A 57,671-nucleotide genomic window follows, 5' to 3' on the forward strand; every position below is an offset into this window, starting at 1 on the left:
AATGATATTTTCTGCATTTTCTGACCATGTATTTTTTGAACAACCGGGCACCCCGGCCCAGTAAACTGTAGAGAACTGCTGTTGATTGCTGTTGCGCACATATCCATTGATCGCCGTTACGAGGCCGCCCGATGCAGGTTGTACGCCATTTTCTTCATCTATGGTAATGGGTAATCTGCTGGAAACTATAAATAACCTTTTATCCATGTGCACAACTTACTACCTCAACCCTTGACAGGCGTTAAGCTCATGTTAGAATGCCATTAAAAGATGGTCAAAGATCATATATCAGATTGATCTGCATCATATTATCCCAGGTATTCTTCAATGAAATTGTGGATTACAATTACTCAGGCAATGAAAAGAATACTTATTCCAACCGATTTTTCAGAAAATGCGTTAAAAGCTGCATTATATGCAGGCGTTGTTGCCCGAAAAGCCAATGCAGCGTTGTATTTGGTGCATGTGATTGAGCCTGTTGACGAAAAAATACACCAGCCATTTCCCCTGCATGAGAAATACCTTAAAGAAACCTTACATATGAGAATGCGGGAGGTTGAGTCTGTAAAAACGATCATTTTGAACAGCCATCCTGAAATTACTATCGAAACCGCTGTGCTATCCGGAGATATCAGTGCAACAATCGCTGAATTTTCCGGAAATAATGACATTGACATGATAATAATGGGCACCAAAGGCGCCACAGGATTAAAAGAATTGCTAATAGGCAGCGTCACGTCGAAGGTAATCGGTCATTCAAAATTCCCTGTACTGGCCATCCCTGTAGATTACCAGCCCGAAGAACCTGACGGCATTTTGTTTGCAACAAACCATTTTGAAAAAAGCAATATCCTTCTTACTCCTGTAATTGAACTGGCAAAGTTATTCTTCGCAAAAATCTATGTCATCATTTTCGTCGATAAGGAGAAGAAAGGTGCCGTAGAATATATGTCTGATACACGCAGCCTGTATAATTACCTGGATTACCTGCGGAAGACATTTCCCGGAGTAATTTTTCAGGGCGAATTGTTGGAGGGAAAGGATTTCGAGGATGCCGTTAATGCTTATGAAGAGAAAAACAAACTTGACATAGTTTCCATGATTACATATCCTAAAGGTTTCTGGGAAAAAATATTCAAAGGAAGTGAAACAAAGAAAATGGCTATTCATTCCCACATACCGGTGCTTGCGATACCCGCAGGTAACATTCCCGGGGCCGAAGAAAGTTTGCCCATGCTATAAGTCAACCCTTATATCGTACCTATTCACACATTCCTGGGAAATAGTAATACCCACGGCTTATATATAGCCGTTCTATCTATTTTTTAAATTGGCTAACCATATCAATGCACCGGCTACAAAAAATTGAATAAACGTAAACGCAATTCGAATATAAACCAGTATTGCATATTTGTAACATAGATCTTTGCTGCATTTGCAAGCGTTGTAACGTTAAAAATAAACAAACCTGTCAGCAAACTGAATTTCAGTCGCTGGGTTCATACCCTTCTCCCTGAACAATTCCACCATCCCACGCCATCATGCATATCTGCCGGCAGCATTCCATTTTAAAAACGGGATGTGGCATTTCTGTTATGGATGCCCCTAATATTGTTTCGTAAAAAAAACGCCATTGAAATTGTCAATGGCGTTTGTTAACCCTTTAAAAAAAATACGACTTAAATAAGCGATAGCGTAACGAAAACATAAAAATACTTAACCCGACCTTAAAAACACCTTAAAACACCTCCCCGGTAATTACCTCTTAGTCCCTCCCGTTTTATGGTCGAAGATCCGGATTTGCCAGCCTGATATCATGCATCGTATTCGCAGATCTCTTTCGATACCATTCCACAATTCTAATCACGTTCTAATATGCCTCTTTATTAAGCATAAGCAAAGTGCGTTAAATTGCCCGAATTGATGCAATAAAATAAACTTATATTAATAATACTGATAATATCGTGGCATTAAGCTAATAAGCCTTTCTTCAAATGAAAAAGATTATCGTACCGACCGATCTCAGTAAAAGTTCGTTGAAGGCACTGGAAGTTGCAATACATATTGCCGTGAATGATGATGCCATAATACAAATTTTACATATCAACGATATAATAGACGATGTTGACGAGGGTAAGCCACCGGCAAGTGGCAGGGAAATCTTTGATGCCATGGCAGAAACCATACAACTGAAACATGGCATTAAAACAGAGATAATAATGGCTGAGGGCATGGTTGGACAGGTGATTGCCAAAACCGCCTTTGACCATAAAGCCTGTCTCGTAGTTATGGGTTCACATGGCATTTCGGGAACACGGGAATTGTTTATTGGTTCCAATGCCTACTACGTAATTAAAAGGGCCAGTTGCCCGGTGTTGTTGATACCTGAAGGAATAACATCCTGCCAATTTGAAAAGATATTACTTCCTGTACAACAAACTGTTTTTTCATTACGCCTTTTTGAAATCATTGAACAAACTGTTTTGGTTAATTACAGCAAATGCGTCGTAAAAATTATGGGTATCACTTCAGTCAAAAGCACTAAGGCGATACCTCAGTTTCTATCGGCAGTAGACGATTTGAAAAACAAATTTCGAGATAGCCGTATCGAAATTACAGTTAGCCAAACCAACAACAGAAATGTTGCAGAAAGTGTATTGTTAAAAGCAGAACAGTTTATGGCAGACCTGATAGTCATTTCACCGGGCCTCGATGTAGCCGATCTTCCTTTTTTTATCGGGCCCTTTTCGCAAAGGATAATAAATCATTCCAAAATTCCAATACTAAGCATTTTGAGAAACTCTATCTGAATTAAAAATGAATTGGCGCCGGAAACTGCCAGGGCGCAACAGCAGAAACCCATTTAAAGAATTGGTTGTAATAGGCAACGCGTGCATTCGTTCTTTCCGCCCGGTAACGGAAAAGATTTAAAAGCCTACCTTTGTTAAAGGACATCAAAACTATAATCAACGATTAACACTTTAAATTATGAGTAGTTCAAATAGTTCATTGAACCTAAAGGATGCAGTTTCGCATAACGTATACTTTGATGGAAAAGTTCAAAGCCTCGGCATTGAAACAGAGAAAGGGAAAGCAACCGTTGGAGTTATGAAAAAGGGAAGCTATGTGTTTAACACCTCTTCGCCTGAAACTATGGTGATTATTGCAGGTATCGTGAGTGCAAAGGTGAGCGGCGGCGAATGGACCATGTACAAAAAGGATGATAGTTTTGAAATAGCCGCCAATTCGTCATTTGAAGTTATGTGTGACGTGGATGTAGCCTATCTCTGTTACTATAATTAGTATATTGCATAAAGAACTGTAAAGGCCGGGGTTTTGCTCCGGCTTTTGTCGTTAGTTTATATACTTTCATTCTTTAAGGTAGTGAAGCGCAACACATCCTGATGTAAGCGTATTTGACGCTGCCAGCTTTAATTGTACACACTGCGGCAGGATGGCGCCATCAAATAACCGTCTCCCCTCGCCCGCCACTACTGGGTGAACTACTATATAGTACTCATCAATTAAACCAAGTTCCATTAGTTGTGAAGGCAGCGCTACGCCACCTGTTGAAATAATTCCTCCCGGGGCCTGTTTCAATTTAAGTATTTCGTCCTGAAGGTCCGTACGCACAATGCGCGTATTCTTTTCTTCAGCGTCGGGCAATGATCGTGAAAAAACAACTTTATCGATTGCGTTAAATGTATGAGCGAATTCATTCATTGATTTTGTATCACCCGAGTTGTTCTTTGCGACATCGGGCCAAAAAGGCACCATCAACTCATAGGTTTTACGCCCATAAACAAGCAGGTCAACACCACGCATCAAACTGGTAAAATATTCATGTATTTCAACACTACCATTCATTTTAGTATGGTCGCAACAGCCATCTATTGTCAGATTGATTCCGAAGATCAATTTTCTCATTTGATTGCATATTTTGTGTCACCTAAATTAATAATTCCCTTTGAGTATTAAGGAAAATGATCTTCATGGCTTCCTACCGTCAATGAAACATTTACCCAAATTCCCGTTGGGCATCCCCTGGCAAAGGATATAACCGATCCAATAATTGGCAGAGCTCTGCTGGTACTGCTGATATTATTTATTGCAGGTTCTATTTATAAACGGCTAAACGGTCAAATACCCTGCTATTTGTACAGTAGCAAAAGACTATAAACCTAAGTTATTTATTAGTGCAGTAAATCTGACAGCTCAGACAATTTCCGATATTATAGTATCTTGCGAAGCTTAAAGGAAATAGTTATGGATAAAGAGCTCTATATCATCAGGCATGGGGAAACCGATTATAATAAGTTGGGCATAGTGCAGGGAAGAGGAGTAAATACTGACCTTAATGAGTTGGGAAGAAAACAGGGGGATGCATTTTACCAGTATTACAAAAACGTGTCCTTTGATAAGGTGTATACATCCGCCCTTAAGCGTACTCATCAAACGGTAAAAGGTTTTATAGAACAGGGTACACCCTGGGAACAATTGCCGGGGCTTGATGAACTGTCTTTTGGCATTTGGGAGGGCAAGGAAAGTAAGGAAGATTGGGTGAGCGCATTCCGCGATATGAATAACTGCTGGCAGAGCGGACAATGTGACCTGTCATTTGAAAAAGGTGAAAGCCCCAATCAGGTTTCCAGGCGCCTTCAGGAAGCGCTGGACGTTATTCTCTCCAGGTCAGATGAAAAGCGGGTACTCGTATGCATGCACGGTCGCTCATTGCTGGTATTGCTGTGTATGCTCACCCAGTCGCCTATCAGTTGTATGACAAACTTTGGCCATAGCAATACCTGCCTTTATCGTGTGTCGTATGTTAATGGCCGGTTCAATGTACTGGAAGCAAACGATGTTCGCCATCTGGTAAGTTCATAAAACGGCTTGATTGAACGATAGCCACAAAAAAAGTGGATGCATCAAAAATAAACGAAGGACCTGAGAATGGCTTAATCGGGTACCTGACTCCATCAGGTACCCGATTAAAAAGAGAGCGTAGGTATGCCGTGTGGTTTGATTTGCCCGGTAGACATAAAAAATAAAGCCCTGCATAACTGCTGAGCATTAAAAAATGCAGGAGTTGATTCCGCCAGGCAGGAAACCGCCGACCCTCACGACCATAGGTCGGGATGACTATAAGTCGGGATAACAGCTTTCTCCTCTTCGTAAACAACGTTAGCGCATATTTTAAGACTGAGCCCTGAATACAGGTGACGACCTTCAGAGTTTTGGAAGGTCGCGCAGTTCCGGCTATTATATAATTGATGAAGACCATGATGGCTTGAAAAAATACCTCGCCTATATTCCTTATCATTTGTTTTATGACCTTGTGAGAAAAGGATGTATCATGCCCAGGTTAAAGGTTTTTCCCATGAATATTTATTATCGTCAGGAGCAGTCAGATATTGACAGGTTTAAAAGACGGGCTGAAAAGGATGGTAATAATTTAAAATGGGTGTTGCCCCAATAACAAATCTAAAATAAAAACAGGGTGCATCAAAACTATGTTGCACCCTGTTTACATTGAACCTTGTTATTTAATCACACTTATTTTCCCCGTCAGACGCCAGGATGTCCCTGTGATCCCAAATCGTGGATCATGCTGAAAAGTTGGGGAGCAGGAATGGTTATTCTTAATATAGAATGTATTCGGGCCATTTTTCCCTTTTTTAGTATATTGCACCAGGTTATACCATTGACAGCATTTATTACTCATTCCGCAATCAGCATTCTTTCTACACAAGACAATCGCCAGACCCTCACGGGACCTTCACGAGACTTTCACAAGACCTTTACGAGACCCTCACGGGACCTTCACGAGAACCTTTACGGGATGTAAATCTTATGGTAATGGCTTCGGAGTGCATTTGCAAGGGCCTTGCACTCCGGTTAAACTATAGATAAAAGCCAATGAAAGTATACTGAAACGGGTAGTTGTATTTATGTGAATAACCCGGGTACAACCTACAGATTGTCTGATGACACACTGGCGATTGCCTCACACACAAGGTATCGGTAGAGGGGCCGCAGGCAATCCCCGGCGTATCTCAGTACAATACCCCGGCTATCTGGCTACCATTAACGTACAATGCAGGTACCATTACCCTACCATGTTTGACTATAATCCCCCATTTTTTTGACCTGATCCCAAATTGTTATCAGTGTGACCAATATAGTATCGGCCGAGTGTAGAAGAATGCAATATATAAACGTAAAAAGGCATAAAAAAGGCTCACATTACTGTGAACCTTCTTGTTTGTGGGAGTTGACGGGCTCGAACCGCCGACCCTCTGCTTGTAAGGCAGATGCTCTGAACCAACTGAGCTAAACTCCCTTGTCTATCAATATCTTAAGTGCTTTATATCGATCGGGCGCCAAAATTAAGGATCGTTTTTTATTTACACGCATTTTGGTTAAATTTTTTTTCAAAAAAATTTAACGCTCACGGTCCATTGACTACTTCAGTGAGATGACTTCTTACAGGCCGCTCACAAAAGGGAAAGCATACTACGACCACAACAGCAATCCCGGCCAATCTAGCATATACATGAAACTTTAGAGGCAGGTTTGTTATTGTACATCGTCGCAGGTAACATCAAAAGTTCAAAAGGTTTGGGACAACCGGCAGCGTGAAAGGCTGCAGGCATATTGATCATATTGAAACAAATTGCACAAAGATTGAAACAAATTGCACTAGCGGAGAACCGCCGATTATTTACTTTGCTTCTCTTTTTCATTGAACAACGATATTTTACATGACGCGATTGAACATCCTTAAAGTACTTGCCGTAATTACAGGACTGCTTGCAAAAACCTGCATCTATTCCCAGGACAGACAAGCACCCGCCTATCCGCTCATCACGCACAATACATATTTTAGCGTTTGGTCAACCACCGATCAGTTGAATGCATCAACAACGCAACACTGGACCGGTGCAGATAATTCTTTACTAGGATTGATCAATGTTGATGGCCGTATTTTCCGTTTCATGGGTAAAGTTGAGGCCAATTATAAAACGATCGTCAATGCTTCCGATGAAACTGCCTACAAAGTTCGCTATACCGAAACGCAGCCGCAGGGCGACTGGACGTCGGCGAATTTCAACGATGCCAGCTGGAAATCGGGTCAGGCTCCTATTGGCGATAACGAAAAGACCGCAAAAACAAGTTGGAGATCAAGCCACATCTGGGTAAGAAGGTCTTTTAATGTAACCAACCTCGCCGGCATCAACGAGCTTTTGCTGAAGTTGAATCATGACGACAATATCGAAGTGTTTTTGAACGGGAAAAAAGTATATGACAAAGTGGGCTGGACGAATTCCTTTCAATATCATCCCATTGATAAAGCTGATCTTACAACCGGCCGGAATGTTATTGCCATCCATTTGAAAAATACCGCAGGCGGCAGGTTCCTGGATTTTGGACTGGTTGATAAAGTCAAAAACAATAACGACACAATTGCGTTGGCTGAACAAAAAAATGTTGAGGTCACTGCAACCCGAACTATCTATGATTTCACCTGTGGCAATGTCGATCTGAAAGTGACGTTTACTTCTCCCCTGTTGCTGAACGATATGAAGTTGCTTGCACGGCCTGTTTCATATATCACCTATGCGGTAAAGGCCAATGATGAAAAAAAACACAACGTTAAAGTGTTTTTGGGCGCTTCCTCAAATATGGCGGTGTACCAACCAGCGCAAAAAGTATCTACCCGGAAGTATAATGCAGGCGGTTTGTCAATATTAAAGACCGGCACGGTAGAACAACCTGTACTTAAAAAAGGAGCTGACGATATGCGAATTGATTGGGGATATTTTTATGTAGCTGTACCCCGGTCGTCCGGTGCAGTGCAGTTTATCACAAAAAGCCCTGACGCCGCCAGCGCCTTCAGTAGTGGATCTGTAGTTTCAACCGCTTCAAACGGAAAGTCTCTTTCGCTGAACACCGTAATTCCCATCGGCACAGTAGCAAAAGTACCTGTAGAAAGTCAGGTGATGCTTGGGTATGACGAATTATTTTCTGTGCAATATTTCAACACCAACCTGCGCCCCTGGTGGAATAATGATGGTAAACAAACGATAGAAGGCCAGCTGGCTGCAGCGGCAAAAGAATATAAATCTGTTATGGAGAAGTGTGCGGCTTTTGATAAGGATCTGAATAACGAAGCAACCAAAGCTGGTGGCAGTAAGTATGCGCACCTTTGTGCGCTGGCTTACCGTCAAAGCATCGCAGCGCACACGCTGGTAAAAAGTCCGAAAGGAGAAACGCTGTGGCTTTCCAAGGAAAATAATAGCGGAGGCTTCATCAACACGGTAGACGTAACGTATCCATCGGCCCCGTTATACCTGCTTTATAACCCGGAATTGGTTCAGGGTATGCTGAATGGCATTTTTTATTTCAGTGAATCCGGTAAGTATGCGCATCCCTGGGCAGCACATGACCTTGGAACTTATCCTATCGCCAATGGTCAAACTTACGGTGAACCTATGCCTGTAGAAGAATCGGGCAATATGATCATACTGACAGCGGCAATAGCTAAAGTGCAGGGAAATGCGAATTATGCCAGATTGCACTGGAAAACGCTGACCACCTGGGTTGATTATCTGACAAAAGAAGGGCTCGATCCCAAAACGCAGCTTTGCACCGATGATTTTGCCGGCCACCTGGCACGTAATGCAAACCTGTCAGTAAAGGCAATTGTTGCAATCGCCTGTTATGCGCAGATGGCAGAGATGTTAGGCGAAACCGAAACTGCAAAGAAATACCGGCAGATTGCTGAAAGCATGGTTCCCCAATGGATGGAGATGGCAGACGCCGGTGACCACTACAGTCTCACCTTCGATAACAAAGAAACCTGGAGCCAGAAGTACAATCTTATATGGGATAAAGTGCTCGATCTTCGCCTTTTTCCACAAAAGGTGTACGACATAGAAACCCAATACTATCTTACAAGGCAACAGAAATTCGGCTTGCCACTGGATAGCCGCAAAACGTACACCAAGAACGACTGGATCCTGTGGACCGCCACTTTCGCTCCGCAACAAGACCAGTTTGAGAAGCTGATAACACCCGTTTACCGGCATTCTCTCGAAACCGGATCACGTGTTCCCCTTAACGATTTTTACGATGCGATCACCGGCATCCGGGAAAATTTCAAGGCCAGAAGTGTTGTCGGCGGATTCTTTATGAAGATCCTGGCCGACAGCCTGAAGGTTAAATAAATGCTTCATACGCAGACAGACCATACAAAAAAAGGTTCACAGCAATGCGAACCTTTTTTTATTGATAACAATCACTCTACAACAGAAAAGCCGCACATGTGCGGCCTTTCTGTTATATAATGTTTTATTTTTTCGTTTCTTCGATGAGTCGCCGAAAATTACCTGTAAAATTGCCTGTTATTTCCAAACATTGAAGGATCGGCCGGATTATAAATGGGACCAACGCCATATCCATAATAGTTATTTCTGCTTACCCCAATGCTACCGGATATGGAGAATGTTCTTTCGGGATTCACATACATCAGACCGATTTGTGCCGCCGGGTTGATGTCAAATTTGTTGGGGTTACCAACGTTGTTGAACTTGCCAATACCCGGTTGATAAAACGCCCCGTTGAAATTGAAATATGTTGGCGCAACAGAAACGTTGGCGAACGCGTACAGGTTATTTGTTAATTGCCTGTTAAGTTGTACGCCAACTGGCGCGGAAACAAAGGTACCGCTCCCACCCCTGAATGCAACAAAGCCGGTGGAAATGCCGGCAAATTTGGTAAGGAACCATTTCTTTTTGAGATTATTGGAGTCACCCACCTGGCTAAAATGCCTGTAACCGGGCTGCATGCCATTCATACCGCCAAAGGAAAGCGGCATCTGCGCTTTAACACCCACAGCGGAAAACAATATCGCGGCAAAAAAGAATGTGCGTATCATCTCCTTAAAGATACACTGCATTTTTCAAACCTAAAAATTATCCGCACCCCGAATTTCGGCTATAAACCCTGATTCTTCATTATGATCATATTGGCAATGAGGCCCGTCCAGCCGGTTTGGTGCGAGGCGCCCAAACCACGCCCATCGTCGCCATGAAAATACTCATGAAATAAAATGTAATCCCTGAAATGCGGATCGTTCTGCAATTTGTCGTTATCGCCAAACACTGCCCGCCTGCCATCTTTATCACTTTTGAAAATACGCAGAAGCCGGCAGGCCAATTCGTTCCCTACCTGCTTCAATGTATAGAAATGTCCCGAGGCGGTGGGATATTCTATCTTAAAATCATCGCTGTAATAAAAATGGTACTTGCGCAAACTTTCAATGATCAGGAAGTTCATGGGCATCCATACCGGCCCGCGCCAGTTGGAATTACCGCCATACATATCGCAGTCACTATCGCCCGGCACATACGGTACGCTCATATCGGCTCCGTTTATTTTTATCCGGTATGGATGCGTTTCATATTCCTTCGACAACGAGCGTACCCCGTAATCGCTCAGGAACTGCGTTTCATCGAGCATATGGCCCAGCAGTCTTTTCATGCGATGGCCACCCAGCAAACTCAGCAGGTGTGTATCCTGTTTACCTTCCTCGTACCAGCGCGAAACCAGCAATGCCAGATCGGGGCGGTGACGCAGGAACCAGTTCATCCTTTCGGCAAACACGGGGTTATTGTCAAGCGTTTCTTTGGTAATCACTTCAACGGCAAATAACGGAATAAGTCCAACCATGCTTTTCACTTTCAGCTTTACGATCTGTTTATCTTTCAAATGCATCTGATCGTAAAAGAAACCATCCTCGTCATCCCATAATCCGGTATTGTTCTTACCCATGCTGGCCATAGCGCCGGCGATATACAGGAAGTGCTCAAAGAATTTGGTGGCCATTCCCGTATACGCCTTGTTGTAAGTTGCCAACTCGAGTGAAATATGCAGCATGTTCAATGCATACATGGCCATCCAGCTGGTGGCATCGGCCTGTTCGGCGGTTACCCCTTCGGGCAGCGGTGCGCTGCGGTCGAAAACGCCGATGTTATCAAGGCCAAGGAAACCACCTTCGAAAATATTGTTTCCCTCGGCATCTTTCCTGTTCACCCACCAGGTAAAATTGATCAGTAGTTTATGAAAGATCGATTCCAGGAACTCATAATCCTTCACCCCTTTTGCCTTTGCATCCATGCGGAATATCCTGAACACCGCACCGGCGTGGATGGGCGGGTTGGCATCGCCCAGCGACCATTCATAAGCCGGTAACATGCCCGACGGATGCATATACCATTCCTCGGTAAGCATTTGCAATTGCTGTTTGGCAAAATCAGGATCAACGAGGCCAATGGTAACGCAATGAAACCCGAGGTCCCAGGCGGCATACCAGGGAAATTCCCATTTATCGGGAACCGATAAGATATGTTCGTTATTGAGTTGTTTCCAGTCGTTATTGCGGCCATTCAACCGCTGATGCGGGGGCGGCGGTGTTGCCGGATCGCCATCGAGCCATTGCTGCACCTTGTATGAATAGAATTGTTTATTCCACAACATTCCGGCAATTGCCTGGCGATGAATACGCCGCTCATCTTCGTTGGCAACGATCTCCTGCAGATCGGCATAAAATTTATCCGCTTCTTCCATCCGTTTTGAAAACAGTTCATCAAAACCGGCAAACGCATCGGCTGATTCCTGGTCGCTTAATCGCAGGCGAATGGTATGGCTGGAACCGGCGGCGATCGTCAACTCATAATCGATGGCCGCCTTTGTGCCCATCATAGCCGGGTTCACCATTTTTTTGCCATGCAACAAATGCTCGGCAATGCCATCCTTGGGATATAATTCTTTATTGTCGAAATGATATAAGCGGCGGGTATTGGTTTCATTATTGCAGAACAACATGCGGCCATCGCCTTCGAAATACAAATCAGAGACTTTCAGCTTCTCATGCCCCAGTCGTATGGAGCGATCGCCATTCTTGTACAGCGAAGGTTTATAATCATGGCGTCCCCAGCACCAGGTATTGCGGAACCACACGGTTGGCAGCACGTGCAGACTGGCATCTTCCTTACCGCGGTTGTGAATGGTTATTTTTACAAGAATATCATCTGTGCCGGCCTTGGCATATTCAACAAAGACATCGAAGTATTTATCGTCATTGAAAATACCGGTATCCATCAGTTCAAATTCCGGTTGCAGCCGGCTGCGGCGGGCATTCTCTTCTATCAGCCATTCATAAGGGAACTCCTGCTGCGGATACTTGTACAGCATTTTCATATAGGAATGCGTGGGCGTGGCATCGAGATAATAATACACCTCCTTAACATCTTCGCCATGGTTCCCCTGCTGGTTGTTCAATCCGAAAAGCCGCTCTTTTAGTATGGGGTCCCGTTTATTCCAAAGGGCCACCGCAAAACACAACAACTGTTTCTCATCGCTGATGCCGGCAATACCTTCTTCTCCCCAGCGCCAGGCTTTGCTGCGCGCCATATCGTGCGTGGTAAAGTTCCAGGCGTCGCCATTGGCACTATAATCTTCACGCACTGTACCCCATTGCCTGTCTGAAACATATGAGCCCCATCTTTTCCAGTCGGGCTGCTGTAGTCGTTGTTGTTCTGCATTCATTTCTGAAATGTTGGCCCGAAGGTACAACAGGTACAGAGAACGTAAATATTTCTTTTGTGATAACTGTAGCAATTGCTGATTTTGGGATTTAGAGATTTGTTATTATGCTGAACCAAAAGAAATCTCAAAATCTCTAAATCTTAAATCAAAAATCCGTTTTACAACTTACAATTAATGCTCAACAGAAAACAAGTGCCGGATTGACTGAAGTGGGAACCATCGTACGTAGCTATATGGTAGCGGCCATTGAAGGTGACGGCATTGACATTTCGTCTTACCTCTCCGGGATCGTTCAATAATTCCCGGCCCGCATTATTCAAAGGCTTCAATACATACCGGGGCAAAACGTTGAAGATATTGTTTGCGGCAAAGGAAGCGCCCAGCCAGGGGGTGAACTGGTAACCTATATTGGCATCGGTGACCATTTTAGTTTGAAAGACCATTTTAATATTCTCATCAAGCCCTTCACTGCGAAATGTAGCCGGGCCGAACAAAGTATTATTTACCGTCAGCGACCATTTATTGAGGATCAGATCACCGCCGAGGATCGCTTTGAATTTCGGGCGGCTGGTAAGCAGCAACGCTTCCTGCATATAATCGAATATGGCCTGTCCGGCGTCATCGATCAGTTTGGGGTTCGATACCACTCCCAGCAAATTATTCGCAATGGTATAATTACCGGCCAGGTTGATCGCCAGGCGGCCGGTGGTCATAACATGAATGTTCTTAAACGCGGCTACAAGATCGAGGCCCTGCGTATTGGTGCTGATGCCATTGGTAAAAAAACTTACGCCAATGATCCCATTGGCGCTTAAAACAGCATCCAGCTGTGTATTCCTGTCTGGTGTATGTGTAATGTCTGAGCTCAGAATGATGCGGTCGCGGATCCTGATATTATAATAGTCGAGGGTGAGGCTGAAGCGCTTCGATGGCCGCAAACCAAAACCCGCAGTAAAGTTTACAGACCGCTCTGGTTTCAACGCCGGTACACCCAGCACCTGCGCCTGTGCGCTTTTGTTGCTCACAACGCCTTTTGATTGTACGCCCAGCCCCGGCGAAAAGATCTGCTGTACGATCTGCAGGTTAACCTGGTGCAGGCCGGGCGCCCTGAAACCGGTCGATACCGAAGAACGCAGCGTTAGCATGTCGCCGGCCAGTTTTTTCCGGCCACTTACCTTCCACACAAAAGCGCCGCCAAAATCATTGTAATATTCCTGCCGCGCCGTAGCATTGAGCAGCAGCGACCTGGAAACATCATAACTAACATCGAAGTAACCGCCAATATTGAACCGGCTCGATGTATTGGCATTTATATTGGAGATGCCTGAAAATGAAATAGGGCCCATCCCGGTGTAGGAGGCCCTGTCCCCTGCTATAATTGTAAAAATTTCATTTCTGAATTCGGTACCGAAAGCGATCGATAATTTTTCATTCACCATATGGGTAACATCGGCGTTTCCTACCACATGATGAAAAGCGTAGCCGCCTGGCCGGAACGTGGTCGGACTGTTCTGGCCCATACTCGGGTTCCAGGTATTATCAACCGAATACAGTTGCCGGTTGCCCCCAACCGTAACACTGATATCGGAAGTCCATAATCCTTTCTCCTGTTTATACCCCAGCGTGGCATTGTAATCGTTCAGATCGCCGGCAAACGTAGGGCCGAAACCGAGATAGGTTGATGAGGTGTCGTGTAACAAATGCCAGGGGTCCTGTTTCCAGTAAGCCGTGCGGTAGTTGGCATAACTTTGAATGTTCTTGTATACATAAGCCGCGTTGGCATACACCGAGCCGTTGTTCTTTACCGGTATACCGGCATTTACCAGGAAGCGGGCAGCAGTAAGCGCCGGGGTGCCGTTTACGTTACGCGCATCGGGGAATTGTTCGAGGAACGCTTTTACTTCCTCCAAACCGCCGGCCGTTCCATCACCCAGATCGAGATTATCCTGTTCAGCATCCACATTCCCCGGCCGGTTGGTGCGGTTCTCTTTTTGAAAATTGACGGTATAGTTAACAAAACCCCTGTCGCCGAAATTCACCCCGCTGTTGATGCTGGTGCCAATGGAAAATCCATCACCCTTACCTGTTATACCTGTATTGGCTTTATAGCTGGTATATTCAAAACGGTCTTTTAAAATTATATTCATCACCCCGGCAATGGCATCGGAGCCATATTGGGCAGAAGCGCCATCGCGCAGGATCTCCACGCGTTTGATGGCATCCATGGGAATGGCCGAAAGATCGGTTTCCGTTTCCCCGCGGCCGGGTGAGGTTTGAATATACACCAGCGAACCGGGGTTCTTTCTTTTACCATTGATCAGGATCAGTGTGCGGCAGGGCCCCATATTCCTGATCTCATACGGATCGCTTAACGAAGTTGCGTCGTGCACCGGCATGTTCACCGTATTGAACGATGGGGCACGGAACTGTAAGGCCTTATCTAGCGTTAACTGACCGGTACTGAGCAGATCGGCGCCGTTGATATTATCAACCGGCAACGAAGTATTGGTGAATGTACGTTGGGAAGCGCGGCTGCCCACAGCCACCACTACCCCGCTCAGATCGGTGACGGCATTGTTCAGCGTAACATCCTTTACCGCTGCCGCCCGCTGCATTTTTACCGTGGTCATATAACTGTTATACCCAACACTGCTGAAATACACTTTATGCGTTCCATTTTCCAGTGGCAGGCGGTAGCTGCCCTGTGCATCAGTCACCGTTCCCCGGGCAACGCCAATAACGATCACCGATACGCCCTGTACCGGTTCGTTCTTTACATTACGTACAGTGCCGATCAATAAATTGTGTTGTTTACCATCGGCTGAATCGGGGGTACCGGCATTTCCCTTATAGCGGCCGGGCGCTTCGGAGATGATGATCTGTGTGGGTGATACTTTTTTAAAGGTTAGCCCGAACGGGGTAAGCAGGCTGCGCAATGCATTTTCCGCACTGTTTCCATCGCTGGTATCAGTAAGCACATTCTTGTTTTGTACCAGTTGTTCGCGGTAAAGGATACTGATGCGGAATTTTCTTTCCAGTGCAGAAATTACGTCTTTTAAAGGCAGGCTGTTTTCAGCCGGATCAGTAAGCAGGGAAGAATTGCCGTTTTTGTCGTTCCGGACAATCCGCTGCCCGTACACGGCGTTTGCAGTGCATAGCGTTAAAATAAATGCAATAAGCCAATAATGATACAGGCTTTTTCTCATAATCCATAATATGCTCAAGGCTTAACGCTGAAGGCTTAATGCCTGCTCGTGAATTTCGTAAAGCTCGTTTTGCATCCTGCCGACAGTCTCAGAAAACAGAACGACAAAAAAACAGGCAAGGTTATGCGCTTTTGGCCTTCCGCGTTTAGCTTTTGGCCTTCCGCATTCCACCTTTAGCCTTCTGCCTTTAGCTTTCAGCCTTCAGCCTTCAGCTCTATTCAATAATAATCTGATTTCCCTCCTTTGTAATTTTTGTTTTGAACAGTTCCCCCAGCACACTCAGCATCACCTGTTCATTTTTCAACTCAAGCGTACCCGAAAACGTTTGTTTACCGAGGCTATCGTTGCGTACGATAAAGTCGTATCCATAATATGCCTGCAGTGTTTCACATACCTCTTTTACCGTAGTGTTCTCAAAACGGTATTTATGATCCATCCATGCGGTGAACAGACCGGGTTTGGCCACACGGGTAATTATTTTCCCCTGTGCTGCATCATAATAGCAATAATCGTTGGGCTGCATGATGGTTTCAGAGTGGGCGCCCGGAATGCTGAACCTTACCTTGCCTTCGCGTAACATCACTGTAGTGAAATGATTGATGCTTTTTACGTTGAACTCAGTGCCCAGCACTTCTATTTCTGCATTTTCGGCATGCACTTTAAAGGGCAGCGCTTTCCCATCATTTTCAATATGGCGAACCTTGAAAAACACCTCACCTGTGATCAACACCTCCCGAATTCCGCCAAAACGGCTTTTACTATACCTTACAGATGAATTGGCATTCAATACAACTTCTGTACTATCAGGCAACCAGGCCGTTTTAATAGCTGCATAGGGTGTAGAAATATAGGTATATGACGGTTTTCTTACATAATACAGTACCGCAGCACCGGTCAACAGACCCGCGACCACCGCGGCCGCTTTTATCCACCGGCCTGTAAACGACCTTATTTTGGCCGGGGCCGGTTGTGCCGTTGCAATCGTACGATCTATCCGTTGTTTCAGGTTCACATAAAATTCTTCCGCAACTGTTTCCTTCTTAAAATCAAGGGAACGGATCATATCAATCGCTTTCTGTGCTGCTTCTCTTTTATCAGGATTGGCTTTCATCCATACGGTCCAGCTCTGGTTAGCCGGCGCACCGGGGTTCAACACCCAATTGATAAATGATTCATCCCGAAGAAAATCATTTACTTCGTATTGTTTGTATTTGTCCATTTTTGTTTCTTAAGAATGCTGTCGTTTCCTCCGACAAACAAAGTAACAGTTTATGGTTTGTGGTTTATGGTTTGTAGTTGCTGCCGCGCTTTCAGCCTTTTGGCAACTTGTAGGAAAGCCCGAAATGAATGAACTACAAACAACAAACCATAAACTACAAACTAACTATTCCATTTCCAAACAACTATGCTCCACGCTTCTCCATCCGGTGCATGATACTGGTGGATCGACTCAAACCCAACCCGTTTATGCGCATTTATCGATCGCTGGTTCCTGATCGCGATCTCCGTGATGGCAAACTCATATTTGTCTTTAAAATAATTCCTGTACGCTGAATACATTGCATCGAGTATGCCCCTGCCCCGGTAGCCCCCGGCCACACAAACCTGTCCCACCACCATATACCGGTAAGCGGCGATCTTTTTATGTTCAAATTCCACCTGCTCAAACATCTCGAACATCGGCATCAGAATAGGTATATCGAATCTCGAGTGTACCGTCATGGCCAGCAGGTAGCCCACCACGCGGTCGTCCTCTTTGGCTATCACATGCGCCTCGATATCGTTCATTTTCTTCAGGTCTTCAAAACTGTGCGATACGGTTACAAAACCCTGTGCCGCTATCTGCTCCGCCGAAAGGCCGGCCGCCAGATTTTGTTTTTGCAATGCCAGGATCTGCTGAAGGTCAGTGTCGGTTGTTGCTCTTGTATATAATATCATAATAAATACGCTGAAAGCTCAAGGCTAAAAGCCGAAGGCCAAATACAAAATGCAGGATTTACCTACCGCTTTTCTACCGAAACCTCGCGAAAACGAAAACAGGAACCATTTACGAAACCCGCGAGTAAGCGTTCTGCCTTTAGCCTTAAGCCTTCTGCGTCTTAAAACTACAATTTAAAATTAAGCGTTGCCAAAAAGGTGGTACCTAATTGGCTAAAATGTGATCCGTCGTAGGTAACCATGCTGTACCTGCCGTTGAAAGTAATAGCATTCACATTCTTTTTCACCAGGGCGGCATCGCTCAAAACGGCGTCGCCATTACTGTTCAGTGCTTTCAACTTCCATTCGGGTGTTATATTGAATATGTTATTAACTGCAATCGAAGCATTTATCCGGCTGCTGAACTGGTAGGCGATGTTCACATCGGTAACCGCTTTTGTCAGGAACTCGAGTTGCAGGTTTTTATCGAGCCCGTCGTTGCGGAATTTGGTTGGACCGTACAACGTATTATTCAGGAAAAAATTCCATTTGTTTAAAGTAAGGTCACCGGCCAGCACTGCCTTGAATTTTGGGCGGCTGGTAAGCAACAGCGCTTCCTGAATGTAGTCAAAGGTTGATTGTCCGGCATCACCGATCAGTTTGGGATTGGTAATACTGCCATCGAGCTCGTTCGATAAAGTATAGTTACCGGCCAGGTTGATCGTCAGTTTTCCGGTGGTGCCCACAGCAATATTCTTATAATTAGCTACCACATCTATACCTTCTGTGCTGGTACGGATACCATTGGTAAAGAAGCTCACGCCTACGATGCCATTGTTGCGCAATACGTCATCCAGTTCGGTATTTCCTGCCGCCGTATTGGTGATGTTTGAGCTGAGGATGATACGGTCTTTGATATCGATGTTATAATAGTCAACCGTAAGGCTGAAATTCTTTGTTGGGTTGAACCCAAAGCCGGCCGTGAAATTCACAGATTTCTCAGGCTTCAATGCGGGAACGCCTAACAAATGCGCCTGCGGACTTTTATTACTTACGATCCCTTTTGTTTGAATACCTTGTCCGGGCACAAAGCTCTGTTGCGCGATCTGCAGGTTGATCTGGTGTAAACTGGGCGCCCTGAACCCGGTAGAGATAGAAGAACGCAGGGTAAGTTTATCACCGATCACCTTAGCGCGGCCGCTGAGTTTCCAAACGAATGTGCTCCCGAAATCACTGTAATATTCTTCGCGAACGGTACCGTTTACGAGGAATACTTTTGAGATATCATAATTCACATCGAAATAACCGCCGATATTGAAGCGGTTCACCTTGATGGCGTTCACTTCATTTACCCCGGGAAAAGAATTGGCGCCCTCGCCCGAATACGAAGCGGTATCGCCGGCAAAGATCTGGAAGTTCTCACTGCGGAATTCGCTTCCGAAACCAATGCTCAGTTTATCGGTTACCTCTTTGCTGATGTCGATATTCCCCACCACATGATTGAAGGCATACCCGCCGGGTTTAAAGCGAATGGGGCTTTTTGAACCAAGCGAGTGGTTCACGGTATTTTCTACAGTATACAATTGTTTATTACCGCCGGTGGTAAAGCTGATATCGTGCATCCAGCCGTTCCTTATTGTTTTAAAACCCACGGTGGCGTTATAGTCGTTCAGGTCGCCTTCGAAAGTAGGACCGTAACCCAGGTATTCGGTACCGGCCGGGTGCAGCAGGCCGAAATCCTGTTTCCAATATGGTGTACGGTAGTTGGCAAAACTCTGCACCTTTTTATATACATAAGCCGCATTGGCATAGAAGTTCGTGTTTTCACTGACAGGGATACCTGCATTCACCAGGAATTTGGTGGCCGTACTGGTGGGGGTGCCGCTGATATTTTTGGCATCGGGAAAACGGTCGAGGTAGGCCTGTACTTCCTGCAGGCTGGCACTGGTGCCGGCGCTTAGGTCGTTATTGTCGCCTTCGGCGTCAACATTGCCCGAGCGATTGGTTTTGTTCTCCCGCTGGAAATTGATGGTATAATTGATAAAACCCTTGCCGCCGAAATTGGCGCCGCCATTCAGGCTGGTAAGAACAGAAAAGCCATCGCCCTTATGCGTTATGCCGCTGGCTATTTTGAAATTGGTATAATCGAACCGGTCTTTTAAGATGACGTTCATTACACCGGCAATAGCGTCAGAACCATATTGGGCGGAAGCGCCATCGCGAAGGATCTCTACCCTTTTGATGGCCTCAGTAGGAATGGCAGCCAGATCGGCGCCGGTTTCACCACGGCCGGGAGACGTTTGAATATAAACGAGTGCACTTGGATTCTTTCGTTTTCCGTTGATGAGTATGAGCGTACGGCTGGGACCCATATTCCTGATCTCGTAAGGATCGAGTAAGGAGGTGGCGTCATTCACCGGCGTGTTAACGGTATTGAAAGAAGGAACGCGTAACTGGAGCGCTTTATCGAATGATAACTGGCCCGAGTTCACGAGTTCGGAGGCATTGATATTATCTACAGGTAATGGCGTGGTAGTGAAGGTGCGTTGCGAAGCACGGCTGCCCACGGCAACAACCACTTCGCTCAGATCGGCCACGGCAAACTGCAGCACGATATCTTTTGTAACGGTGCCGTTATCGACTTTTACATTCATAGAATACGGATTGAAACCGACACTGGTTACCAGGATCCTGTAAGTACCGGCAGGTAAAGAAAGGCGGTAGTTACCGGTAGTATCGGTAGACGTACCGCCTTTGTTACCGCCCACAATGATCGAAGCATTGGAGAGCGGTTCACCACTTTCGCTTGTGATGGTACCTTTTAAAATTCCCTGCGCGGTTGCAATTGCGCTCCATAGCAGCAAAACTACCATCGGAATGGCATATGTTAATTTTCTCATGTGACTGATTTAATGATGGTTTTACAATGAAAAGCAAGCTACTCGCATCAAAAGTCACCGCGCGGTTTTAGTTAAGAGGAGGAAGCCGGGGAAATTACCCCATGGGTTTTGATTTTTTTTGGGAGTAAGGGGGGTGTACAGGTTGCAGGGGTATAAACTGGGACCTTATAGATCACAGGAAGAAGTTACCAGATACCTGTTTCCGGGGGCCTTAATTCTATGCCCGCGATTATCTTTTTACAGTGCTTACCCTACCGGGAAACCGGCAACCGGGAACCTTACAAAACCGGCTGGCAACAGTAGATCACAAATAATATACTGCAAACCATATTATCCCTTAAAACAGCGATGGCCCGGCCCATCAGCTTGTAACAGGCTTTTACCGACAGGTTCATATTGCGGGCAATGTCTTCAAAATTCAATCCTTCATAATATCGCAGATAGATAACTTCTTTTTGTTTTGCGGTGAGGGTAAGCAGCACGCTTTCGATCTGCTGCCTGATTTGGCGGTGCTGTTCATTATGCAGAAAAAGCGTTTCGGGCGTGAGCTGCAGTTCGAACCGGTACGACTGCTCATCGCCGGGAGTAAGCGTTTGCAGGCGGTCCTGCCTGTGCAGCCAGTGCAGCAAAGTGGTGCGCAGAGATTTAAACAGGTAACTTTTAACGGAAGAATGAATGTTCAGTTTTTGCCGGTTAGCCCATAACCAAACGAATACATCGTGCAGGCAGTCCTCCACCGCAGGCAGATCGGGAATGAATTTCAGCCCGTACTGGGTCAACTGGCGGATGTATTTATTATAGAGCAGGGTAAAAGCATCATAGTCGCCTGACCGTATCTGAACGATCAGTGACGCATCCTCATGTGTACTATTTGAATCCAAGGGTGTCCGGGTCATGAACTGTGTAAATTACCAGTGAAAATGCAGTGTACAAACTTACCGGTCTGGTAAATAGCCGCCTGTAATTTAACAACAAAATACACTTCACCGACATTTGTAAATTATATATATGAACATTTTCATCGCCTATAATCCAGCTTTGGCCCATCATTTTCCGGTTTAGTCTGTTTTAAAAGAAAGGGCGCAGTCATACTAATGATGAATTACGTAGCTTAGATACAGCTAAACGCTTAACGCAGAACGCTTAACGCCTAAAGCCGCTAAAGGCCGAACGCTTAAGGCTTAACGCCTGCTCGCGACTAACGAGCCACGCCTGCTGATACAGCTTCGCGAGGTTTCAACAAGCAAGGTCTTCTGTTGGCTTTGTATTTCGCCTTCAGCCTTATGCGTTCAGCATTCAGCACTCATGAGGCCCGCAAACAATAGCGATTTATGGCATTGGTAAAATTCACATATGCACTAAAAAGGTTCTTTCCAAAGCTTACCGATACCGAGGCAGGCGGGAAAACACTGCGGGCTGTCATCGATGAAATAGAGGCCCGTTACCCAGGCGTTACGCGGTATGTGTTAGACGACCAGGGCCGCCTGCGCCAGCATGTGAACATCTTTATCGACGGCGTTATGATCAAAGACCGTAATGCGCTTACCGACCCTTTCCGTGATAACAGCGAGATCTATATAATGCAGGCCCTGTCAGGTGGATAGAATATCGAATATCCAATGTCCAATGCAGAAGGCTGAAGGAAATACAGAAGAGCGAAATGGGGGCTGGATTCACTTCGACGTTCAAAATTATACGGTTTTAAATTGTATTCACTTCGACATTCAACTTCTTCTGTTCAACATTCAATATTATTTATAATGAAATCAACACTTCTTTTAGGCACCCGCAAGGGATTTATCGCCTACCGCTTTCAAAACGACCGGTGGAATATAGAGAATGTTTCTTTTGAAGGTGTGCCCATTTCCATTGCCTATGCCGACCCACGTAACGGCACCTGGTGGGCCTGCCAGGATCATGGCCATTGGGGCGTTAAACTGCAACGTTCGAAAGACCGCGGCAAAACCTGGGAAGAAGTGGCCGCGCCGGCGTATCCCGAAGGCGAAGAAGTAAAGGACGGCGTGCCCGCCACTACGCGCTACATGTGGTCCATGGCGCATGGCGGCAATAATCATATATCACGTTTATGGATAGGCACCGACCCCGGTGGTTTATTCCTGAGCGAAGATGAAGGCAACAGCTTTCAACTGGTTGAATCGCTTTGGAAACATCCCACCCGTAAAGAAGGCTGGTTTGGCGGCGGCCGCGATCTGCCCGGGATCCATTCCATTATAGTTGACCCACGCAACGAAGACCATATTCATATCGGCATCAGTTGCGCCGGTGTTTTTGAAACTACCGATGGCGGTAAGAACTGGGCCATTCGCAACAAAGGGTTGAATGCTACTTTTCTGCCCGATCCCAAAGCAGAGGTTGGGCACGACCCGCATATTGTGGTAGCGGCGCCTTCGAACCCCGATGCATTATGGCAGCAGAATCACTGCGGCATTTTTCGCTCTACCGATGGCGCCATGAACTGGCAGGAAGTAAGTGAAGAGGGTGGTCCGGCCCGGTTTGGTTTTGCCATTGCCGTTGCCGACGACAATCCCGACCAGGCATGGGTAGCGCCCGCCGATAGCGACGAAATACGCACAGCCATCGGGGGCTCATTATTTATCAGCCGCACCGATGACGGTGGTAAAACCTGGAAACAATTACGCAAAGGGCTTCCGCAGGAAAATTGTTTTGATATCGTTTACCGCCATGCACTTGTAAGCGCCGGTGAGGCCGTTGCTTTTGGCACCACTACCGGCAACCTGTTCTTCTCCCGCGACCGGGGCGAGAGTTGGGAGGTAATTAATAATTATTTACCGATGATATATTCAGTTCAATTTGTTGACTAAAGAAAATGTTTATGGTTTATAGTTTGTGGTTTATGGTTCATTAAACCCTGTATGCTGATCTTTATGATACCTCCCGATTTTCGGGAATAACAATAAACTATAAACCATAAACTATAAACCAACAACTTCCTCGTATCTCCCATGTTCAACATACTTCCCCATGTAACAGAATGAGCTCATTGAATTGCACTCCCAGCTCAACCTCCCTCCGCTGCAAAATATAATTAGCATGCTTAATCCTGAACCAGTTATGCCTTTCTATAAAAAGGTTATCCACATTCCGTAGGGTGGCACTATCCTTTAGGTACATATATAAGTAGTATGTACAAGCAATCGTTTTTCAGCTTATTGGATAAATACCAGGATGGAACTGCCAGCGCTGCGGAAAAAGCGCTGATAGAAGAATATTATCGCCGGATGGAAATGGCTGGCAGTACCGAACTAACTGCCGAAGAAGAAACCGCTTTAAAAGAAGCGATGTATCAACAGATCTCGGCTAATGTATGGGAGCCCGGCACAAAGGTGATACCCATCAAAAGAAACCGTTACGGTATGGCCGCAGCGGCGGCGGTATTGCTAACGATGATCGGCGCAGGCAGCTATTTCTTCTTGCTGAAGAAACCCGATGCCAGGCCAATGCAGCCGGAAACAGCGAAAACAAAACCGAGAGACCTGCCGCCGGGGCGCGATGCAGCAGTGCTTACACTGGCTGATGGCCGCACTGTTATTCTCGACTCGGCCAGCGGCACCATTTCACAACAGGGCGGCGCAACGGTGATCAATATAAAAGGAATGGTTTCATACTCCTCCCCCTCCACCGGCGGGGGCCGGGCGGAAGCGGCCGTTGTATATAATAAAGTAAGCACAGCGCGCGGCAACCAGTATCAGCTGGTGTTGGCCGACGGGTCGAAAGTATGGCTGAACTCCGCGAGCTCGCTTCGCTTTCCCACCTCATTCACCGGTGACCGGCGCGAAGTGGAACTGGATGGGGAAGGTTATTTCGAGATTGCCAAAAACGCCGCCAAACCATTTCATGTAAAAACACAAACACAGGATGTGGAAGTGCTGGGCACACACTTCAATGTGAATGCATACAGTGATGAAACCTCGGTAAAGACCACGTTGCTTGAAGGATCGGTGAGGGTAAGCCAATCGGCAATCGGTCACACCTTAAAGCGGGAGCAATCGGCAAAGGAGTCCGGGCATTCAGCAGTCTTAAAACCGGGCGAGCAGGCTGTACTGTCGCGAACCCACTCATCACTCACCACTCCCTATTCACCATTCACCATCGACCATTCACCAGATATCGATCAGGTAATGGCATGGAAGAATGGCTGGTTCGAATTCGAAAAAACAGATATCAGAACGATCATGCGCCAGATAAGCAGATGGTACGACGTAGATATCCGGTATGAAACAAAAATAAACGATGAAACATACGGTGGAAGGATCAGCAGAAATTTAAATCTTTCCAGTATTCTTAAGATGTTGGAGAATTACGGTGTTCATTTTAAGCTGGAAGGAAAAACGTTGACAGTAATTAGATAATGTGATGATTCGACAATGTGATAATGCTTACATTTTGTGAACGCCGACTTTAATCGAGCCTCTTGAATTGCGAATTATCACATTATCATATCATCGAATTAATTAAGTGTGGCTCCTTGGACGATTAAGCAAGATACAATTGGCAATAGACAGAAGGTTGCCCCGATTCTTCGGGGGCTGCAAAATTGGTTTTAACAATTGAGAACAGTGCGCATAAATCAACAACAATTCAGGGATATTTAAATGCAGCCTCGAGCCCGAAGTTTTATTGCCAGTTGTTATTGCGAACAGCTAGTGGCGGGTGGGGAATACTTGAAATTCGCGAGCCTGAATGTTATCGGCCGTCACAGAATAAAACAACCACAAACAATAAACTACAAACCATAAACAAAATAAAAAGCCGCTTCGTGGCCAGACGAAACGGCGGATTCAGTAATGATAAATAAAACTGTTGAGGTATCATTTATTCAATCACCAAACCAAACAAAGTTATGCAAATAACTGCTATGATCCGCTTTCGTAGAAATACGGGCAGGTCAACACCCTGGTTAACAAGCCGGGAAAAGCACAAACTGCTTAAGGTCATGAAATTAACCACTGTCCTGTTATTCATCGCTTGCCTGCATGCTGTTGCCCATACCAACGGGCAAACAGTAACGCTGTCGGTGCGGAATGTACCTGTGCAAAAGGTATTCAAAGCCGTATCGCGACAAACAGGCGTATCGATCGTTTACTGTGAAGACTTATTTGAGGGGCTCGATCGCGTTACCATCAACGTGAAGAACGCGCCATTAAAAGACGTGCTGCAGCAATGCCTCACCGGTGCGCCTTTTGAATACAGTGTTCAGGGTAATACCGTTGTTATCAGGAAGCGGTCTGTTATAGAACTGCCCAATATAACCAACACGCCCCCTCCCCCGCCCCCGCCAGCGCCCATCAAAGGTAAAATAGTTGACGAGAAAGGTGAACCGATAGCCGGCGCCAATATTACGGTTAAAGGAACAAAAAAAGGAACCAGTTCCGATCCCGAAGGCATGTTTACCATAGATGCCGACAGAGGCGATGTACTGATCATTTCGAATATCGGTTATGCCAGCCGTGAAATAACCGTTGGCAGCGATAAAAGCCTTACCATAACGCTTATCACCAGTTCACAGCAACTGGGCGAGCTGGTGGTTACCGCCCTTGGTATCCAGCGCCGCCAGAAAAGCCTTACCTATAGCACAACGAAGATCAACAATGCCGAACTTACTACGGTAAAGAACATGAACCCCATCGGCAGCCTGAACGGAAAAGTTGCAGGTTTGCAGATCAACCCCAGTGCATCAGGGGTGGGCGGTTCGGTTCGTGTTATCCTGCGCGGACAAAAATCAACCCGGGAAAACCAACCGTTATACGTGATCGACGGGGTACCGCTTACCAACTTCTCAACCGCTCAACCCGTTAACCTGTGGGGCGAAGCAGGTGGTATCAATACACCCGGCCGTGATGCGGGCGATGTGCTTAGTACACTGAACCCCGAAGATATCGAAAGCATTACCGTGCTGAAAGGCGCCTCCGCCGCCGCCCTCTATGGCAGCCAGGCCGGAAATGGCGTAATTGTCGTTACCACCAAAAAAGGCCGCATGGGAACGGCAAAGGTCGATCTCTCCAGTTCGTTTACAGTTGAACGCCCCATGTACTATCCCGAACTGCAATATGGTTTTAACCAAACCAATAAAGACAATATCTATAGCTGGGGCCCCGCCGGTTCCAACCCCGACCATGTAAAACCCTTTTTCAAAACCGGTAAAACCTTTATCAATACCATAGCTTTCACCGCAGGTAATGAAAAGGCACAAACTTATTTTTCTTATTCAAACACGAACAACAACGGCATTTTGCCAACCAGCGAGTTCAAACAACATACGTTCAACTTCCGCCAAACTTCCAAATTCTTTAACGATAAGCTGAACGTTGACGCCAATATTATCTTCAGCACCCAAAAAACGCATAACCGGGCCACATCGGGTTTATATTACAACGCGCTTACCGGTTTGTATCTCTTCCCGAGAGGTTTGAACTTCGACGAGTATAAGAACTTCGAATACTTCTCGCCTACCCGTAACGTGAACGTACAGAACTGGTGGAATATCAACCACGACAAAGGACTCGGCGGACAGGACAATCAGCAAAATCCCTACTGGGTATTGAACCGTGATGTGAACCTTGGCAAAAAAGACAATCTCTTTGCTTCGTTAACATTGAAGTACCCCATCACCAAATGGCTGAACATCCAGGCCCGGGGAAGCCTTAACCGCAATTACGACAATTACGAATTGCACGCATACGCTTCTACCCAGATCACACTGGCCGACTTTAACGGCCGCTTTACATATGACCGCCTCACCCGTACCCTGCTGTATGGCGATGTAATTCTTAGCGGTAATGTTCCAATTACCGATAAGATCGGTTTCAACTTCAACGCCGGTACCAGCATCAACGATCAAAAGCAGGAGCGCGACTACATCGATTCAAAAGGCGGTGACCTCGCCTATGCCAATATATTTACATTGGGCAACCTGCGCCTCAGCCCGGCACTGATCGTTTCACCAACCGGTATGCGCCGCCAGGTGCAATCGATCTTTGCCACCGGTACGTTCGATTTTGACGAGAAGATCTTCATCGACCTTACCGCGCGCAACGACTGGTCATCTACACTGGCCTATACCCCCAAAGAAAAAAGCGGGTATCCTTATTTCTCCGCCGGTATCAATACCATCGTAAGCGACCTGGTGCAACTGCCGCAATTCATCAACTACAGCAAAGTACGTTTCTCCTTTGCAAAAGTGGGTAACGACGTAGAACCATTCTCAACCAACCCAACCAACGTTATCAGATCGGGCAATGTGGTAACCGTTCAGGAAAGTCCCTACCTGGGCGCTACCCTGAAACCGGAAGATGCCCGCTCGTTTGAGATAGGAACCGAATGGAAATTCCTCAACAACCGCCTTACATTCGATTTCACCTGGTATAAAACCAATACCCGTAACCAGTATTTCGACTTCGCGGCGCCAAGAGGCAGCGGCTTCTCGCGCTTCTTCGTAAATGCAGGTAACATCGAGAACAAAGGGATAGAAATGGTACTGGGTTATGATATACTCCGCAACGGCAATATAAAATGGAACAGCAGTGTAAACTTCACCCGCAACCGCAACAGGATCATCGAGCTGTTACCCGAACTGGGCGGCATGTATGAACTTACTACTGCAGGCGTGAACAGCTATTCGCTCCGCATTCGCGAAGGCGGTTCCTATGGTGATATATACGGACAAACTTTCCTTCGTGCAGCAGATGGTTCAATCGTAGTTGATGATAAAGGAAAACCACAAACCGGCGGCTGGGGTTTCGTTGGCAACCCTAACCCCGATTTCCTCATGGGCTGGAACAATACAGTAGAATATAAAGACTTTGTAATTACGGCGCTTATCGACGGCCGCTTTGGTGGTAAGGTAATGAGCATTACCCAGGCGGTTCTGGATGAATACGGCGTATCGAAAGTAACAGCGGATGCCCGCAATAACGGCGGCGTGCACATGCCTGCCACTATGCTGAATGGTGGTAAATGGAGCGGCGCCTTACCCGCTGAAACTTTTTATACAACCGTAGGTGGTCGTGCAGGTATTTCAGAATATTACATGTACGATGCCACCAACATCAGGTTGCGTGAACTATCAGTCGGTTATAAACTGCCCTCAAAGTCAACAATTATAAAGGATATGCGCCTTTCACTGGTAGCACGCAACCTTTTCTTTATTAAAAAAGAAGCGCCATATGATCCTGAACTGAGCATGAGCACCGGCAACGGCTTACAGGGAATAGATGTATTCTCTCTGCCTGCAACGCGTAGCATGGGATTAAGCTTCAGGTGTTCATTTTAGCTATTAAATATAAAGTAACAGTTTATGGTTTATTGTTGGTGGTTTATTTATTCGGTCATTCATTATTATTCTCAAGCTCGCGAAAGCTGAACAATGGTAATCTCGAATTAGCAGCGAAGCTGCAAGTCGCGGCAGCAACCACAAACAACAAACCACAAACAACAAACTAACTAATAATACCACAATGAACAAACAATATAATTATCTGCTTACTATAGCGACCGTCGCATTACTGGCGACCGGTTGCACAAAGGACTTCAAGGATTACAACAAGAATCCGTATGGCGCAAGCAATGACGACCTGCTGCCCGATTACGGCCTGGTTGTTGGACAATTAAAAGAAGCGCAACGTTCTATTTATGTATACCAGCCGGCATGGGTTACCCAACTGCAGCAGAACCTGATGGGTGATGTGTATAGCGGTTATATGATGCCGCCTACCCCATTCCGTGGCAACAGCAACAACATGAATTACGATTTGGTCGACGGCTGGAACCTGTACGTCATGAGCGCCGCCTATTCCAGTCCCGAAGCCAGCGTTATGGCGCCGTTATCGAGCGTGGAGAACATCACCAAAACCTCAGCGCCCGATCTGTATGCCATGGGCAAAATACTGAAAGTAGAAGCCATGCACCGCGTGAGCGATATCTTCGGTCCCATCATGTATTCGAAATATAAAGTAAGGGCCGAAGACGGCGGTTATGACTACGATTCGCAGCAGGAAGCATACAATAATTTCTTTAAAGACCTGAACGAAGCAATTACCATTCTTACACCGCTTCGTGCAGAAAAATCAACGCCTACATTTACCAATGCCGACATGGTTTACGGCGGCAGTTATGCGAAATGGTTACAATTCGCCAACTCATTGCGTTTGCGCCTCGCTTTACGTATTGTGAAAGCCGATGCGGCCAAAGCAAAAAATGAAGGGGAAGCCGCCCTCGCAAATGTGGGCGGACTGTTAAAAGAAGCCGCCGACAATTTCAGCATCAACATCGGCGCCACCGAACACCCGTTGAACACTATCAGCGGCGCATGGTACGATATTCGCATGGGCGCACCCATTGAATCGATCATGAATGGTTATAAAGACCCGCGCCTTCCAAAATACTTTTTACCTGCAAAAGAAGCAGTTGTTGCCGGCCAGTACAAGGGCATTCGCAACGGGATCGATATCGACGCAAAAAGCAGGTACCAGGACTATTCAGCCCTGGCTGAACTACCCAGCCTGCTGCAGCTGATGCCGGCCGCCGAAGCCTGGTTCCTGAAAGCAGAAGCAGCCCTGCGTGGCTGGACAGGCGCCGGTAACATCCGCGAAAATTATGAAGACGGTATCAAAACTTCATTCGCCCAATATGGCTTACATCCTGACAGCGCGCTCAAATACCTGAATGATGCGGTCAGCAAACCGCTGCCCTATACCGATCCAAAAGCGGTTACACCCGGACAAAACGATATACCCAACGGCTCGCAATGGCTCAGCACCATTACCATTCAATGGGAAGATGCCGACACATTCGAGAAAAAACTCGAAAGGATCATTACCCAGAAATGGATCAGCACGTTTCCTGACGGACAGGAAGCATGGAGCGAGTTTCGCAGAACAGGTTATCCGAAACTGTTCCCTGTTGTGATCAACAACAGCGCCGGCAAAATTTCTACCAATACGTTTATCCGTCGCATTAACCTGCCCCCCGATGAATACCTCACCAATCCGAAAGGCGCCCAGCGCGCAGCAGCTACGTTGGGTGGGCCGGATAACGGGGGAACCAGGTTGTGGTGGGACAGGCCGTGAATTAGTTGACTTGCTGACGAGTTAACTAGTTAACTCGTCAACAAGTTAACCTGCATAAAGAGTCTATGATCAAAGGAGGTTAAGAAAGCAGCACCCCGGCAAAGGAGAAAATTGCAACCTATCCGGCGCCGGGGCAATGCGGGCAAAAAGAGCTTAAAGGGGAGTTCTCTTTTGCTCAGTTGTGAATTTCGATTTTATGCTTCTGTGAAAGCCGGGTGCAAACGAATAAAAGGGTTTGAAGAAGGTCTCTCTTATTCGACGTCCCGGCTTCGCAGAGGCTAAGAGATCTAAGGAGTAAAAGAGTTTGAAGAAGGTCTCTTTTACTCCTTTCTCTTTTTATACTAAACGCTTAGCCAGGCTCCGAAATGCGTTTTCCAGAATAATTTCGAAAAGCCGAAATGCGGAGGGCAGCGTTCTGCGCTAAGCATTCAGCGGCCGTGCTTTTCATATATAAATTATCTGATATCACTTATCTTTTCTTTGCAGTTTTCTGCCCCTGCACTTCCGGGAAGGTTAATTTTGTCTTAACTTTCAGGTAAGAACGTGCAAAATTATCCTATACATACCGACGATCAATTGCTGAAACGGCTCTATCAGAACGATGAAGGGGCGTTCGCCGAAATTTATAACCGGTATTGGAAACCGCTCTACACTTCTGCTCACAATATACTACAGGTAAGGGAAGCCGCACAGGATGCCGTGCAGGAAGTTTTTATATCCCTGTGGAAACGCCGCCAGGATCTTCAGGTTGATGTATTGCAATCGTATCTGCATCAGGCAGTTCGCTTTCAGGTATTTAAAGCCGTCAGGGCCGGGAAAACCGACCAGGATTTTTTCAACAGGCTCTCCCTGATCTCAAAAGACATCCTTATAGAAGACCCCGTATTGTTCAAGGAACTCGAAAGCATTTACCAGCAGCTCATTCAATCGTTACCTCCCGATGAACAGGAGATCTTCCTGCTCCATCGCGATGGCGGGCTCACCTATAAACAGATCGCCGAACAAAAAAATATCTCGGTAAAAACAGTGGAGAAGAAAATGAGCCGCGCGCTGAAGGAAATACGTTATGGAATGGATGATGCCATGCTGGTGGTATTGGTGACTTCGGCTACAATGATGCTTCCACATAATTTCTGATTTAGAGATTTTAGATTTAGAGATTACAATCGCGAAATTTCTATTTTTGCCCAATGAACAAACAACAAATCATTGAAGCAACTATAAAACACGTACAGGACACACTTAAAGACGCCGAAGGCGGGCACGACTGGTGGCATATTCATCGTGTATGGAAAACAGCGCAACTGATCGCCGCCGCAGAACATGCCGATGAACTGGTGGTTTCGCTGGGCGCCCTGCTGCACGACATTGCCGATTCAAAGTTCCATAATGGCGATGAAACGATCGGCCCGCGTATGGCCCGCGAATGGCTGGTATCACTGGGCGTGGAAGAAAGCGTAATAGCCCATGTTGAAAATATAATCACCCACATCTCTTTCAAAGGCGGCAATCACCAGCAGGCTTTTAAATCGAAAGAACTCGATATTGTGCAGGATGCCGACCGCCTCGACGCACTTGGCGCCATTGGTATTGCCCGCGCATTTAATTACGGTGGATTTAAGAACCGGCCCCTGTATGATCCGGCCGTTCCACCCAATCTCGCCATGAACAAGGAACAATACAAGAATAACCAGGCGCCTACCATCAATCATTTTTATGAGAAGTTGCTGTTGTTAAAAGACAGGATGAATACGGAGACGGGGAAAAATTTAGCTATCCAACGGCATGAATTTATGGAAGGTTATCTTAAACAGTTTTATTATGAGTGGAACGCAGAGTAATATTGAATATTGAACCGAAGAATGTTGAATGTCGAAGTAAATACAGTCCCGATCTTAAAATTTGTATTTCACTTCTACATTCAACATTGAGCATTCGACATTCAATATTCTTTACGAAACCGGCTGTTTGATCAGCACTTCCTTCAATCGCCTCTCATCTGTAAGATCGAGCCGAAGCGGTGTAATGCTCACATAATCATTTTCAACGGCATAGCGGTCTGTGCCTTCTTCAGCAGGTTCCAGCGGCGTTACCGTAAACCAGTAATGTTTGCGGCCCATCGGGTCAACACCGGGAACTATTTTGCCATCGTATAAGCGAACCGACTGGCGGGTCCACTGGATGCCCTTCGGTTGTTGAGGGAAGTTTACGTTGTATAAAGCCAGATCGGGATTCTCAAATAATATCGCCAGCGTTTTTTCAACATACGGCGCCAGGGCTTCGAAATCGGGCTCTGTTTTACCTACCGGCGTACTTAATGCAATACCCCTCATGCCTAACAGCACCGCCTGTTTGGCGGCCGCCAGCGTACCGGAATGCCACATGCCATTGCCAAGGTTAGGCCCCATATTTATGCCGGATAAAACAATATCGGTATGCGCGTATAAATGACTGCCCAATGCCACACAATCGGCCGGCGTTCCGTTCACCCGCCAGGCTTCTATTCCATCTCCTTCAAATGCTATGGGCGATTTCTTCAGCGACAATGGACGGGAATGCGTTACGGCATGCCCCATAGAACTTTGTTCAACATCGGGCGCAATTACAGTAACCTTTCCAAAACGAGAAGCTATTCTGGCAAGCGCGGCAATACCCGGACTATAAATTCCGTCGTCGTTCGTGATCAAAATGGTCATAGGTTATCAGTATTGGTTCATTATAAAACAAGGGATTATCATGCCAGCCTGCGTGGTATAATTTTATATTCCATGTTCAGGAATACATACAATGAATGAAAACGATCAACCTTATACATAACCCCGGCGCGGGGGATGAAGCGCACTCTAAATCAACGTTATTAAGACTTATTGAAGCGGCCGGGTACGAATGTAGATATTGTTCTACAGACAGTGAGTCATGGAAGAATATAGACCCAAAAGCCGATTTTATCGTAATTGCCGGCGGGGATGGCACCATAAAGGAAACGATAACCGAACTTTTAAAATCAGGGAACGCAGCGAAAAGGCTGCCCATTGCCCTACTTCCCTGCGGTACCGCCAACAATATTGCAACCTCCTTAGATATAAAAGGAGAAATGATCGATATCATTCGCAAGTGGAGCAATCCCGAAACTACAGCCATAGATGTGGGTGAGGTCTTTTTTTTTGAAGAGAAACCCCATTTTTTTATTGAAAGTTTCGGTTATGGATTATTCCCCTACCTGATGAAGGAAATGAAAAAAACGGGCAAAAACAAGATCGAAGATAAAGAGGAGAAAATAAAAGCGGCCCAGCAACTGATGCACGACATATCGCATTCGTACAAACCGCATTACTGTGAACTGTTCATCGATGGGGAAGACCATAGCGGCGAATTCCTTATGGCTGAGATCATGAATACCCGCTTTATTGGTCCCAACCTTTTTCTTTCGCCACACGGCCATCCCGGCGACGGCACTTTCGAAGTGGTGCTGATACCGGGCGAAGACCAGAAAAAATTTGCAGCCTATGTCGATAGCAAGATCAACAATTCGGAAGTAGCTTATTCGTTTGTTACCATCAAGGCCGAAGACGTTAAAATAAAATGGAAAGGCACCCACGTGCATGTAGATGATCAACAGGTAACCCTAAAAGAAAATGCACCTGTTCATGTACAGGTGCAAAAGAATGCATTGACGTTCTTGATCTAGGCAAGTGTGTCACGTTTTGGAAACGTGGCACACTTAAATTTATAGTAAGGTAAACTCGATAACATGTATTTGTATATTCGGTTTTTGCGGCAGGTTGATCAGCAGCTTTGGTGTTCGTAGACTTATAACCGGTATATTTTGAATCGAACGGGCAAAATCCCTCATGATGCTTGGTGGTCAGTAGGTGTAGATATACTTGCCGGGATATTCAACATTTGCCAACCCGTCGCGGCTTTCCCATATTTTGGTGAACACATCCTGTACAATTTCTTCGGCGTCGACCCGGGTCATTTGCAATACAAAAGAAAACAACCGCAATTTGTACAGGTCAAATAACCGCCTGAAGGCATCCTTATGGCCACGGGCTACCTGTTGTTATAATATCCTATCGGTATATGTGTTGTTAAATGACACGCCGGCGCCGGTTGTTTTGGTTCTTAGCTGACTAAGTTAATCATAAATATGTTGTTTTCTATTCACCCGTAAAAAAATGCGCTGCCGGTTTATCCAGGCAAACGATTGTAACGGTGTATGCAAACGATTGCATTTTTTTGATTAACGGCGTATGTTATGCCCGCATTAATTAATGACAATCATAAAATCCAGTGACAGCCATCATAAGAAACTACACGTACCTGTTATACATTTGCATTACGGGTTTTTCATAGGATATTTAAAAAATCAGATCGAGGCTCCGGTTTTCCGGAGCCTCCTTTTTTATGCGTACAGATGTGCCACACTTTTAACGTGTGGCACATCTGTTAAACAGTTTTAAATAATAAAAAGGCGAGCTGCCCCCGAAGGCCAACTCACCCTGTTATACTTTTTAAATTATTTAATTAATTAAAGGCGATTGTTATAATCATAAGTCAGTTCAATAAATTTTCAAGCTCCTTTTCATTCAGTATGGTAATATACCCATCATGGATATCGATCAGTTTTTCGCTTTTGAATTCGCTGAGCGTTCTGATCATGGAAGCGGTGGCCGTGCCTGCAATGGCGGCCAGGTTCTCGCGACTTAGGTTAATAGAGGTTTTGTATTTTCTGTTCACCGTTATAAGCGCGTCGGCAACTTTTTTGCGGAGGGAATTGTAAGCCAGCCCCAACAACAGCTGTTCCTTTTCCGTAATATTTTTTGCCATCATAGTCATGAAGCGGTTCACCACTTCGCGCCTTGTATTCATTAATGCATCGAACTCATCTTTTGGGATAATAGCCAGTTCGGTATTTTCCATTGTTTCAGCGCGTTCCTTATAAACAGTGCCTTCCAGCAATGCAACATAGCCGAGAAAATCGCCTTCACCATAGATACCAACGATCAGCTCTTTTCCTTCTTCATTGGTTTTATACGTTTTTACTTTCCCTTTCTTTATATAATACAACCGCGCTGGGCGATTGCCTTCTACATAAATGATCTGTTTTCTTTTGTATTTGCAAATGTCGCGGTTCTCTGATAAAAGACTAAGAATGTCCCTTTCATTACAAGTTCTGGCTACATCGTTTATAGCGTGGCCATTTAAATTTACGGTTGTAGCCTGCTGAACAAATTCCTGCTTAAACCATTCAGCCCGTTTCAACCTGCATTCAATGGCCTGTAATAGCTCTGTTTTCTCAAATGGTTTGGTAATATAATCATCGGCCCCCAACTCCATGCCTTTGCGCATTTCAGCGCGTTCTGCGCGGGCACTCATAAAAATAAATGGGGTGTTTCTAATGGCGGGATTTTTATGTATTAAATGCAGAACGCCAAATCCGTCTAATTGCGGCATAACAACATCACACAGGATCAGGTCTGGTTTTTCTTGCAATGCGATCTCAATACCCAACTTCCCATCTTCTGCAGTGAATACCTTGTAATTCGCTAACTCCAGTATATCTGCAATAGTCTCTCTGATTCCGGCATTGTCTTCAATAACAAGAATCTTTTTCATGTTTGGTTGAGTTTTAAAGTGTAATAAAAGCTGGTACCATGCTATGGCAAGCACAGATAAAGACAATAGTCTTCGAAGGAACAAAAATTTATATGGATCCGGATGGATAAGGTGCGCGGTAAGAGCTACATTTACGGAGAGTGCTATTGTTTTTTCTAAAGCGGGGAGAATAATCTCATCTATTCACTGTAATGAAGACCATAACAGTGAAGCTACGTTTAAAACCTGCCAAGGATTGGGTTATTGATCAAGCAATGAATCGGTTGGACTGTTAATTTAAAGATAACGTATTTTATACATTATTCCCACCGCATCCATAATTTTTTTTACGAATTCGTTTTGCAATCGGTAATGCGTTTTACAAAGAGATTAGTGATTATCGCTTTTCAGGTAAGACACGGAAGGGAAATGCAAAGTTGCATCATTTCATTTTTTTTATCATCCTGAACTGTTATGTTTGAACAGCTATAAAAAGCATTTTTCAGGCTGTATCGAATAGGCTGAACGCTGAACGCTAAAAGCTTAACGCCAGCCCCCGAAATGCGTTCTTCCCGAATAATTTCATAAGGACCGGATGCGGGATTTTGCATTCTGCGTTTTGCGTTTTGCATTCTGCGTTTTGTGTTTTGCCTTCAGCCTTTGGCGTTTTGCCTTCAGCCTTTGGCGTTTTGCGTTAAGCGTTCCGCGTTACTTCATCGAGCAGGTATAACACGGAGCGATAGTTTTTTCCCGATGATTCAGCCAGTGCCATTTCACAGGTTTTGGCAGTGGAATAACAATCACTGACCTGCGTGCTGTTCACTTCGGCCACTTCGGCGCGGGTTGCCGCTTCCGTCAATCCCGGGTAATAAAAACCGCGATCACCGGCCATGCCGCAACAACCGGCGGTGACCGGAATTACCGGGTGCACTACCGTTTGCGCAGCCAGGTGCACCAGGTTTTTATTGAGGTTCATTTTATACAGCGAGCATACTGGATGAAAAACCGCATTGTCCTTCTTTTTTGTAATTGTAAGGCGCGGTAACAGCATATCTGTCGCAAATTGCAGGCTATCAATAATTTTCAGTTTATCGAAACGCAGCTGGTTCTCCGGCGTCAGGTGCGGGCGGCAGGTTTGCAGCGAATGCGTACACGAAGTGATGTCGAGCACAACGGGCAGGCTGCCCTCATTGCTCCACTCCCACAACGTATCGATCGTTTTATTTACAAAGAAGCTATACGCCGGTGTAAATCCTTTTGAGGCAAAAGGCTGGGCGCAACAGGTACCTGTTAAATTGGATGGAATGAGCAGGCGGATATTCGCCTTTTGCGCCAGGCGTTTACACACATCCACAATAGATTCCTGTTTTTCAATATCCTTACCCATGGTACGGCTGATGCAGGAAACAAAATACACCACATCGGCCTGTTGCGGCAATTGCGCCTTTACCGTCACGGGCGCCGTCAACTGCTGGGGCCATAAGGGAAATGCAGGCGCTATCTTACGCATGCCGCTGGTTAGCCGGTACATGGCTTTTTTTCCAAACACGCTATTTACCACCCGGCCGCTGCGCAAACCGGTTTTGATCAGTCTTTCTACCAGTCCGAAATTTTTGGCCACCTGCATGGCAATGGCATTGCCGGTTTTGGAATGGTTCTCCCTTCTTAACCGTTTTACCAGTTCGCCGGTATTGATGGCAACCGGGCAATCGGTGGCGCACATGCCATCTACCGCACAGGTATCGAGGCCATCATATTGATAATCTTTTAAAATGGTTTTGTATGTTGCCGTATCGCCTGCTTTCTGCAACCGCGATAAGGAACGGCGCAGCACGATCCGCTGGCGCGGGGTAAGGGTGAAATGCCGGCTCGGACAACGGTTCTCGCAATATCCACACTCAACGCATTTGTCAACTTCCTCTTCTACCACGGGCATGGGCTTCAGGTTCTTTAAATGGCATTCGTGATCGGCATTGATGATAACCCCGGGGTTCAAAATATTATCGGGATCTATGAGGGTTTTCAGCTCCTTCATGATGGCATACCCTTCTGTACCCCACTCTGTTTCAACATAGGGCGCAATCTGGCGGCCCGTTCCGTGCTCGGCTTTCAGGGCCCCGTCGTACCGTTTGATCACCAGTTCGGCCAGTTCATCGTTAAAAGCGCCAAAAACGGCTACTTCCGCCGGCGTATCTATCGACTGCGATAACAGGAAATGCAGGTTACCTTCCTTGGCATGGCCAAATACGATGGCGTCGAAATATTTGTATTTGATAAACAGTTGTTGCAGGTCTTCGATGCAATCGCCCAGGCGGTGCACAGGTACGGCAATATCTTCCAGCATCACCGAAGTACCTTTTTGCCGAACCGCCGCTACTGAAGGATACATCCCTTTGCGCAGCTTCCAGTAATTGGCCTGCACCGCCTCATCGGTACTGAATTCGGTTTTATAAATGATGGGCAAGGCATCGATGTACTTCCAGGCATTGGTCAGCTTTTGATGCAAACCAGCTTCGGTATCTGACTGGTATTCACACAGGATGCCGGCGCTGTTTGCCGGTAAGTCTTTTAAAAAGGCAGGCGCCCCGTACAGGTCTTCGATGGAATGAATAGCGGCGCGGTCCATAAACTCCAGCGCCTCGGCATCGCTATCGCGAAGGGCCGGAATGGCGTTACAGGCAGCAGCGGGCGACGCAAAAAAGAGCAGCCCCGTGCTTTTGAACGGTTTATCGGGAATGGTGTTCAGCACGGCTTCGGCAATAAAGGCCAGCGTGCCTTCCGCCCCTATCAGCAAATGCGCCAGCACATCGAGCGGATGTTCATAATCGAGAAACGAATTGATACTGTAACCAACCGTATTCTTTATTTTATACTTGTCGCGGATCTTTGTGGTTAGGGCAGGATTATCCTTTATGCGTTGCCCGAGTTGTTGAATACCGGCAAACAACTGCGGCTGGGTGGTTTCGAACCGCTGATAATCAGCGGCATTTTCCGTATCGAACACTTCCCCGTTGGGCAGAACGAACTTTAGATGTTTTACCGTATGGTAAGAATTGTAAGCCACCCCGCAGCACATGCCGCTCGAGTTGTTCGACAGAATTCCGCCCATCATGGCGGCGTTGATCGATGCCGGGTCGGGACCGATCTTCTTTTTGTATGGTTTCAGGAAATGGTTCACACGGCTGCCGGTAATACCGGGTTGCACGCGAACGGCATTACCCTGCAGTTCTGCTTTTATCAGCGGCCAGTTGCGCGACAGATCGACGAGAATACCATCAGTTACCGACTGGCCCGATAAACTGGTGCCGCCCGTACGAAAGGTAAGCGAGGTATTGTGCTGTTTGGCGAACCGGAAAAGAAATTGTACTTCTTCGATGTTCACGGGGAATACAACCGCCTTCGGTACCAGGGTGTAAAAACTGGCATCCGACGAATAAGCATGCAGATCGATCAGGCGGGTTTTCAGTCTGTCTGCCGGGAACTTTGCTGCAAGGGCCTGTTGTATTTGTTTCTCCTTTGTCATAGGGATAATCTTCAGCCGCAAGTTACGCCATAGCCGCTGAAAGCGAAATACTTCAGCAATCAGTCATTGCGTAATAGGTATTTATCACTATTGAAGAAAGCAGGTTGCAGAAAACGGCAGGAGCAACAGGCAATAAAAACCAGGCAAAGGGCAAGGGGGAACTGGCAAAGGATAATGCAAAAGCTTCTTTGCAGTGGTGCATTGCAGCACTGCAATGCACCATTAACGCAGTAAACGGCAATAATACCGGATTATATTACCTCAATTCGATTAGCAAATCGGATTTAAGGATGGTAGTAATACTTTTCCCCATAGGTATAAATGGTGGAAGGTGAGCCATAGTCGGGTTCCTGCCAGGTAACAGAAGCAAGGTTTCCACCTGCATCAAATGTATTTGCATATGACTGAACGATCGTGCTTCCCTGTTTTTTCGACAACAATACATTACCCTTAAACGTGCTCACCGTAGGCAATTCCCAGGCAAACCCAAACAGCTTTGATCTGGTAAACCAGATCAGGTCACCGGCCCATTGCGAAAGAAATTTCTGCAATTCCTTCGGGGTTTTACTGCCGTGCTGGTACGTGTATACTACAGGAGTTGTATTGTTGTATTGATAAGTTTCGGTAGTCAGGTTGCCCGCCGCATCATAATCATAACTCGTTTGACTGCTATCAAGCTTACCCGATGACTTTCCATAGGATTTATAGTAAACTACCCGGTCATCTACGATTCCCCTTTGATAAAAGTCATTGGCATCGGTATAACCATACCTGTGTTTCTGTGTAGAATCTATAAACGTAACAAAGGTAGTATCGCCGCGTTTGTCGTATTTCACAAGCCCCTCGCTACTTGCCATTAAACCATCTTTATATTGCGACAGCACTTTAGACACCTTGCCATCGACATCACGCACAAATTCCATTCTGCTAATATACAACTGATCATAGGTGTCAATTTGTTCGTATAATACCAGTTGGTACCTGTCGTTATAAGTGAAGGTCTTCATTGAGGTATCCAGATTTCCTGTAGTGCCTTCAATTGTATGGAAAATAATTTTATTGTTGACAGAATCAATCGAGATATATGTACTGTCATAGTAAAACCTGCTGCTTGTATTATTTTGCGAAGTATACACCATCGACCTTAACTTAAACCATTCGCGGTTTTCTGCCGGCGGGTTATCATTATTATCATCATTCTTGTTACAGGAAATTGCAATAACGAACAGGCCCAGAAGGGCACAATAAATGCGTTTCATGATCTTTTTTAAAATAATTAAATAATGCGTCTGATCTGGTGTTATAATGTGGTGATTATAGGGATGAATTTCTCGGAGGCCCGCAAAGTAACAACATTTTTAATATTTTTCAGAAAACGACTCTTCAGATTTTATTTTTTTACACACACAACCGTCGCATTATACGCTCATTAACACAACCATAAACTGTTATTGTAACCGGGCGCATAGATTACATTTTATAATATGCGTTACCGTTTGAACGAAATTTTTTAAATTCAGTAAATTTTTATCCTGAAGAAGAGCGTTGCCATAATGCTGCCGGCCTTTCACCTTTTCCACCTGCCAGGCTATCCGCTGTTGTTTGATTACTTCATTCAACGGCTAAACGAACAACCGGCACATCAGCTCAACGAATACCCACCCCGGCCATTTCCAAATCACGATCATTATCACCGGCCCTTATCATCTTACCCCTGTGCAAGCGAAACCTCTGCTTATTACAACCAACCCGGCCGGGAGCATTACTACCCTGCCCCATTATTAACTTATAGCTTGTAATGAACCGTACCGGTCATTGCAGGCCTTACAATATATTCTTCCATGACCATTGCCTTTTCCAAAACAGGCCGGCCGTATTCTTATGGCTGGCTTTTTTATTGCGTTAAACGAACAATTTACCGATAGGTGAATGCTGCCAAAGTGGCTTTTGTTTTCCTGCACAAAAAACTACGGTAGTCTGAAAATAATACAACAGACCTGTAAGGACCGCTTATAATTTCTACTTACCGAAATATAGATGACGGCCTTTACCGATCCTGTTTTTACCTGTACCACCTATTTAATTTTCCCGTCAACAACGCTGAAAACCACTCATTTAAAACTGTTAAATTATAGCGTTTTCAAAATTTGGCAGAATGATTGCTATATGTTCCGCGGAAAAAGGGACTGCTTACGCATTCATATGCATCACATCGCGGTTCCTGCTACATAAAACCAATTCTGATTAGTACAAAGCCACAACAGGAACCACCGGTGTAACTGATGGTAGTCCATGTATTTTTCCGTTTTCACCCTACAAAACATATTTCGGCCAATATACATGCGGGTTTACTTATTCCCATAAAAGGAATATTATGCAATTAAACCTGCGTATATTACTTTTATCCAATTGCAAACTTTTAACATCAATATGCAGCGCGAACCAACGACGATATTATATATAGATGACGACCAGGATGATCTGCTGATATTTGAAGAATCTGTATGCTCGCTGTATCCTCACGTCAGGCTTTACAAAGCGCAAAGCAGTGAAGCAGGGATCAACATCCTGAATCAACTGGAGAGAGAGCGAAAGCCATTCCCATCGCTGATCATGATCGATATGAATATGCCGAAGATGAATGGCCGTGAAACCCTGCAGCATATTCGAAGCAACCGGAAATGGCGCGATATACCGGTGGCCATTTTCACCACTTCTGCCAATAATGATGATATAGAATTTTGCAGGCACTTCGGCTCAGCCTGTATCACCAAACCGATGAGTTATGCGGATTATAGCGCTACGCTGCAGCGGTTGTTTAATCATATACCGGGCGACCCCTTGAGGGGAGAATTAAAAATGAGGAATGAGGAATGAGTAGAACGCAAAACAGAAGAATGTCGAATGGCCAATTTCCAATGTCGAAGTGTTGAATACAGGAAAAGCGGCATTTGCGTGTAGCGTGTAGCTTGAAGCTTGCAGCATGAAGCTTGTAGCTGCATTTTGTATTCGCTTTCGGCTTTTATCTTTCGCCTTTCGCCCTGTATTTGTTTTCGCTTACAGCTTGCAGCTTACAGCTTACCGCTTCCAGCTTGCAGCTGCATTTTTACAACTTACTTACTTTCACTGATAACCACTGGTCCCAACAATCCCGATGCCATCAACTGCGCATCTTTCTTAAAAGTAATATTCGTGCGGGTTAGCCTTTTCTCCAACGGCAATGCGGCATCGCCAATAAGCCGGTTGGGCCAGCAGTTGACCACCACAATCTCCAGCACATTACCGGAAGGCTTCAATAACCCGGTAACCTCTGCCCGCCAGGGCGCCGTCCACAAAATGCCGAGTTTTTTTCCATTCAAAGTCAGTTCCGCAATATTTCTTACCACACCTGTTTCAAGGAAATAGCTTTTACCGGCTTGTATACCGCCCGCATCGAAATGTTTTATATAGGTAGCCCTGCCTGAATAATATTTGATGTTTTCCTCCGGACGTTTTGTCCAGTCTTCCAGCTTTTCAAACTCCACGGTGGCCGGTCCGCCCCACTCTGTATCGAAGTGAACCTTCCACGCGCCGGTTAATTCCTGCACAGGAGTTAGTACCGGAAAATTGGCAGCGTTATTTTTTGCACCCCCCCGGGCAGGCTTTTGTAACCCGGTTTTATTGAATACAATGAACCACGACTGGAAGGGTGCAAACTGCAGGTCGATCTGCGTATAACCATCTTTACTAATAGCATTGACAATTTTACCGGTTTCACCGGTAACCGCATCCCACAGCTCAGGTGTTTTGCCTGTGACCCTGAAACGGCACTCCGCTTTTTCATCGCGGTTATTCCGGTTGGCGACAAAATAAATGTCCGTATCGCCTGCGCTGCGGTGAATAAAATCAATAAAGGCATTTTCGTTATCGCAAATAAAATCGGGTCCTATCCCTTTTTCTTTCAGGATCGCTTTTAAAGGAATGTTCCAGTATACTTTGCCTTTTCCATACACCTGGTGTTTTACATTTTTGCCATCACACTTTCCCCAAACGGCCCCAGCCATTTCTTTTACGCGTACATCGCATTGCGGAAAATTATTCAACCCGCTGTCTTTTTCGGGTTTGGGGCCTACAACCGTTGCGCCCGCAAAAACCAGTTCTTTTATTTTCTGCATTACCGGCACGGGCATCGACGTATTTTCGGGCAGCACCAGCAGGCGATAGCTCATGCCATCGGGCAGAACGAGCCGGCCATATTTGACGCTTACCCGGGTCAGCAGCACTTCTTCATTGCATACATCATAATCGTACCCTTTTCCAAGCGATGGATCAACATGTTTGGGCAATACGATATTCGGCGTAACATCGCCGTTATAATATAATACATCGGCCACAAAGAGGCCCTGCTGCAAAAGATACTGACAACGGCTGAGATAATCCAGGAAGGCGCCCGCCTGGTTCCACCAGGTTACATTGGGATTGAAATGCGTTCCTGCACCATACTCTATTCCCGGTTTGCCATCCTGCAAGCGGGTTGCCGTTGAGGTATGAATAAGGAAGCGGTTAACGCCCTCGCAAAATGCGCGGTCAGCCGCCTGTTTCATGTTACCGGGATAGTCGTACCAGTGGCGGAAGGAAGTGAATGATTCGGCAGACACCGTTTTCTTTCCATAAATATGCGCTGCCGAAGCAACCATTTTGGTCACCTTGTTTTGCCCTTTTTCAAGCCGCACCATTCCATAACCCAGTTTCTCATCCAGCCCGCCTTCTTCATCGTGTTTACCACCCAGCCAGAACTCCCCCTGCGGCATATCGCTGCGCCCGAGATTCTTCAAGGCATCCATGCACATGGTGCCTGAACGGCTTGGCCCGGCGGCTTCGTTTTGCACCTGTAATCCATGCTTATGGCACAGACCGGCAAAATGTTTATAATGTTCATCGGCGAGGCAGTCGGCTACAGTTTTGCGGTAGTCGTTCAAAAAGCGGTCGCTTTGTTCAACACTGCCTATAATATAACCATTCAATACCGGCAGGTAAGGCGTTGGATCATAACCCCGGTATTTTTTGAATTGTGAAATAATATTTTCAGTCCAGTTGGGAAAACCATCTTCAAAACTATCATCACACAAATACGTAAGCGTTTTTCCTGCAAGGTCACCGGCTTCCTGTAACAAGATCTTTCCCAGGTTCTCGAACTGCAGATCAACGCCCGTATGGCTCAGCCAGTCAACCGACAGGCCGCTGGCTTCGGGTTGCGCTATCATTACTTTTGAACCCGTCATGCGGTGACCGGTGCGAATGATGGTCCATTCACCGGCAGGCACATCCCAATCGAGCTGCCCATCTGCGCCTGTTTTGCCAGTAAGGTCGATCACACTTTCGGGTGCAACAGGTACATCGCCGGGCATGATTTCCCAGGGTGTTGCCACCGGGGTCATTACATCGTTGGCTTTTATAAAATTGCTGGCATCTTTGCGGTTGGTCTTGGCCGGGAACAAGGCAGCGCGTTTACCGGTCCTGAGCGGATTTTTATCAGCGCCGGCAGGAATGGCCACAATGGCCGTATCGCGGTAATCGATCTGTTCCAGCGGCAGATCGATATATTCCTTCCAGCCGGGCGCATTAACGAGGTTATCATAGCCGTCGCGATTGCCGGGCAGCGGCAATTTGCCGGAGAATTTCTGCGGACCGGTAACGGTAATTTTTGATTGCAGGAACCAGCGGCAGGCATGTTGCGGCGGGATCCACGGGCCGCCCATACACCAGCCGGAACTCATGTTCACGCCCATTTTTAAACCAAGACGGTTTGCTTCCTTCAATGCATGGCGATATAATTCGCGCCATTCGGGTGAAAGAAATAAAGCGCCCTGCGGTACTTTGGCGCCCCCAAGCCCGCCGGCAGAATTGATCATCAGCACTTCGCCCATTCCCTTTGCCTTAAATTCTTCCAGGTCGCGGGTGATGCCTTCCTTATCAACCAACCCATTGAACCACCACCAGTAACAACCCGCCTGAAAGGGCTGGCCGGGTGCAGGAAATTTTTCTTTTAAAGCACGGAAGGCCGGAGCAACCCCGGCAAACGGTTCCCGTTCATCGATCCATTGGGTTAGTCCGCTTTTTGCTGCGGCTAACAGCAAACCGGTAAGGGAACCAAGTGTTATGAATTTTCGCCTATCCATTTTATATACTGAGTTGTTCAGTTGTTCAGTTGTTCAGTTGTTCAGTTGTTCAGTTGTTCAGTTGTTCAGTTGTTCAGTTGTTCAGTTGTTCAGTTGTTCAAACTCGCTACTAATAGCGAGTCAGTGAAATTGATGAACTCAATAACTCATAAACTGAATAACAGAACAACTGTTCTATTTCTTTCCGAAGAACTTTGTTTTTTTACTCTTAGCCGGGGCTAACGATCGAACCGCCGCAGCCGCTTCAATGGCCCTGTCGGCCTCTATTACATCGGCCCCGCTTTTGATGATCTGCACATAGGCTTTGGCGCGCTCTTCTGCCGTAGGCAGTTTATCGTAGATGGGCGCGGTAGAGATCATACACATAACACCGCGCTGATGCAGCAGATCGAAAATTTCTTTGTTCTCCGGTTTATCCTGCGGGCCAACATAGGCCATTATCTGCGCCCAGGGAATACCGGCTTTCTCATATTCTTCCAGGGCCTTTTTCGTTTTTACAAATGCCTCGAACATTACGTCTTTATTATCGTCGTAATAGAACTTTGCTTCTTTCGCATTGTGCACGGTGATCATTACCCATGCTTCGGCATGATGTTTTTTGATCAGTTTCGCGGTTATTGAAAGGGGAACATCTTTTTTATCCAGAATGAGCACCGTTTTTCCTTTGGCCCAAACGATGACTTCTTCGAGGGTGGGAATTTGATAAGGCGTTACATTGCCATTTACATCTTTCAGCTTCAGCTTTTTTACTTCTTCGAGGGTATAACTGTTCAGTTTACCATGCCCCGTAGTGGTTCTGTCGAGCGTATCGTCGTGCAACAACACCACCACACTGTCTTTTGTCAACCGCGGATCAATTTCAAAAGTGGCCGGGGTAAACGACAGGGTATTAGCCATTGCCTCGATGCTGTTCTCGGGAGCATTTTTATCCGGTCCGCCCCGGTGCCCGCTGATCAGCGGCACATCGTTACCGGTGTATTTAAAGTATTGCTGTAATTGCTGCGGGGTGCTGACCTTTAATACATTCAATTTCTTCGACTGGCCAAATGCCTGCACAGAAGCTATGAGGGAAACAGTTAAAATAAGTTGTTTCATTGTTTTATGAAGGATCTTTGTTTCAATTTTTTCAGCCAGTGGTAAATAGCTGGCGGCTGGCAGGGTTCAAATTCGAGATCCGCGTTCCCGCTTTTTGCATTCCCAGTTCGCTACCTGCTACTCACCACTCGCTCTTTTAGAATTTTGAATTAAGGTGCCGCAGTACAAACGTACCATCGGGCTCCAGTGTGAACATGCTGGCGGTTGCATTCTCCATAAAGAAACGGCGATAATTGCCGAGGGGCATGCCCAGTTTATGCGAAAGAAACAAACGGTTCACCCCATTATGGGCCGCTACCAGGAAATTACCGGTGCTGTATTGCTTTTGTAACTGCTGAAAAAAATCATCTACGCGCTGCACGATCTCAGCGCCTGTTTCACCGGTGCCCCCTGCCCTGCTGTTGGCGGGATCATTCATCCAGTTCGTCCACAGTTGTGCATTCTCTGCTATGAACTCTTCTTTTGTTTTTCCTTCCCACATACCGAAATCCGCTTCTATAAGACGGTCATCTTTTATGACGGTTGCCCCGCTGGCAATTTGCGCTGTAGTAAATGCGCGCTGCAGCGGCGAAGAAAAAACACCATCCCATTTTACGGAACCCAATTGCCGGCGCAATAATTCCGCCTGCTTCAATCCTTTTTCGGTAAGCGGGATATCAGTTCTTCCACAGTACCGGTTGTTATCGGCGTTCCAGGCGGTTTCGCCATGCCTTATCAGATAAATATTAAGCATATTGTGTGTTGCTGATATAGCCTTTTGCGGTCAGGATCTCAATGAATTGCTGATAATTGTTTTGATAAATAGCAACGGACGCCTGCCGGGGATACACTTCTTTTTCAATTTGCGTCAATGCCCTGGCCGCCGCTGTCAATGTCGCAAAATGCGTTTGTGACGCAGCTATGATGGCCGCCCCCACAGCGCCGGTAACGTGTTTCATTTTATACACCGGCAGTTGCAGCACATTACTTCTGATCTGCAACCACACATCGCTGTTGCTGCCGCCGCCTGCGGTGAACACGGCCGATACGCGTTCGCCCGATAATTGTTCAATTACGTCAAACGCATACCGCTCTATATAGGCTACGCCTTCCATATTCGCCGTAAAAAGCTCAGCGGGTGATAAGCCGGCAGGTTGAAAACCGGTTGCCTGCGGTGCAATAAAAGGAAAACGTTCACCCTGCTGTTTCAGTGGCCAGGCCAAATGTTTTGTGGGCACCAGCTTCGCGGCCTGCGCCGTCAACTCGTTCAGGTTGGCGCCAAAATCGCGTGTAACCCAATCGGCACCGGTATTGCTGGCGCCACCGGGCATCCAGTACCCTTCGGGGTGGCGATGACAATACAAACGCCCAAACGGATCGTTGATCTCCTGCGTGGTTACCCCTTTTACTACCAGCGTTGTTCCAATGGTAGTGTTCCAGTCGCCGATCTTTACCGCGCCCGATGCCACCTGCGCTGCGCAGCCGTCGGTCATACCCGCCACTATCTGAACCGTGCGGGGCAACCCCAATGCTGTTGCCAGTTCGGGCAGAATGGTTGCAATGGTGGTGCCGGATGGCTGTACCGTTTGCAGCCAGTTTTGCTGAATGGGTAATTTATTCCAGATATAGGATGGCCACTCCGCTTTCCGCACATCGTAACCCGATTTCAGCGCGTTGGTATAATCGGTTACATCGTAGCGGCCGCTTAATTTTCCAATAATGTAATCGGCGGCATGAATGAACCTGCCGATCTGTTCAACTTTATTGGGGTAACGATTGATGAACCATAACATTTTGGGCAAACCGCTGCTTGCATTGAAAGCAATATATCCATTGCTGTTTTCCGCCAGCGCTACTTTTTTGCAATAGTCTGCCTCTTCAGCCGAACGTGGATCGCTGTACATGATGGCGTGATGCAGCGGCCGGTTATTTTTATCGATGGGAATAATAGTGCCCGATGTTGAGGTAACGGAGATGGCTACAACGTTGGCCGGCTTTATCAGCGGTTTCGCCTGCTTCATTACCTGTTGCAGGCACAACAAACAATCCTGCCACCATTGTTCAGGCGACTGTTCCCCGCGCGACTGGTTGCTTAAAGGAAATGCCTGTTCTCCACTGCCCAGCACTTCACCAATTGAGTTAATTAATACTGCTCTTGCACCTTGTGTTCCTATGTCGATACCTATGAAATATGCAGAATTCATTTGTTTGTTCCTATAATCTAAATGTTCCTAAATAACGCCCTCGTCTTCTTCCATTCCTTAAACAACCCAGCATAGTACTGCTGTTGCTGCGGGTAGATCACTTCTATCGTATCATCAAATTCAACTGACGCTTTTAATGCTTCGTTGCAGATGAGCGCGCCGCCGATCACCGAGGCCTGTTCAAAACCTTTACGCACCTGTACTTTTTTGTTCAGCAAACCGGCCAGCAGGCTGCGCAGGGCAACGCTTTGCAAACCGCCGCCGCAGGCCCATACATAATCGGGGGCGTTACCGGCCACATCGCATAATATTGTATAGTTTTCGGCAATGGAACAGGCAATATCCAAAATGGTGGCCCATACGAAGTGACCGCGTGTCAACTGATGCGATACCGGTGCAGGAAAAACAAAACCGCCTTTAATCAACGGTGTTTTTTCATCGGCTACCAGCGATCCCAGGGAAGCCATACAAAATGCATCTTTGGTAGCTGCCAGCTCCTGTTCTATAACGGAATAATCTTCATTGGGGTAGAAGATCTCCTTCAACCGTTGAAAGTTCAAACCGGTAACACCGGCGTTGGCTTCAAACACCAGGCGGCCCGGTACGATATCGCGGCTCGTCCAGGTACGCTGCTGTGCATCGAGCAGGTAGGTATCAACCAGTTTTAAGATCGGCGTGGTTGTTCCCGATACGATCACAATATCTTCCACCGCGGGCTGCGTACTTCTGATAGCGAGCTGCGTATCGCCGCCGCCAACAACCACAACGGCGTCTTTTGAAATATTGAATGAATCGGCGATGCCTGGCAAGATGGCGCCCAGTATCGTTCCTGAGTTTTTTAGTTCAGGCAGCAGGGAGCGATCGAGGCTGAACAGGTCGCAGAGATCATTGCTCCACTGGCGGTGCTCAACATCGTACAGCAATGTTTCGGAAGCCTGCGAGTGTTCATATTTTACAACACCGCTCAGTTTGAATTCAACCCAATCGCTGATGCTTACAAAACTTACACAGTTCTGCCAAACCTCTTTCCAGCGTTTTTTTATACCGAGTAATTTGAAAGCGGAGAATAATGAAGTAGGATACCGGCCGGTGCGTTTGTATACGATGGTTTTATCGGGCAGCACATTTTCCCACTCGCGGCCGCGGTGATCGATATTGGGTAGTCCCACCAGCGATTCGCCGTTCTTACCCAATAATACAATCCCTTCGCGCTGGCTGGTGGCGGTCAATGCGCGCACCGTTATGCCGGGCAGGGCTTTGATCACTTCATTCGCCAGTGCCGTTACCTGCTTCCATAAAGCATCGGCATCGAAATACAACGCGTCGGGGTATTTTTCATCACGGATATATTGAATGTCTTCCCGGGCAACACCCAGCACGGCGCCATTGGCGCCTGTTGCCGCAACGCGTACATTGCCGGTACCGATATCAATGATTATATATGCTTCTTTTGCAGTCATGATATGCTAGATCTGTACAGTGAGTAATTCTTTATTGGCCAGCCTGGCGCCGGTCTTTTTATTATTTATGTACCAGTCGACCAGCGTTTTATTTAAGATGGTCACATGATGGTCTTCCACCTCAAAGGTTGCGCCTGCAATATGCGGCGTTGCCAGCACATTGGGAAGGTCGATGATGCGGTAATCAATTTCATCGGGTGGTTCATGATCGAATACATCCAATATCGCGCCGCGAATTTTTTCTTCTTCCAGTACCCGCAACAGGTCTTCACGTTTAACGACAACGGCACGGGCGGTATTTACAAAAATGGCGTCGGGTTTCATTTTCGACAACAATGAATAATCGATCAGTCCTTTTGTTTGTTCCGTTACCGGCAGATGGATGGAAACGATATCGCTGGTTGCAAACACTTCTTCCAGTGAAACCGACCGGTAATTGCTGTCATGATCAGTTACATACGGATCATAGAACCGGATGGCGCAGGGGTAACATTGCAGCATGCCGGCAATAAGCTGACCGATTGCGCCGAAACCAACCATGCCTACCGTTTTACCGGCCAGTTCGGTTCCCTTGAACTGAAGATAAGAAGTATGTGCGCCAGCCGCCCAGTTGCGGCCTTTCAGCCATTCAACACCGGCAAGGGTATTGCGCATAAAAGTGATCACATTGGCAACAAACATTTCGGCAACCGCCTGTGCATTGCGCGCCGGGGTATAAAAAACGGGAATCCCATGTTTAGTGGCTGTTTCAATGGCAACATTCGAAGGGGTTCCCCGGCATACACCGATAAACTGTAAATGCGGATTGGCATCGATCACTTCGGCTGTTACATGATCGTGCTCGGTTATCAATGCGGTGGCCGCTGTAGTTTGTAATAGCGCCGTTAATTCATCGGCATAATAAGCACGGCCATGCGGCTTCCAGGGCCTGTAAATTACCTCGCCAAAATGTTCCTGCAATGTTATTAACCCGTTATCATTGTACGGCGCCGTCACAAGGATCTTCATAATTAATATACTTTTAATTTTTATTTTTCTATTTAGTTAGGTCGTTGTGGACCGTGAAACGGCAAACGTGAAACGTGAAAGGGTTCGCGAAATTTGGGAATTATTTACAACCTTACGCCGCCCGAAATTCGAGCCGCTTGCCGACGTAGGCCGCGCTGAGGTTTGCCGTTTCACGTCTGCCGTTTCACGCCATTAATTCTCCAGCTTCAATTCCACCGGACGCATCTCTTCTTCTTTCACATGATGTAAGGTTTTCGCATTATCGGGCAGCGTAATGAACCTTGTAAGCACTGCGCTTATAAAATACAGGATGGCAAGGATCCAGATGATGCCTTCATTGCCAACCGCGCTATAGAACAAACCAACCAGCGCCGGCCCTACAAATACCGGCAATCCCGCTCCAAGGTTCAGGATCGCAATGGCAGCGCCTTTGTCTTTTTTCACAAGCGATGGCACCAGGGCCGATAAAGGCACATAACCGGCCAGGCAGGCGCCCCATAATACACCGGCCGTTAATACCACTGCAAAATTACCGGGCGCAGCCTGTGGCACATAGTATAACAGCAGCGTGGTGATGGCGCAACCGATGCCGCCAAACCACATAATGGTATTGCGCCAGCCAAGACGATCGCCCACAAACCCGAAAATGAGATTGAAAATGATATTGCTGGTAAAGATGGTGCCCCAGATCTTGAGCCAGGTTGTAGTATCGAAACCGTGTTTTTCCATATACATGGGCAGAAAGACGGGAAATGCAAACTGTGCGGTGGTATTGATGATACGAACAATACCACCAAGCAGCACTTTCGGTTCTTCTTTCACGATGGTGAGCCCCTTCATCAATTCGCGGGCCTTGCCGTTCGCTTCATTTCCGGATGTATTTGGTTTGAAGGCCGCCCTGTTCAGCACCAGCGCAAAGAAAGCGCCTATACAAACCCAGAATATAGAGCTCCATAACGTATTGATGTACCCCAGGCTGTCGATAGCCCAACTGGAATAGAAAGCGCCCAACACATTTAACCCACCCGTAAACACAAACCAGAACCAGCCAACGGCGCGGCCCAGTTTTTCCTTCGGGCTTTGATAGGCGATCCATACCATAAATGAATAAGCGAATAATGGATAACCAAATCCGCGCAATGCATAGGTTACGATCATAACAGGGAAGTTCAGGTCAACCAGGCCATAACCAACAAACCCGCAGGTACCGGCAAGGTATAATAACAAACCGGCCAGCATGGTCTTCTTCGGCCCGAACCCTTCTGCCAGCACACCCGAGAACCAGGCGGAAACGGCAACGGTGATGCCATAAGCGGTGAACAGCGAAGCATTTTGTTCAATGCTCATGCCACGGCCTTTCAGGTAAGGGCTTAACCAGCCTGTTTCCATTCCATCGCCCATCATAAATATGAGAATGCCCGCATAGCCCCACAGGAGTGACATGGGAATGCCGGTTTTATCGGCGAATGAGTTTTTGTTGGCAGCAATCATCGGAGTTAGTTTATTGTTTTTGGTTTATGGTTTATGGTTCTTATGTTCGAAACTCGAAACTAAATGGCAGGCTCGCTTCTTTTGGTTTATGGTTTATTGTTTTTTGTTTATTGTTCTTTTTATGCGAAGCTTCCGACTGTATTCTAAATTCATTTCGGCTTGAAGCTTTCGGCTTTCACCTGTATTCACTTGCAGCTTACAGCTTGAAGCTTGCAGCTGTTTTCTGTATTCACTTGCAGCTTACAGCTTGAAGCTTGTAGCTGTATTCTGTATTCACTTTCGGCTTGAAGCTTTCGGCTTTCACCTGTATTTGCTTGCAGCTTACAGCTTACAGCTTGAAGCTGTTTTCTGTATTCACTTGCAGCTTACAGCTTGAAGCTTACAGCTGTTTTCATGTGTCAAATCGCTTTAAATTTGTTTAATATGCTAAAATCAACCCGCGATTATTAGTTATTGACAGCCGTTACAGGAAAAAAGTACCAGACATCCTTATAAAAAGTTGCATGAAGGATGCTATTCAGCCTTGGAACGAGGTACAACCTGGCACTAAAGTAAAGAAAATTCACACCAATTAAACAAAATTAAATACAAATTAATACTTTTAAACCTAAAATTAAACCTCTTTAAGCATACAAACGATTACCGGAATATTATTTCTGGTTAAAAATTTAAACCATTTGTAAGCTTTTTACAGAAAACAAATAGCTTTGTATACCAATTTCTGGATTTCGGAATTGCGGGATTTTGAGCTTTCAAGATGAGCTGCAACTGGTTAAAACCCGAAATCGCGAAATCACTAAATCAGCACCAATGACCATAACAGACCGCCATCAACTCATCATTCAGAAATTACAGGAAAACGGACGGGTAGACATTCAGGAGCTCAGTGAAGAACTGCAGGTTTCGGGCGTTACCATTCGTAAGGACCTGAAACTGCTTGAAGAAAAGAACCTGTTGTTCCGCACCAAGGGCGGCGGTTCTATCAATAACCCATATGCGGCGGAACGGCCTATCAATGAGAAGGAGTTTATCAATTCCGATCAGAAAAAGAAGATCGCAAAGGCAGCGCTTAACCTGTTGGGCAATAACGACAGCATCATCATTGGTTCGGGCACTACTGTTTTTGAACTGGCGCAGGCCCTGTACCCACCCAAACATTTAACCGTAATAACACCGGCATTACGTGTTGCACTTGAATTGTGCAACCGGCCCAATGTTGACATACTGCAAATAGGCGGGTTGATCCATCACAGCTCGGCATCTGCCGCCGGCGCTTTTGGTGAAAGACTGCTGGAAGATATTTCGTGCGGGCTCCTGTTCATGGGCGTTGATGGCATTGAGCCGGAATTCGGATTAAGCATAACCAATCTGGCAGAAGCAAGCCTCGATAAAAAAATGATCTCCGTAGCCCAACAGGTGGTTGTAATGGCCGACAGCACCAAGTTTGGCCGCCGGGGTATTGGCCGCATCTGCGGTCTCGACCAGGTCGATTACATCATTACCGATTCCGGCGCACCCGCAGAAAGCATCAGGCAACTGGAAGAGAAAGGTGTAAAAACCATTATTGCGGAATAGTTCACAGTTCTCAGTTCACAGTTCTCAGTTCACAGTCCATGCATGAACCGGGCTCAGCCTGCTTTTTCTGCTGCGTTTCCGGAAGCATTATCTGCATTTGTTGTAGCAACAGCCGGTACCGGTTGAACCGCCCCTGGCGTCTCCTCCCCTGCTACCCAGCCCGAAGGCAAATAGCCTTTATACTTTTGCAGTACCGGGTTCATTTTCCTTTGCACCCATTTTGAAATGATCTCAAACACCAGAAAGCCAATGACAATGGAGATCGCCCATTCCATAAAGCTGAACGTTTGCTTATCAACAACCGTTCTTTTTGCGGTGAGTCCCCACAGGTTATTGAGACTGCGGGTGGTGAAAAAATGCGCAACCAAACGGGTTGATGCCATCCCAATGGCAAACCCTGTAAAATTGCCGATGTAGTTACTGTAAACGTATTGCAGGAACTTCTGGCTGGCTTGTTTCATAGCGTAAAGTTTGATGGTACCACAAAATAGTACCTTCTGCCCGCAATGGCCAGCATGTGTAAAAAATAACCATTTTACAGCACAACCATTCGGCGATGGCTGAATTCGAGCATTTTCTTTAGCTGTTTCAGGTTCCTGCGGCTGGTGTTCCTGATGGCAAGCGCCATAAACGGCGAGATCATTTTTGAAAATGAACGGGGAATGCCGCGGCTCCACACGGTCATACAGGTAGTGCGTTCATTGACGGCCTGCCATGCAACAACCGTCTCCATTCGCATACTGCTGTTACGTGTTTTCACTACCAGCTTCTGACCGGGAATGATCTCCACAACTTCGGCTACGTATCGCTGATGACGGCGCATGATGCGCTCATCGAAAACGATCTTTACGCCGGCCCGTAACGGTGTGTCGTGGTTCCATTCAACTGATTTGATATGGCTGCACCAACTGGGGGTATTGCCGGGGTCTGAAACATATTCGGCCACTAATTCCTTAGGGAGATTGATGATAATCTCGGTTCTTACGTCTACCATTATTTAATACGGTCTAAATAAATAATTCCTTTACAGGGGGGTCGGATGCGGCTTTCAAAATTCAATCGGAGATATTAATGCAGCATTGGAGGGCCAAATATAAATGTTTAAACAACACTAACCTCAACAATTATCCGGTCCAATAAAGGTTCATGGTTTCTGGGGAAGATGGGTTGGGTTTATGGTTACCATAGTTTGCCGCCAGAAATAACGGAGCTCAAACCTCCTGCTGTTAATTTTGAAATCCGAACTGAAAACCACAAACCAAAAACTACAAACCACAAACCAAAAACGGGCTTTTAACAACCTGTTACAATTTGAAAATTAATCACTTACCACCTACCCAGCCTTTCAAACCGGTGAACAGGCCATAAACTAAAAACCATAAACGATAAACTGATTATTTTTGCCGGATGGATTATTTCAAAAGCCTGCTGAACCTGCTGAAAACCGAACGTGAAGAGGACCGGGAATTATATCTGAAATTAAAACAAACTACCTCTGTTGCTCAACGCAGGGCCAATGGGCTTACCTGGTACCCTATTGCCATCCGCGACCAGGAAATGAGCCGCGGCGATTATCTTACCGTTGAAGTAGAACGCACCACCCACCACGATCTTATTCACCAGCTCCGTTTCGGAATGCCGGCGGTGCTTTTTTCAAACCACGATGCTGAAAACAATAAAATAGAAGGCACCATCACATTTGTGAATGGGAACAGGTTGAAAATAACCCTGCGCACCGATGAGTTGCCCGACTGGGCCGGCGATGGCAAACTGGGCATCGATCTGTTGTTCGATGAAAACAGCTACGATGAAATGCAGAACGCCTGCAAACTGGCGGCGGCGGTGGCTGAAAAAACCGCCGAAGGTAAACTGGTACAAATTCTTACAGGAAATAAAGCACCTTCTTTTGAATCAATTCATGGCTGGGAACCGGGCCGTGGATTGAATACATCGCAACAGGCGGCGGTTACAAAGATCCTCGAGGCAAACGACCTGGCCATTGTACATGGCCCGCCGGGAACCGGTAAAACCACTACCCTGGTGCAGGCCATCAAAGCCATGATCAAAAGAGACAACAAACAGATCCTGGTTGTTGCCCCAAGCAATACGGCTGTTGACCTGCTGAGCGAAAAATTAAGCGATGAAGGACTGAACGTTTTACGCGTTGGTAACCCCGCCCGCGTTTCGGAACGGTTGCTGTCGCTGACGCTCGATTATAAAATGGCCGGGCACAGCCATACAAAAGAAATAAAACGCCTGAAAAAACAGGCGGCCGCTTTTCTCGATATGGCGCATAAGTACAAACGCCATTTCGGTAAGGCCGAACGCGATCAGCGCAAGGCCCTGTTTACCGAAGCACGCAATATCATGAAGGAGGTAGACAATTCTGAACAATATATTATCAATGACCTGGTAGCCAAAGCGCAGGTAATTACCGCCACGCTGGTAGGCGCCAATCATTATACGGTAAGAAACCTGAAATTCAATACCGTGGTGATCGATGAGGCCGGACAGGCACTTGAACCGGCCTGCTGGATCCCCATTTTAAAAGCGCAGAAAGTGGTACTGGCCGGCGACCACTGCCAGTTACCGCCAACCGTAAAAAGCGCCGAAGCGGCCAGGAACGGCCTGGCCACCACCCTGCTTGAAAAATGTGTAAAGCTGCATCCGGAAGCGGTTGTATTGCTGGAAGAACAGTACCGCATGAACGAAATGATCATGGGTTATTCCTCTTCCACGTTTTATGACGACCGCCTGAAAGCACATGCATCTGTAGCCAGGCATGTATTGTTCAATAACGACAATCCGCTGGTGTTTGTAGATACCGCAGGGTGTGGTTTCG

At 46.4% G+C, this 57,671-nt stretch carries 41 protein-coding genes and 1 tRNA gene (1 of these 42 running past the window's edge); 16 read left to right on the plus strand and 26 right to left on the minus strand.

Going from position 1 to position 57,671, the window contains the following annotated elements; genetic code table 11:
• Positions 1-207 (minus strand): hypothetical protein (locus A4R26_RS20355; RefSeq protein ID WP_207625793.1); only part of this gene is annotated, 207 nt, incomplete at its 3' end.
• A 150-nt stretch (positions 208-357) separates the two neighbouring features.
• On the opposite strand from A4R26_RS20355, the gene A4R26_RS20360 reads away from it, so the two are divergent.
• The 3 genes from A4R26_RS20360 to ppnP all read left to right on the plus strand — a co-directional run bounded on the left by A4R26_RS20360 (position 358) and on the right by ppnP (position 3,303).
• On the plus strand, positions 358-1,242 hold the full coding sequence (locus tag A4R26_RS20360; protein ID WP_165760348.1) for a universal stress protein: 885 nt from the start codon (positions 358-360) through the stop codon (positions 1,240-1,242).
• A 752-nt stretch (positions 1,243-1,994) separates the two neighbouring features.
• The gene (locus A4R26_RS20365; RefSeq protein ID WP_081167555.1) at positions 1,995-2,810 is read left to right on the plus strand and encodes a universal stress protein; all 816 of its coding nucleotides are present in this window, start codon (positions 1,995-1,997) and stop codon (positions 2,808-2,810) included.
• 178 nt (positions 2,811-2,988) lie between these two features.
• Positions 2,989-3,303: a pyrimidine/purine nucleoside phosphorylase gene (ppnP, locus tag A4R26_RS20370; RefSeq protein ID WP_081167558.1), complete on the plus strand. Its 315-nt coding sequence runs from the start codon at positions 2,989-2,991 to the stop codon at positions 3,301-3,303.
• A 66-nt stretch (positions 3,304-3,369) separates the two neighbouring features.
• Here ppnP and A4R26_RS20375 read toward each other — a convergent pair whose 3' ends face one another.
• Positions 3,370-3,927, minus strand: a complete 558-nt coding sequence (locus A4R26_RS20375; protein WP_081167563.1) for a dihydrofolate reductase family protein — start codon at positions 3,925-3,927, stop codon at positions 3,370-3,372.
• 339 nt (positions 3,928-4,266) lie between these two features.
• Here A4R26_RS20375 and A4R26_RS20385 point away from each other — a divergent pair, with 339 nt between their 5' ends.
• Positions 4,267-4,884, plus strand: coding sequence for a histidine phosphatase family protein (locus A4R26_RS20385; RefSeq protein WP_081167566.1), 618 nt, complete (start codon positions 4,267-4,269; stop codon positions 4,882-4,884).
• Between the two features lie 1,381 nt (positions 4,885-6,265).
• Here A4R26_RS20385 and A4R26_RS20390 read toward each other — a convergent pair.
• Positions 6,266-6,340 (minus strand) — tRNA-Val (locus A4R26_RS20390).
• 421 nt (positions 6,341-6,761) lie between these two features.
• Between A4R26_RS20390 and A4R26_RS20395 the strand changes: the two genes are divergently transcribed.
• Positions 6,762-9,227, plus strand: coding sequence for a glutaminase family protein (locus A4R26_RS20395; RefSeq protein ID WP_081167570.1), 2,466 nt, complete (start codon positions 6,762-6,764; stop codon positions 9,225-9,227).
• A 158-nt stretch (positions 9,228-9,385) separates the two neighbouring features.
• Here the strand turns inward: A4R26_RS20395 and A4R26_RS20400 are convergent, their stop codons facing one another.
• The 7 genes from A4R26_RS20400 to A4R26_RS20430 all read right to left on the minus strand — a co-directional run bounded on the left by A4R26_RS20400 (position 9,386) and on the right by A4R26_RS20430 (position 21,528).
• Positions 9,386-9,937 (minus strand): hypothetical protein, encoded by a 552-nt coding sequence (locus A4R26_RS20400; protein WP_081167574.1) that lies wholly within the window; start codon positions 9,935-9,937, stop codon positions 9,386-9,388.
• 59 nt (positions 9,938-9,996) lie between these two features.
• Entirely contained in the window at positions 9,997-12,609 is a 2,613-nt protein-coding gene (locus A4R26_RS20405) for an MGH1-like glycoside hydrolase domain-containing protein (protein ID WP_081167578.1), read from the minus strand.
• 158 nt (positions 12,610-12,767) lie between these two features.
• Positions 12,768-15,815, minus strand: a complete 3,048-nt coding sequence (locus A4R26_RS20410) for a TonB-dependent receptor (RefSeq protein WP_081167582.1) — start codon at positions 15,813-15,815, stop codon at positions 12,768-12,770.
• 214 nt (positions 15,816-16,029) lie between these two features.
• The gene (locus A4R26_RS20415) at positions 16,030-17,034 is read right to left on the minus strand and encodes a FecR family protein (RefSeq protein WP_081167586.1); all 1,005 of its coding nucleotides are present in this window, start codon (positions 17,032-17,034) and stop codon (positions 16,030-16,032) included.
• 161 nt (positions 17,035-17,195) lie between these two features.
• Entirely contained in the window at positions 17,196-17,753 is a 558-nt protein-coding gene (locus A4R26_RS20420) for a GNAT family N-acetyltransferase (RefSeq protein WP_165760349.1), read from the minus strand.
• A 167-nt stretch (positions 17,754-17,920) separates the two neighbouring features.
• Positions 17,921-20,632 (minus strand): TonB-dependent receptor, encoded by a 2,712-nt coding sequence (locus tag A4R26_RS20425; protein ID WP_081167589.1) that lies wholly within the window; start codon positions 20,630-20,632, stop codon positions 17,921-17,923.
• A 278-nt stretch (positions 20,633-20,910) separates the two neighbouring features.
• On the minus strand, positions 20,911-21,528 hold the full coding sequence (locus tag A4R26_RS20430; RefSeq protein WP_081167593.1) for an RNA polymerase sigma factor: 618 nt from the start codon (positions 21,526-21,528) through the stop codon (positions 20,911-20,913).
• Between the two features lie 435 nt (positions 21,529-21,963).
• Between A4R26_RS20430 and A4R26_RS20440 the strand changes: the two genes are divergently transcribed.
• The 7 genes from A4R26_RS20440 (at position 21,964) to A4R26_RS20470 (ending at position 32,579) form a co-directional block, all read left to right on the plus strand.
• The gene (locus A4R26_RS20440) at positions 21,964-22,236 is read left to right on the plus strand and encodes a MoaD/ThiS family protein (protein ID WP_081167600.1); all 273 of its coding nucleotides are present in this window, start codon (positions 21,964-21,966) and stop codon (positions 22,234-22,236) included.
• 156 nt (positions 22,237-22,392) lie between these two features.
• On the plus strand, positions 22,393-23,475 hold the full coding sequence (locus A4R26_RS20445) for a WD40/YVTN/BNR-like repeat-containing protein (RefSeq protein WP_081167604.1): 1,083 nt from the start codon (positions 22,393-22,395) through the stop codon (positions 23,473-23,475).
• A 321-nt stretch (positions 23,476-23,796) separates the two neighbouring features.
• Positions 23,797-25,023 (plus strand): FecR family protein, encoded by a 1,227-nt coding sequence (locus A4R26_RS20450; protein WP_081167607.1) that lies wholly within the window; start codon positions 23,797-23,799, stop codon positions 25,021-25,023.
• Positions 25,024-25,514: 491 nt separating this feature from the next.
• Positions 25,515-28,943: a SusC/RagA family TonB-linked outer membrane protein gene (locus A4R26_RS20455; protein WP_081167611.1), complete on the plus strand. Its 3,429-nt coding sequence runs from the start codon at positions 25,515-25,517 to the stop codon at positions 28,941-28,943.
• 184 nt (positions 28,944-29,127) lie between these two features.
• Positions 29,128-30,738, plus strand: coding sequence for a SusD/RagB family nutrient-binding outer membrane lipoprotein (locus A4R26_RS20460; protein WP_081167614.1), 1,611 nt, complete (start codon positions 29,128-29,130; stop codon positions 30,736-30,738).
• A gap of 543 nt (positions 30,739-31,281) precedes the next feature.
• Positions 31,282-31,875, plus strand: coding sequence for an RNA polymerase sigma factor (locus A4R26_RS20465; protein ID WP_081167616.1), 594 nt, complete (start codon positions 31,282-31,284; stop codon positions 31,873-31,875).
• A gap of 53 nt (positions 31,876-31,928) precedes the next feature.
• On the plus strand, positions 31,929-32,579 hold the full coding sequence (locus A4R26_RS20470) for an HD domain-containing protein (protein ID WP_081167618.1): 651 nt from the start codon (positions 31,929-31,931) through the stop codon (positions 32,577-32,579).
• 111 nt (positions 32,580-32,690) lie between these two features.
• Here A4R26_RS20470 and surE read toward each other — a convergent pair whose 3' ends face one another.
• Entirely contained in the window at positions 32,691-33,434 is a 744-nt protein-coding gene (gene surE, locus A4R26_RS20475; protein WP_081167620.1) for a 5'/3'-nucleotidase SurE, read from the minus strand.
• Between the two features lie 95 nt (positions 33,435-33,529).
• Here surE and A4R26_RS20480 point away from each other — a divergent pair, with 95 nt between their 5' ends.
• Positions 33,530-34,426 (plus strand): diacylglycerol/lipid kinase family protein, encoded by an 897-nt coding sequence (locus A4R26_RS20480; RefSeq protein ID WP_081167622.1) that lies wholly within the window; start codon positions 33,530-33,532, stop codon positions 34,424-34,426.
• Here the strand turns inward: A4R26_RS20480 and A4R26_RS35675 are convergent.
• The 6 genes from A4R26_RS35675 to A4R26_RS20500 all read right to left on the minus strand — a co-directional run bounded on the left by A4R26_RS35675 (position 34,311) and on the right by A4R26_RS20500 (position 41,118).
• The gene (locus tag A4R26_RS35675; protein ID WP_341350290.1) at positions 34,311-34,634 is read right to left on the minus strand and encodes an alpha-L-fucosidase; all 324 of its coding nucleotides are present in this window, start codon (positions 34,632-34,634) and stop codon (positions 34,311-34,313) included. The genes A4R26_RS20480 and A4R26_RS35675 overlap by 116 nt on opposite strands.
• On the minus strand, positions 34,604-34,744 hold the full coding sequence (locus tag A4R26_RS34510) for an RNA polymerase sigma factor (RefSeq protein ID WP_133054743.1): 141 nt from the start codon (positions 34,742-34,744) through the stop codon (positions 34,604-34,606). Before A4R26_RS34510 ends, A4R26_RS35675 begins: the two co-directional genes overlap by 31 nt.
• 551 nt (positions 34,745-35,295) lie before the next feature.
• Entirely contained in the window at positions 35,296-36,357 is a 1,062-nt protein-coding gene (locus A4R26_RS20485) for a response regulator (protein WP_081167625.1), read from the minus strand.
• Between the two features lie 386 nt (positions 36,358-36,743).
• Positions 36,744-36,968: a hypothetical protein gene (locus tag A4R26_RS35070; protein ID WP_081167628.1), complete on the minus strand. Its 225-nt coding sequence runs from the start codon at positions 36,966-36,968 to the stop codon at positions 36,744-36,746.
• Between the two features lie 62 nt (positions 36,969-37,030).
• Positions 37,031-39,859: an FAD-binding and (Fe-S)-binding domain-containing protein gene (locus tag A4R26_RS20495; RefSeq protein ID WP_081167633.1), complete on the minus strand. Its 2,829-nt coding sequence runs from the start codon at positions 39,857-39,859 to the stop codon at positions 37,031-37,033.
• Positions 39,860-40,143: 284 nt separating this feature from the next.
• Positions 40,144-41,118, minus strand: coding sequence for a hypothetical protein (locus A4R26_RS20500; protein ID WP_081167638.1), 975 nt, complete (start codon positions 41,116-41,118; stop codon positions 40,144-40,146).
• 1,171 nt (positions 41,119-42,289) lie between these two features.
• Here A4R26_RS20500 and A4R26_RS20515 point away from each other — a divergent pair.
• Positions 42,290-42,736, plus strand: a complete 447-nt coding sequence (locus tag A4R26_RS20515) for a response regulator (protein WP_081167648.1) — start codon at positions 42,290-42,292, stop codon at positions 42,734-42,736.
• Between the two features lie 236 nt (positions 42,737-42,972).
• Here A4R26_RS20515 and A4R26_RS20520 read toward each other — a convergent pair whose 3' ends face one another.
• The 7 genes from A4R26_RS20520 to A4R26_RS20550 all read right to left on the minus strand — a co-directional run bounded on the left by A4R26_RS20520 (position 42,973) and on the right by A4R26_RS20550 (position 53,254).
• Positions 42,973-46,017 (minus strand): glycosyl hydrolase, encoded by a 3,045-nt coding sequence (locus tag A4R26_RS20520; RefSeq protein WP_081167651.1) that lies wholly within the window; start codon positions 46,015-46,017, stop codon positions 42,973-42,975.
• A gap of 174 nt (positions 46,018-46,191) precedes the next feature.
• Positions 46,192-47,112 (minus strand): glycerophosphodiester phosphodiesterase family protein, encoded by a 921-nt coding sequence (locus A4R26_RS20525; RefSeq protein ID WP_081167655.1) that lies wholly within the window; start codon positions 47,110-47,112, stop codon positions 46,192-46,194.
• A 136-nt stretch (positions 47,113-47,248) separates the two neighbouring features.
• Complete coding sequence (locus A4R26_RS20530) at positions 47,249-47,845, minus strand: histidine phosphatase family protein (RefSeq protein ID WP_081167659.1); 597 nt, start codon at positions 47,843-47,845, stop codon at positions 47,249-47,251.
• Positions 47,838-49,295, minus strand: a complete 1,458-nt coding sequence (locus A4R26_RS20535) for an FGGY-family carbohydrate kinase (protein WP_081167662.1) — start codon at positions 49,293-49,295, stop codon at positions 47,838-47,840. The genes A4R26_RS20530 and A4R26_RS20535 overlap by 8 nt, the downstream gene beginning before the upstream one ends.
• 17 nt (positions 49,296-49,312) lie before the next feature.
• Entirely contained in the window at positions 49,313-50,755 is a 1,443-nt protein-coding gene (locus A4R26_RS20540; RefSeq protein ID WP_081167666.1) for an FGGY-family carbohydrate kinase, read from the minus strand.
• Between the two features lie 6 nt (positions 50,756-50,761).
• Entirely contained in the window at positions 50,762-51,763 is a 1,002-nt protein-coding gene (locus A4R26_RS20545; RefSeq protein ID WP_081167671.1) for a 2-hydroxyacid dehydrogenase, read from the minus strand.
• A 192-nt stretch (positions 51,764-51,955) separates the two neighbouring features.
• Positions 51,956-53,254, minus strand: a complete 1,299-nt coding sequence (locus tag A4R26_RS20550; protein ID WP_081167674.1) for an MFS transporter — start codon at positions 53,252-53,254, stop codon at positions 51,956-51,958.
• An 810-nt stretch (positions 53,255-54,064) separates the two neighbouring features.
• Between A4R26_RS20550 and A4R26_RS20555 the strand changes: the two genes are divergently transcribed.
• Positions 54,065-54,829, plus strand: a complete 765-nt coding sequence (locus A4R26_RS20555; RefSeq protein ID WP_081167677.1) for a DeoR/GlpR family DNA-binding transcription regulator — start codon at positions 54,065-54,067, stop codon at positions 54,827-54,829.
• 53 nt (positions 54,830-54,882) lie between these two features.
• Here the strand turns inward: A4R26_RS20555 and A4R26_RS20560 are convergent, their stop codons facing one another.
• Positions 54,883-55,290 (minus strand): hypothetical protein, encoded by a 408-nt coding sequence (locus tag A4R26_RS20560; protein ID WP_081167682.1) that lies wholly within the window; start codon positions 55,288-55,290, stop codon positions 54,883-54,885.
• Between the two features lie 74 nt (positions 55,291-55,364).
• Entirely contained in the window at positions 55,365-55,823 is a 459-nt protein-coding gene (locus tag A4R26_RS20565; RefSeq protein ID WP_081167688.1) for an SRPBCC family protein, read from the minus strand.
• Positions 55,824-56,236: 413 nt separating this feature from the next.
• Between A4R26_RS20565 and A4R26_RS20570 the strand changes: the two genes are divergently transcribed.
• Positions 56,237-57,671, plus strand: partial view of an AAA domain-containing protein gene (locus tag A4R26_RS20570; RefSeq protein ID WP_081167692.1) — the 5' portion only. 470 nt of this gene lie beyond the right edge of the window; 1,435 of the gene's 1,905 nt are visible here — the first part of the coding sequence; its start codon is at positions 56,237-56,239; the stop codon falls past the right edge of the window.

It is taken from the genome of Niastella populi, from assembly GCF_002078015.1.
Classification (GTDB): Bacteria; Bacteroidota; Bacteroidia; order Chitinophagales; family Chitinophagaceae; genus Niastella; species Niastella populi.

What these genes read in the sequence shown, in the direction of transcription:
- A4R26_RS20540 (WP_081167666.1), bottom strand. Translation starts at nt 50,755, where the DNA reads ATGACTGCAAAAGAAGCATATATAATCATTGATATCGGTACCGGCAAT.
- A4R26_RS35070 (WP_081167628.1), bottom strand. Translation starts at nt 36,968, where the DNA reads ATGCAAAACGCAAAACGCAGAATGCAAAATCCCGCATCCGGTCCTTAT.
- A4R26_RS20405 (WP_081167578.1), bottom strand. Translation starts at nt 12,609, where the DNA reads ATGAATGCAGAACAACAACGACTACAGCAGCCCGACTGGAAAAGATGG.
- ppnP (WP_081167558.1), top strand. Translation starts at nt 2,989, where the DNA reads ATGAGTAGTTCAAATAGTTCATTGAACCTAAAGGATGCAGTTTCGCAT.
- A4R26_RS20430 (WP_081167593.1), bottom strand. Translation starts at nt 21,528, where the DNA reads ATGACCCGGACACCCTTGGATTCAAATAGTACACATGAGGATGCGTCA.
- A4R26_RS20385 (WP_081167566.1), top strand. Translation starts at nt 4,267, where the DNA reads ATGGATAAAGAGCTCTATATCATCAGGCATGGGGAAACCGATTATAAT.
- A4R26_RS20470 (WP_081167618.1), top strand. Translation starts at nt 31,929, where the DNA reads ATGAACAAACAACAAATCATTGAAGCAACTATAAAACACGTACAGGAC.
- A4R26_RS20410 (WP_081167582.1), bottom strand. Translation starts at nt 15,815, where the DNA reads ATGAGAAAAAGCCTGTATCATTATTGGCTTATTGCATTTATTTTAACG.
- A4R26_RS20555 (WP_081167677.1), top strand. Translation starts at nt 54,065, where the DNA reads ATGACCATAACAGACCGCCATCAACTCATCATTCAGAAATTACAGGAA.
- A4R26_RS20395 (WP_081167570.1), top strand. Translation starts at nt 6,762, where the DNA reads ATGACGCGATTGAACATCCTTAAAGTACTTGCCGTAATTACAGGACTG.
- A4R26_RS20425 (WP_081167589.1), bottom strand. Translation starts at nt 20,632, where the DNA reads ATGAGAAAATTAACATATGCCATTCCGATGGTAGTTTTGCTGCTATGG.
- A4R26_RS20440 (WP_081167600.1), top strand. Translation starts at nt 21,964, where the DNA reads ATGGCATTGGTAAAATTCACATATGCACTAAAAAGGTTCTTTCCAAAG.
- A4R26_RS20485 (WP_081167625.1), bottom strand. Translation starts at nt 36,357, where the DNA reads ATGAAAAAGATTCTTGTTATTGAAGACAATGCCGGAATCAGAGAGACT.
- A4R26_RS20530 (WP_081167659.1), bottom strand. Translation starts at nt 47,845, where the DNA reads ATGCTTAATATTTATCTGATAAGGCATGGCGAAACCGCCTGGAACGCC.
- A4R26_RS20360 (WP_165760348.1), top strand. Translation starts at nt 358, where the DNA reads ATGAAAAGAATACTTATTCCAACCGATTTTTCAGAAAATGCGTTAAAA.
- A4R26_RS20445 (WP_081167604.1), top strand. Translation starts at nt 22,393, where the DNA reads ATGAAATCAACACTTCTTTTAGGCACCCGCAAGGGATTTATCGCCTAC.
- A4R26_RS20480 (WP_081167622.1), top strand. Translation starts at nt 33,530, where the DNA reads ATGAAAACGATCAACCTTATACATAACCCCGGCGCGGGGGATGAAGCG.
- A4R26_RS20535 (WP_081167662.1), bottom strand. Translation starts at nt 49,295, where the DNA reads ATGAATTCTGCATATTTCATAGGTATCGACATAGGAACACAAGGTGCA.
- A4R26_RS20450 (WP_081167607.1), top strand. Translation starts at nt 23,797, where the DNA reads ATGTACAAGCAATCGTTTTTCAGCTTATTGGATAAATACCAGGATGGA.
- A4R26_RS20455 (WP_081167611.1), top strand. Translation starts at nt 25,515, where the DNA reads ATGCAAATAACTGCTATGATCCGCTTTCGTAGAAATACGGGCAGGTCA.
- A4R26_RS20460 (WP_081167614.1), top strand. Translation starts at nt 29,128, where the DNA reads ATGAACAAACAATATAATTATCTGCTTACTATAGCGACCGTCGCATTA.
- A4R26_RS20400 (WP_081167574.1), bottom strand. Translation starts at nt 9,937, where the DNA reads ATGATACGCACATTCTTTTTTGCCGCGATATTGTTTTCCGCTGTGGGT.
- A4R26_RS20565 (WP_081167688.1), bottom strand. Translation starts at nt 55,823, where the DNA reads ATGGTAGACGTAAGAACCGAGATTATCATCAATCTCCCTAAGGAATTA.
- A4R26_RS20550 (WP_081167674.1), bottom strand. Translation starts at nt 53,254, where the DNA reads ATGATTGCTGCCAACAAAAACTCATTCGCCGATAAAACCGGCATTCCC.
- A4R26_RS20525 (WP_081167655.1), bottom strand. Translation starts at nt 47,112, where the DNA reads ATGAAACAACTTATTTTAACTGTTTCCCTCATAGCTTCTGTGCAGGCA.
- A4R26_RS20500 (WP_081167638.1), bottom strand. Translation starts at nt 41,118, where the DNA reads ATGAAACGCATTTATTGTGCCCTTCTGGGCCTGTTCGTTATTGCAATT.
- A4R26_RS20520 (WP_081167651.1), bottom strand. Translation starts at nt 46,017, where the DNA reads ATGGATAGGCGAAAATTCATAACACTTGGTTCCCTTACCGGTTTGCTG.
- A4R26_RS20515 (WP_081167648.1), top strand. Translation starts at nt 42,290, where the DNA reads ATGCAGCGCGAACCAACGACGATATTATATATAGATGACGACCAGGAT.
- A4R26_RS20375 (WP_081167563.1), bottom strand. Translation starts at nt 3,927, where the DNA reads ATGAGAAAATTGATCTTCGGAATCAATCTGACAATAGATGGCTGTTGC.
- A4R26_RS20420 (WP_165760349.1), bottom strand. Translation starts at nt 17,753, where the DNA reads ATGATATTATATACAAGAGCAACAACCGACACTGACCTTCAGCAGATC.
- A4R26_RS20415 (WP_081167586.1), bottom strand. Translation starts at nt 17,034, where the DNA reads ATGGACAAATACAAACAATACGAAGTAAATGATTTTCTTCGGGATGAA.
- A4R26_RS20495 (WP_081167633.1), bottom strand. Translation starts at nt 39,859, where the DNA reads ATGACAAAGGAGAAACAAATACAACAGGCCCTTGCAGCAAAGTTCCCG.
- A4R26_RS20545 (WP_081167671.1), bottom strand. Translation starts at nt 51,763, where the DNA reads ATGAAGATCCTTGTGACGGCGCCGTACAATGATAACGGGTTAATAACA.
- A4R26_RS20560 (WP_081167682.1), bottom strand. Translation starts at nt 55,290, where the DNA reads ATGAAACAAGCCAGCCAGAAGTTCCTGCAATACGTTTACAGTAACTAC.
- surE (WP_081167620.1), bottom strand. Translation starts at nt 33,434, where the DNA reads ATGACCATTTTGATCACGAACGACGACGGAATTTATAGTCCGGGTATT.
- A4R26_RS20365 (WP_081167555.1), top strand. Translation starts at nt 1,995, where the DNA reads ATGAAAAAGATTATCGTACCGACCGATCTCAGTAAAAGTTCGTTGAAG.